Origin of the sequence: Pantoea sp. LS15, from assembly GCF_012241585.1 — a bacterium.
GTDB lineage: Bacteria > Pseudomonadota > Gammaproteobacteria > Enterobacterales > Enterobacteriaceae > Enterobacter.
Window position 1 is genome coordinate 58,166 of the sequence record NZ_JAAVXA010000002.1, and the last position, 57,671, is coordinate 115,836.

49 protein-coding genes (2 of these 49 running past the window's edge) are annotated in these 57,671 nt (G+C 55.6%); 37 read left to right on the forward strand and 12 right to left on the reverse strand.

The window, feature by feature from the left end; genetic code table 11:
* The 6 genes in view from hscB to sseB are tightly spaced (at most 53 nt apart) and all read left to right on the forward strand, a layout consistent with a single transcriptional unit that may run on beyond the window.
* A protein-coding gene (hscB, locus tag HED65_RS03740) for a co-chaperone HscB (protein ID WP_114977503.1) crosses the window boundary here: on the forward strand, nucleotides 1-434 show its 3' portion. The gene continues 82 nt to the left of window position 1, outside the view; only the last 434 of its 516 coding nucleotides appear in the window; its start codon lies off the left edge, out of view; its stop codon occupies nucleotides 432-434.
* Between the two features lie 14 nt (nucleotides 435-448).
* Nucleotides 449-2,299: a Fe-S protein assembly chaperone HscA gene (gene hscA, locus HED65_RS03745; RefSeq protein WP_114977504.1), complete on the forward strand. Its 1,851-nt coding sequence runs from the start codon at nucleotides 449-451 to the stop codon at nucleotides 2,297-2,299.
* A 1-nt stretch (nucleotide 2,300) separates the two neighbouring features.
* Nucleotides 2,301-2,636: an ISC system 2Fe-2S type ferredoxin gene (gene fdx / locus HED65_RS03750; protein ID WP_014071345.1), complete on the forward strand. Its 336-nt coding sequence runs from the start codon at nucleotides 2,301-2,303 to the stop codon at nucleotides 2,634-2,636.
* 1 nt (nucleotide 2,637) lies between these two features.
* A complete protein-coding gene (gene iscX / locus HED65_RS03755) occupies nucleotides 2,638-2,838 on the forward strand; it encodes a Fe-S cluster assembly protein IscX (protein ID WP_003860650.1) in 201 nt (66 codons plus the stop codon).
* A gap of 53 nt (nucleotides 2,839-2,891) precedes the next feature.
* A complete protein-coding gene (gene pepB, locus HED65_RS03760) occupies nucleotides 2,892-4,178 on the forward strand; it encodes an aminopeptidase PepB (RefSeq protein WP_114977505.1) in 1,287 nt (428 codons plus the stop codon).
* Between the two features lie 5 nt (nucleotides 4,179-4,183).
* On the forward strand, nucleotides 4,184-4,960 hold the full coding sequence (gene sseB, locus HED65_RS03765) for an enhanced serine sensitivity protein SseB (protein ID WP_114977506.1): 777 nt from the start codon (nucleotides 4,184-4,186) through the stop codon (nucleotides 4,958-4,960).
* A gap of 17 nt (nucleotides 4,961-4,977) precedes the next feature.
* Here the strand turns inward: sseB and HED65_RS03770 are convergent, their stop codons facing one another.
* From HED65_RS03770 to HED65_RS03785, 4 genes are all read right to left on the reverse strand, one after another.
* On the reverse strand, nucleotides 4,978-5,748 hold the full coding sequence (locus HED65_RS03770; protein WP_114977507.1) for a MurR/RpiR family transcriptional regulator: 771 nt from the start codon (nucleotides 5,746-5,748) through the stop codon (nucleotides 4,978-4,980).
* Nucleotides 5,748-6,596, reverse strand: coding sequence for a 3-mercaptopyruvate sulfurtransferase (gene sseA / locus HED65_RS03775; protein ID WP_114977508.1), 849 nt, complete (start codon nucleotides 6,594-6,596; stop codon nucleotides 5,748-5,750). The genes HED65_RS03770 and sseA overlap by 1 nt, the downstream gene beginning before the upstream one ends.
* A gap of 90 nt (nucleotides 6,597-6,686) precedes the next feature.
* On the reverse strand, nucleotides 6,687-8,054 hold the full coding sequence (locus tag HED65_RS03780) for a 6-phospho-alpha-glucosidase (protein ID WP_114977509.1): 1,368 nt from the start codon (nucleotides 8,052-8,054) through the stop codon (nucleotides 6,687-6,689).
* 12 nt (nucleotides 8,055-8,066) lie between these two features.
* Complete coding sequence (locus HED65_RS03785) at nucleotides 8,067-9,611, reverse strand: PTS transporter subunit EIIC (protein WP_114977510.1); 1,545 nt, start codon at nucleotides 9,609-9,611, stop codon at nucleotides 8,067-8,069.
* Between the two features lie 274 nt (nucleotides 9,612-9,885).
* Here HED65_RS03785 and HED65_RS03790 point away from each other — a divergent pair, with 274 nt between their 5' ends.
* The 13 genes from HED65_RS03790 (at nucleotide 9,886) to HED65_RS03850 (ending at nucleotide 29,516) form a co-directional block, all read left to right on the forward strand.
* Complete coding sequence (locus HED65_RS03790; protein ID WP_114977511.1) at nucleotides 9,886-14,838, forward strand: alpha-2-macroglobulin family protein; 4,953 nt, start codon at nucleotides 9,886-9,888, stop codon at nucleotides 14,836-14,838.
* A 1-nt stretch (nucleotide 14,839) separates the two neighbouring features.
* Complete coding sequence (gene pbpC / locus HED65_RS03795; protein ID WP_114977512.1) at nucleotides 14,840-17,164, forward strand: peptidoglycan glycosyltransferase PbpC; 2,325 nt, start codon at nucleotides 14,840-14,842, stop codon at nucleotides 17,162-17,164.
* Nucleotides 17,165-17,320: 156 nt separating this feature from the next.
* Nucleotides 17,321-17,752, forward strand: coding sequence for a nucleoside-diphosphate kinase (ndk, locus tag HED65_RS03800; RefSeq protein WP_003860625.1), 432 nt, complete (start codon nucleotides 17,321-17,323; stop codon nucleotides 17,750-17,752).
* Between the two features lie 169 nt (nucleotides 17,753-17,921).
* On the forward strand, nucleotides 17,922-19,088 hold the full coding sequence (gene rlmN / locus HED65_RS03805; protein WP_014832896.1) for a dual-specificity RNA methyltransferase RlmN: 1,167 nt from the start codon (nucleotides 17,922-17,924) through the stop codon (nucleotides 19,086-19,088).
* A 293-nt stretch (nucleotides 19,089-19,381) separates the two neighbouring features.
* On the forward strand, nucleotides 19,382-20,395 hold the full coding sequence (rodZ, locus tag HED65_RS03810) for a cytoskeleton protein RodZ (protein WP_114977513.1): 1,014 nt from the start codon (nucleotides 19,382-19,384) through the stop codon (nucleotides 20,393-20,395).
* A 26-nt stretch (nucleotides 20,396-20,421) separates the two neighbouring features.
* Nucleotides 20,422-21,540, forward strand: coding sequence for a flavodoxin-dependent (E)-4-hydroxy-3-methylbut-2-enyl-diphosphate synthase (gene ispG / locus HED65_RS03815; protein ID WP_023308814.1), 1,119 nt, complete (start codon nucleotides 20,422-20,424; stop codon nucleotides 21,538-21,540).
* A gap of 80 nt (nucleotides 21,541-21,620) precedes the next feature.
* Complete coding sequence (gene hisS, locus HED65_RS03820) at nucleotides 21,621-22,895, forward strand: histidine--tRNA ligase (RefSeq protein ID WP_108090902.1); 1,275 nt, start codon at nucleotides 21,621-21,623, stop codon at nucleotides 22,893-22,895.
* 13 nt (nucleotides 22,896-22,908) lie between these two features.
* On the forward strand, nucleotides 22,909-23,529 hold the full coding sequence (locus tag HED65_RS03825; RefSeq protein WP_028016093.1) for a YfgM family protein: 621 nt from the start codon (nucleotides 22,909-22,911) through the stop codon (nucleotides 23,527-23,529).
* 10 nt (nucleotides 23,530-23,539) lie between these two features.
* Complete coding sequence (gene bamB, locus HED65_RS03830; protein ID WP_114977514.1) at nucleotides 23,540-24,718, forward strand: outer membrane protein assembly factor BamB; 1,179 nt, start codon at nucleotides 23,540-23,542, stop codon at nucleotides 24,716-24,718.
* 112 nt (nucleotides 24,719-24,830) lie between these two features.
* Complete coding sequence (gene der, locus HED65_RS03835) at nucleotides 24,831-26,306, forward strand: ribosome biogenesis GTPase Der (RefSeq protein WP_114977809.1); 1,476 nt, start codon at nucleotides 24,831-24,833, stop codon at nucleotides 26,304-26,306.
* 300 nt (nucleotides 26,307-26,606) lie between these two features.
* A complete protein-coding gene (locus tag HED65_RS03840; RefSeq protein ID WP_114977515.1) occupies nucleotides 26,607-28,151 on the forward strand; it encodes a peptide MFS transporter in 1,545 nt (514 codons plus the stop codon).
* Nucleotides 28,152-28,209: 58 nt separating this feature from the next.
* Nucleotides 28,210-29,244, forward strand: coding sequence for a Gfo/Idh/MocA family oxidoreductase (locus HED65_RS03845; protein WP_114977516.1), 1,035 nt, complete (start codon nucleotides 28,210-28,212; stop codon nucleotides 29,242-29,244).
* A gap of 50 nt (nucleotides 29,245-29,294) precedes the next feature.
* A complete protein-coding gene (locus HED65_RS03850) occupies nucleotides 29,295-29,516 on the forward strand; it encodes a zinc ribbon domain-containing protein (protein ID WP_114977517.1) in 222 nt (73 codons plus the stop codon).
* On the opposite strand, the gene HED65_RS03855 is transcribed toward HED65_RS03850, so the two are convergent.
* From HED65_RS03855 to xseA, 3 genes are read right to left on the reverse strand one after another with little or no spacing between them, the layout of a single operon-like run.
* On the reverse strand, nucleotides 29,513-29,863 hold the full coding sequence (locus HED65_RS03855) for a protealysin inhibitor emfourin (RefSeq protein WP_114977518.1): 351 nt from the start codon (nucleotides 29,861-29,863) through the stop codon (nucleotides 29,513-29,515). The two genes, HED65_RS03850 and HED65_RS03855, sit on opposite strands and share 4 nt — an antisense overlap.
* Entirely contained in the window at nucleotides 29,864-30,883 is a 1,020-nt protein-coding gene (locus HED65_RS03860) for a M4 family metallopeptidase (protein ID WP_114977519.1), read from the reverse strand. It abuts the gene before it with no gap.
* A 58-nt stretch (nucleotides 30,884-30,941) separates the two neighbouring features.
* The gene (gene xseA / locus HED65_RS03865; protein WP_114977520.1) at nucleotides 30,942-32,315 is read right to left on the reverse strand and encodes an exodeoxyribonuclease VII large subunit; all 1,374 of its coding nucleotides are present in this window, start codon (nucleotides 32,313-32,315) and stop codon (nucleotides 30,942-30,944) included.
* 159 nt (nucleotides 32,316-32,474) lie between these two features.
* On the opposite strand from xseA, the gene guaB reads away from it, so the two are divergent.
* On the forward strand, nucleotides 32,475-33,941 hold the full coding sequence (guaB, locus tag HED65_RS03870; RefSeq protein ID WP_028016101.1) for an IMP dehydrogenase: 1,467 nt from the start codon (nucleotides 32,475-32,477) through the stop codon (nucleotides 33,939-33,941).
* A 67-nt stretch (nucleotides 33,942-34,008) separates the two neighbouring features.
* Nucleotides 34,009-35,586 (forward strand): glutamine-hydrolyzing GMP synthase, encoded by a 1,578-nt coding sequence (guaA, locus tag HED65_RS03875; protein ID WP_024908661.1) that lies wholly within the window; start codon nucleotides 34,009-34,011, stop codon nucleotides 35,584-35,586.
* A gap of 438 nt (nucleotides 35,587-36,024) precedes the next feature.
* Here the strand turns inward: guaA and HED65_RS03880 are convergent, their stop codons facing one another.
* Nucleotides 36,025-36,993 carry an HNH endonuclease gene (locus tag HED65_RS03880; protein ID WP_114977521.1) on the reverse strand — a complete coding sequence of 323 codons (969 nt, stop codon included), beginning with the start codon at nucleotides 36,991-36,993 and terminating at the stop codon, nucleotides 36,025-36,027.
* A gap of 350 nt (nucleotides 36,994-37,343) precedes the next feature.
* Between HED65_RS03880 and HED65_RS03885 the strand changes: the two genes are divergently transcribed.
* From HED65_RS03885 to HED65_RS03905, 5 genes are all read left to right on the forward strand, one after another.
* Nucleotides 37,344-38,408: a hypothetical protein gene (locus tag HED65_RS03885; RefSeq protein ID WP_114977522.1), complete on the forward strand. Its 1,065-nt coding sequence runs from the start codon at nucleotides 37,344-37,346 to the stop codon at nucleotides 38,406-38,408.
* Nucleotides 38,405-38,704: a DUF6966 domain-containing protein gene (locus HED65_RS03890; RefSeq protein ID WP_049005544.1), complete on the forward strand. Its 300-nt coding sequence runs from the start codon at nucleotides 38,405-38,407 to the stop codon at nucleotides 38,702-38,704. Before HED65_RS03885 ends, HED65_RS03890 begins: the two co-directional genes overlap by 4 nt.
* Before the next feature lie 85 nt (nucleotides 38,705-38,789).
* Nucleotides 38,790-39,152 (forward strand): YcgJ family protein, encoded by a 363-nt coding sequence (locus HED65_RS03895; RefSeq protein ID WP_032666651.1) that lies wholly within the window; start codon nucleotides 38,790-38,792, stop codon nucleotides 39,150-39,152.
* Nucleotides 39,153-39,370: 218 nt separating this feature from the next.
* Nucleotides 39,371-40,567, forward strand: coding sequence for an NAD(P)/FAD-dependent oxidoreductase (locus HED65_RS03900; RefSeq protein ID WP_114977523.1), 1,197 nt, complete (start codon nucleotides 39,371-39,373; stop codon nucleotides 40,565-40,567).
* Nucleotides 40,567-40,944: a helical membrane plugin domain-containing protein gene (locus tag HED65_RS03905; protein ID WP_028016106.1), complete on the forward strand. Its 378-nt coding sequence runs from the start codon at nucleotides 40,567-40,569 to the stop codon at nucleotides 40,942-40,944. The genes HED65_RS03900 and HED65_RS03905 overlap by 1 nt, the downstream gene beginning before the upstream one ends.
* Before the next feature lie 55 nt (nucleotides 40,945-40,999).
* Here the strand turns inward: HED65_RS03905 and HED65_RS03910 are convergent, their stop codons facing one another.
* On the reverse strand, nucleotides 41,000-41,833 hold the full coding sequence (locus HED65_RS03910) for a MurR/RpiR family transcriptional regulator (RefSeq protein ID WP_114977524.1): 834 nt from the start codon (nucleotides 41,831-41,833) through the stop codon (nucleotides 41,000-41,002).
* A gap of 292 nt (nucleotides 41,834-42,125) precedes the next feature.
* Here HED65_RS03910 and HED65_RS03915 point away from each other — a divergent pair, with 292 nt between their 5' ends.
* The 10 genes from HED65_RS03915 (at nucleotide 42,126) to iolB (ending at nucleotide 55,240) form a co-directional block, all read left to right on the forward strand.
* Complete coding sequence (locus HED65_RS03915; protein WP_114977525.1) at nucleotides 42,126-43,631, forward strand: CoA-acylating methylmalonate-semialdehyde dehydrogenase; 1,506 nt, start codon at nucleotides 42,126-42,128, stop codon at nucleotides 43,629-43,631.
* Between the two features lie 11 nt (nucleotides 43,632-43,642).
* Nucleotides 43,643-45,568: a 3D-(3,5/4)-trihydroxycyclohexane-1,2-dione acylhydrolase (decyclizing) gene (gene iolD / locus HED65_RS03920; protein WP_114977526.1), complete on the forward strand. Its 1,926-nt coding sequence runs from the start codon at nucleotides 43,643-43,645 to the stop codon at nucleotides 45,566-45,568.
* A gap of 290 nt (nucleotides 45,569-45,858) precedes the next feature.
* A complete protein-coding gene (gene iolG / locus HED65_RS03925) occupies nucleotides 45,859-46,845 on the forward strand; it encodes an inositol 2-dehydrogenase (RefSeq protein ID WP_028016110.1) in 987 nt (328 codons plus the stop codon).
* A 31-nt stretch (nucleotides 46,846-46,876) separates the two neighbouring features.
* Entirely contained in the window at nucleotides 46,877-47,806 is a 930-nt protein-coding gene (locus tag HED65_RS03930; RefSeq protein WP_114977527.1) for a sugar ABC transporter substrate-binding protein, read from the forward strand.
* Between the two features lie 51 nt (nucleotides 47,807-47,857).
* On the forward strand, nucleotides 47,858-49,405 hold the full coding sequence (locus HED65_RS03935) for a sugar ABC transporter ATP-binding protein (RefSeq protein ID WP_114977528.1): 1,548 nt from the start codon (nucleotides 47,858-47,860) through the stop codon (nucleotides 49,403-49,405).
* Between the two features lie 11 nt (nucleotides 49,406-49,416).
* Complete coding sequence (locus tag HED65_RS03940) at nucleotides 49,417-50,445, forward strand: ABC transporter permease (RefSeq protein WP_049005552.1); 1,029 nt, start codon at nucleotides 49,417-49,419, stop codon at nucleotides 50,443-50,445.
* Nucleotides 50,446-50,453: 8 nt separating this feature from the next.
* The gene (locus HED65_RS03945) at nucleotides 50,454-51,587 is read left to right on the forward strand and encodes a Gfo/Idh/MocA family protein (RefSeq protein ID WP_114977529.1); all 1,134 of its coding nucleotides are present in this window, start codon (nucleotides 50,454-50,456) and stop codon (nucleotides 51,585-51,587) included.
* Nucleotides 51,588-51,599: 12 nt separating this feature from the next.
* Complete coding sequence (locus HED65_RS03950) at nucleotides 51,600-53,504, forward strand: bifunctional 5-dehydro-2-deoxygluconokinase/5-dehydro-2-deoxyphosphogluconate aldolase (protein WP_114977530.1); 1,905 nt, start codon at nucleotides 51,600-51,602, stop codon at nucleotides 53,502-53,504.
* An 11-nt stretch (nucleotides 53,505-53,515) separates the two neighbouring features.
* A complete protein-coding gene (gene iolE / locus HED65_RS03955) occupies nucleotides 53,516-54,406 on the forward strand; it encodes a myo-inosose-2 dehydratase (RefSeq protein WP_114977531.1) in 891 nt (296 codons plus the stop codon).
* A 9-nt stretch (nucleotides 54,407-54,415) separates the two neighbouring features.
* On the forward strand, nucleotides 54,416-55,240 hold the full coding sequence (gene iolB / locus HED65_RS03960; RefSeq protein WP_114977532.1) for a 5-deoxy-glucuronate isomerase: 825 nt from the start codon (nucleotides 54,416-54,418) through the stop codon (nucleotides 55,238-55,240).
* A gap of 89 nt (nucleotides 55,241-55,329) precedes the next feature.
* On the opposite strand, the gene HED65_RS03965 is transcribed toward iolB, so the two are convergent.
* The 3 genes from HED65_RS03965 to HED65_RS03975 all read right to left on the reverse strand — a co-directional run bounded on the left by HED65_RS03965 (nucleotide 55,330) and on the right by HED65_RS03975 (nucleotide 56,949).
* Nucleotides 55,330-56,073: an alpha/beta fold hydrolase gene (locus tag HED65_RS03965; protein ID WP_114977533.1), complete on the reverse strand. Its 744-nt coding sequence runs from the start codon at nucleotides 56,071-56,073 to the stop codon at nucleotides 55,330-55,332.
* 11 nt (nucleotides 56,074-56,084) lie between these two features.
* Nucleotides 56,085-56,552, reverse strand: a complete 468-nt coding sequence (locus HED65_RS03970; protein ID WP_114977534.1) for a DUF6130 family protein — start codon at nucleotides 56,550-56,552, stop codon at nucleotides 56,085-56,087.
* 208 nt (nucleotides 56,553-56,760) lie between these two features.
* Complete coding sequence (locus HED65_RS03975; protein ID WP_114977535.1) at nucleotides 56,761-56,949, reverse strand: YfgG family protein; 189 nt, start codon at nucleotides 56,947-56,949, stop codon at nucleotides 56,761-56,763.
* 353 nt (nucleotides 56,950-57,302) lie between these two features.
* On the opposite strand from HED65_RS03975, the gene HED65_RS03980 reads away from it, so the two are divergent.
* A protein-coding gene (locus HED65_RS03980) for an EAL domain-containing protein (protein WP_114977537.1) crosses the window boundary here: on the forward strand, nucleotides 57,303-57,671 show its 5' end (the start). Its footprint extends 1,872 nt past the window's final position; the window shows 369 of its 2,241 coding nt (coding positions 1-369); its start codon is at nucleotides 57,303-57,305; its stop codon lies off the right edge, out of view.

The window sequence follows — 57,671 nt, forward strand, 5'->3', positions numbered from 1 at the left end:
AGCGTCAGTACCATCCGGACAAATTTGCCAGTGGTACTCAGTCAGAGCAATTGGCTGCGGTATCGCAATCCGCGACCATCAACCAGGCCTGGCAGACGCTGCGCCATCCGCTAACGCGTGCAGAGTATCTGCTCTCGCTCCACGGTTTCGATCTGGCGAGCGAACAGCATACCGTGCGCGACACCGCGTTTCTGATGGAACAGCTGGAGCTGCGTGAAGAGCTGGATGAGATTGAACAGGCGAAAGACGAAGCGCGTCTGGAAAGCTTCATCAGACGCGTGAAAGGCATGTTCGATACCCGCCATCAGCAGATGGTGGAGCAACTGAACAACGAGACCTGGGACGTGGCGGCAGATACTGTGCGCAAACTCCGTTTTCTCGATAAACTGCGAAGCAGTGCTGAACAACTCGAAGAAAAGCTGCTCGATTTTTAATTTCGGAAGCAATTATGGCCTTATTACAAATTAGTGAGCCTGGCTTAAGTGCCGCACCGCACCAGCGTCGTCTGGCGGTGGGTATTGATCTGGGCACCACCAATTCTCTCGTGGCGACCGTGCGCAGCGGCCTGGCGGAAACGCTGGCTGACGAGCAGGGCCGCCATCTGCTGCCTTCCGTGGTCCACTACCAGCAACAGGGTCACGTGGTTGGCTATGACGCCCGCGCCAATGCTGCGCGCGATCCGGCCAATACCATCAGCTCGGTAAAGCGCATGATGGGCCGCTCGCTGGCCGATATTCAGACCCGTTACCCTCATTTACCGTATCAATTGCAGGCCAGTGAAAACGGCCTGCCGATGATCGCGACCGCGGCCGGTCTGCTGAACCCGATCCGTGTTTCTGCTGACATCCTCAAAGCACTGGCAGCGCGCGCTACGGCGACGCTCGGTGGCGATCTGGATGGTGTAGTGATTACCGTACCGGCCTACTTTGACGATGCTCAGCGTCAGGGTACCAAAGATGCGGCGCGTCTGGCGGGCCTGCACGTGCTGCGTCTGCTGAACGAACCGACGGCAGCGGCAATTGCCTACGGCCTCGACTCCGGTCAGGAAGGGGTGATTGCGGTTTATGATCTCGGTGGCGGTACCTTTGATATCTCGATCCTGCGCTTAAGCCGTGGCGTGTTCGAAGTGCTGGCAACTGGCGGGGATTCCGCACTGGGCGGCGATGACTTTGACCATCTGCTGGCCGATTTCATTCGCGAGCAGGCAGGCATCAGCGATCGCAGCGATGCGCGCGTACAGCGTGAACTGCTGGATGCGGCCATCGAAGCAAAAATTGCGCTGAGTGATGCACAGTCTGTCACCGTGAATGTTGCGGGCTGGCAGGGTGACATCTCTCGCGAACAGTTCAACGACCTCATCGCTCCGCTGGTGAAACGTACCCTGCTGGCCTGTCGCCGTGCACTGAAAGATGCCGGTGTTGAGGCTGAAGAGGTGCTGGAAGTGGTCATGGTGGGTGGTTCAACCCGTGTGCCGCTGGTGCGTGAGCGTGTAGGCGAGTTCTTTGGCCGCACGCCGCTGACCTCAATCGACCCGGACAAAGTGGTTGCCGTGGGCGCCGCTATCCAGGCTGATATTCTGGTTGGCAACAAGCCGGACAGCGAAATGCTGCTGCTGGATGTTATCCCTCTGTCGCTGGGTTTAGAAACCATGGGCGGCCTGGTGGAGAAAGTGATCCCGCGTAACACCACCATTCCGGTAGCGCGCGCACAGGAGTTCACCACCTTTAAAGACGGTCAAACCGCGATGTCCATCCACGTGATGCAAGGCGAACGCGAACTGGTACAGGACTGCCGTTCTCTGGCACGCTTTGCGCTGCGCGGTATTCCGGCGTTGCCAGCGGGTGGGGCGCATATTCGCGTCACCTTCCAGGTGGATGCGGACGGCCTGCTGAGCGTCACGGCGATGGAAAAATCGACCGGCGTGGAATCGTCTATTCAGGTGAAACCATCCTATGGTCTGACCGATGGCGAAATCGCCTCCATGATTCAGGATTCAATGAGTTACGCCGAGCAGGATGTGAAGGCGCGTATGCTGGCTGAACAAAAAGTTGAAGCCGCACGCGTGCTGGAAAGCCTGAACGGCGCGCTCGTTGCCGATGCCGCGCTGTTAAGCGCCGCTGAGCGCCAGGTCATTGACGACGCTGCCGCACACTTAAGTGCCGTAGCGCAAGGCGATGACGCTGATGCAATAGAAGAAGCCATTAAAAACGTTGATAAACAAACACAGGACTTTGCTGCTCGCCGCATGGACAAATCTGTCCGCGTCGCGCTGAAAGGCCAGTCCGTGGACGAGGTTTAATATGCCAAAGATTGTTATTTTGCCTCATGCGGACCTCTGTCCGGATGGTGCTGTTCTGGAAGCGAAGACCGGTGAAACTATTCTCGATGTTGCCCTGCGTAACGGTATCGAAGTGGAACACGCCTGTGAAAAATCCTGTGCCTGTACAACATGCCACTGCGTCGTGCGTGAAGGTTTCGACTCTCTCGCCGAGAGCACCGAAGATGAAGACGACATGCTGGATAAAGCATGGGGTCTGGAGCCAGACAGCCGCTTGAGCTGCCAGGCGCTGGTGACCGATGAAGATCTGGTCGTGGAATTCCCACGCTACACCATCAACCACGCACGCGAGCATTAATATGGGACTGAAGTGGACAGACAGCCGTGAAATCGGCGAAGCGCTCTACGACGCGAACCCGGATCTCGATCCGAAGACCGTACGATTCACCGACATGCACCAGTGGATCTGCGATTTAGAGGATTTTGACGATGATCCAAACGCATCCAATGAAAAAATTCTGGAGGCGATTCTGTTAGTCTGGTTAGATGAAGCAGAATAAATCACCTTACGGGCTGCCTTCAGGCGGCCCGTTTGCTAATAAGGATAAATAAAATGACCGAAGCGATGAAGATTACGCTCTCCACACAGCCTGCAGACGCACGCTGGGGAGAAAAAGCCACGTACAGCATCAACAACGACGGCATTACCCTGCACCTGACGGGCAAAGATGATTTGGGCCTGATCCAGCGCGCAGCGCGCAAAGTGGATGGTCTGGGCATTAAGCATGTCACCCTCGACGGCGAAGGCTGGGACACCGACCGCAGCTGGGCGTTCTGGGCGGGCTATAAAGGTCCGAAAGGCACCCGCAAAATTGAGTGGGCGAACCTTGATGCCGCGGGGCAGAAAGAGCTGGAAAGCCGTCTGACCATTATCGACTGGGTGCGTGACACCATCAATGCCCCGGCAGAAGAGCTGGGCCCGGAACAGCTGGCACAACGTGCTGTTGACCTGCTGTGCGGTGTGGCGGGCGACAAAATGTCTTACCGCATCACTAAAGGTGAAGACCTGCGCGAGCAAAACTACATGGGCATCCATACTGTAGGCCGTGGTTCTGAGCGTCCTCCTGTGCTGCTGGCTCTGGATTACAACCCAACTGGCGATAAAGAAGCACCCGTCTTTGCTTGCCTGGTCGGGAAAGGCATCACTTTCGATAGCGGTGGCTACAGCCTGAAACAGAGCGCGTTCATGGATTCCATGAAGTCCGACATGGGCGGCGCGGCCACCATTACCGGCGCGCTGGCGTTTGCTATCACCCGTGGTCTGAACAAGCGTGTGAAGCTCTACCTATGCTGTGCTGACAACATGGTGAGCGGCAATGCCTTCAAACTGGGCGACATTATTCGCTACCGCAACGGTAAAAACGTCGAAGTGATGAACACCGACGCTGAAGGCCGTCTGGTGCTGGCCGATGGCCTGATCGACGCCTCTGCCCAAAAAACAGAACTGATCATCGACATGGCGACCCTGACCGGCGCGGCAAAAACTGCTCTGGGTAACGACTACCATGCACTGTTCAGCTTCGACGACAAACTGGCCGCACGCCTTCTGGCAAGTGCTGCCGCTGAGAACGAGCCGTTCTGGCGTCTGCCGCTGGCCGAGTTCCACCGCAGCCAGCTGCCGTCCAACTTTGCTGAACTGAATAACACCGCAAGCGCGGCGTACCCGGCGGGTGCGAGCACCGCAGCCGGTTTCCTGTCTCACTTTGTTGAGAACTACCAGGAAGGCTGGCTGCACATCGACTGCTCAGCAACGTACCGTAAAGCGGCGGTAGAGCAGTGGTCGGCGGGCGCAACGGGTCTGGGTGTGCGTACCGTGGCGAACCTGCTGACGGCTGAGTAATTGTTATGTCCGAAACCAAAAACGAATTAGAAACCCTGCTGGAGCAGGCGGCGACCGAGCCTGCCCATCGTCCGGCGTTTTTCCGCACACTGCTGGAATCCACCGTGTGGGTGCCGGGCACCGCAGCGGAAGGGGAGCAGGTTGTTGAAGACAGCGCGCTGGATCTGCTGCACTGGGAGAAAGATGACGGCACTTCGGTGATCCCATTCTTCACCTCTCTGGAAGCGTTGCAGGAAGCGGTTGAAGACGAACAGGCGTTCGTGGTGATGCCAGTACGTACCCTGTTTGAAATGACGCTGGGCCAGACGTTGTTCCTTAACGCTAAACTGCCGACCGGAAAAGAGTTCACACCGCGTGAAATCAGCCATCTGATTGGCGAAGAGGGTAACCCGCTCAGCACGCAAGAGGTGCTGGAAGGGGGCGAAACGCTGCTGTTGTCTGAAGTGGCGGAACCGCCTGCGCAGATGATCGATTCTCTGACAACGTTGTTCAAAACTCTGAAACCGGTAAGACGCGCTTTCCTCTGTTCCATTAAAGAGAGCGCGGACGAACAGCCCGTACTATTGATTGGTATTGAAGCTGACGGCGATATCGACGAGATCATTCAGGCAGCGGGAAGTGTGGCCACCGATACGCTGCCGGGCGATGAGCCTATTGATATTTGTCAGGTGAAGAACGGTGAGAAGGGCATCAGCCACTTTATTACTGAGCACATCACCCCGTTCTATGAGCGTCGCTGGGGCGGTTTCCTGCGCGATCTGAAAACCAACCGCATCATCTGATTACAACGGGGTGCATGTCACCCCGTTGCTTCCAGCAGCAGTAAATCCATCAGCAGCACCAGATTCGACTCAAACGACGTCACCCCCGCGGCTTCGGCGGCGAAGTGTACCGCCTCGTCATAAAGGGCAAAGTGTACGTCCGCCATCCCCGCCAGCGTATTGGCTGAGGCGCGAGTGAACGCAACGATCGTCATACCGACGTTTTTAGCAATCCGCGCTTTATCCAGCACCTGTTCCGTTTCGCCACTGCGCGAGACGGCAATGAATACCTGGTAGCGTGCGGCATTGCTGAGGAAAATATTCCGGCTGTCGCCTGGCCCGGAGATAAACGCCGTTTTGCCCAATACCTGCAGCTTCTTGGTCAGGTACTCCGCAAACAGGTAAGAAAACCCGGCACCGTAGAGAAAGAAACTCTCTTTCTGACGCAGCAGGTTGGCAAACTGCTGGCGTTTGTCGTGGGTGGCCCACTGGAAGGTGTGCTGATAATTGGCGATAAACTGATTAAACAGCGCCGGAAGTTCAGGAAGCGATTGCTCCTGAACAGCAATATGCGGCGTGTCGGAGAGAAGCTGCTTGCAGTGCCAGATAAACTCGCTAAAGCCGCTGAACCCCAGTTTCTGGCACAGCCGCATGATGGTGGCGGTAGAAACAAACGTCGCCTGCGCCAACTCGCGCACCGTGATGTTACCCACCAGCAGCGGATGCTCCGTAAGGTGGGCAAGAACGCGATACTCCGCGCGGGTCAGTGACGCCCCGCGCGTTAACAGCGTGGCCAGGCGGTTATCCATTATTTCGCGGGTTCGACAGGCAGATCGTCTCGCGCACCCCATTCGCTCCAGGCACCATCGTAGAGCGTTACGTCGTGTATGCCGAGCGTGGCGAGTGCCAGAATGACCACGCAGGCCGTTACGCCGGAACCGCAACTGGCGATAATCGGACGGTGTAAATCCACGCCCTGACGATCAAAAATAGCGCGTAGCTCATCGGTTGTTTTCAGTTCGCCCTCAAACACCAGATCGCCCCATGGCACGTTCAGCGCACCCGGAATATGTCCGCGCCTCAGCCCTGGACGCGGTTCATCCGCTTGCGCATTGAAGCGCGGGGCAGGACGGGCGTCGATGATTTGGGCCGTTTTTTCATGGCTGACGACCAGCACGTCGGTCAGGCGTTTCACCACATTCGTGTCAAACGTCGCATCAAAATCAGCCTCTGGCAGTGTCACGTCCCCCTGCTGCAGCGGCAGTTCGTCGCGCTTCCAGCCAGCCAGACCTCCCGCCAGAATAGAGACTTTCTCGACGCCGAAGTTTTTCAGCATCCACCAGGCGCGCGGGGCAGAGAAGAGGTTACCTTCATCATAAACAACAAGGTGTTTGTCTTTGCTGACGCCCAGTTCGCGCATCGCCACGGAAAACGCTTCCGGGCGCGGCAGCATGTGTGGCAGGGGAGAGGTGTGATCGGAGAGGGCTTCGATGTCAAAAAATACCGCGTCAGGCAGATGTCCGGCACGGTATTCTGCGACCATATCGCGAAGGTGTTCCTGCCCGGCCGGGGCCATACGCGCGTCAATTATCTGGACTTCCGGATCGTCGCCGTGCTCAATCAGCCAGTCGGCGGCGACAAAATATGAGGTGGACATGGGTTGCCTCCATTCTTTTCCGTAAAAAAGGATTGTCGGTGTTTTTTCTGACACCGACAAGCAAACCACGTTCAACTCGCGAGCAAGCCCCTATTTTTTCACCGTTTCGCCGTCCTGCCAGGCTTTTTGCAGCGCAGGCCAGTAGTCGCGGTTGGCCTCGATCATCTCATCCAGAATCGCCTTTGCATGTTCCATGGTCGGTACGGTGCGGTTGAGGGTAAATGCCTGGAGGGCTTTCTCATAGCTGCCCTCAATGGTCGCTTCCACCAGCAGTTGTTCAGACGCAAGCTGCTGTTGCAACAGGGTCTGATGGAACAGGGGCACCTGACCGACGCGAATCGGTTCTGGGCCTTCGGAGGTGATATAAGCGGGTACCTCCACCACGGCATCGTAAGGCAGGTTGGTAATCGCCCCGCGGTTTTCCACCATCACCAGATGGCGGCTACGCAGGTTAAAGGCCAACGAGCAGGCGACATCAACGATAAACTCGCCATGGACGCCCACGTGGAAGGCATCCGGCAGGATCCCGGTGCGCTTATATTCTTCGGCTGCAGCGAACAGCTTTTTCTCGCGCCCGTTCATCACTTCGTTGGCTCGGGTATAGTCCGGGTTCTGATGTTCCACTATCTGGTTCGGCATCAGGTAGTACTGCAGGTAAGGGTTCGGCAGATACTCCGGGAAGTTATCCATGATCGGCTTGATGTTGCGCCAGGTTTTGACCCATGACGGATCGGAATGCTGCGGGTCGGTTTTAGCGGCGTCTTCCGTCAGTAGACCAAACTTCGCGATATGTTTACGCAGCTCGGGCAACTTATCCTCGCCGTCTACCCGCACGCGGGTAAACCAGCCGAAGTGATTCAGACCGAAGTAGTCCACCTCCAGCTTGTGGCGATCGACGCCCAGAATCGCCCCCATGTTACGCATGGCAGCCACTGGCATATCGCAAATGTTCAGCACCCGCGCGTTCGGGCGCAGGCGACGAACGCCTTCCGCGACAATCGCCGCCGGGTTGGAGTAGTTCACGATCCAGGCTTTCTCATGCGCGTAGCGATCCACCAGATCGATAAGCTCCACCATCGGCAGGATCGTGCGCAGACCGTAGGCCAGGCCGCCTGGGCCGCATGTTTCCTGGCCGACCACGCCGTGACGCAGTGGGATCTTCTCGTCCTGTTCGCGCATTTTGTACTGGCCAACTCGCATCTGGGCGAACACAAAATGCGCGCAGCTAAAGGCCACTTCCGGATCGCGGGTAACGGTGAATTTGATGCTCTGACTGTGGTCGCGAATGACCTTCTCGACGACTGGCGCAATGGTGTTCTGACGCGCCTCGTCGATGTCATAAAGGCGGATTTCGGCCAGGGGGAAATCCTGCAGGCGCACCATCAGGCTTTTCACAATACCCGGCGTGTAGGTGCTACCACCGCCGGCAATCGACAGAATAAATGGGGGTGTAAACATCTTTAGCTCCTTTCAGAGAAACGTCTCAACGGCTTCTCGCATTTTTTTGACGTGCAGCCCGTAGACCACCTGAACGTTGTTACCTTGTTTGATAATCCCTTTCGCGCCGGTCGCCTTCAGGCGTGGCTCGTCGATGATGTCGACGTTCTTCACCATGACGCGCAGGCGGGTGTAGCAGTTATCCACCACTTCAATATTTTCCCGACCGCCGAGACCCGCCACGATGGATTCACCCAACCCGTCGTTGTTGCCCTTTGCCTGGTATTCCTGCTTGCTGTAGAGGCGTGTCTCCTGGTCTTCATCCTCACGGCCTGGCGTCTTCATGTTGAAGCGCAGGATCAGGAAACGGAACACCACAAAGTAGAGGGCAAACATGACAAGCCCGACCACGATGTAAAGTGGCCAGTTGGACTTCACCGTGCCGAGCGGCAGGTTGTAGAGGATAAAATCGATAATCCCGTTTGCGCCGATGGCGTGAACCCCCAGCAGCGAGAACAGCATCATGCCGATGCCGGTCAGCACCGCATGCACCACGAACAGCAGCGGCGCGACAAACAGGAAGGAGAATTCAATCGGCTCGGTGACACCCACCAGTAGAGAGGTCAGCGCTGCCGGGATCAGTATCGCTTTTGCTGCCGCTTTACGCTCTGGCTTTGCGGTCATATACATCGCCAGCGCCGCCGCCGGCAAGCCAAACATCTTGCTGATGCCGCGCGCGTCCCACACCACCGTGCTGCTAAGTTGTTTCACCTCAGGGCAGGCCATTTCGGCAAAATAGATATTGCGCGCACCCTGATAAACCGTGCCGCAAACCTCCTGCGTGCCGCCCAGTTCGGTATACAGGAACGGGGTATAGACCAGATGATGCAGGCCCGTGGGCACCAGAATACGTTCAAGGAAACCGTAGATAGCCACTCCAAATGGTCCGGAGCCTTTGATTGCCAGCGCCAGAGCGCTTATACCGTGTTGGGCAAACGGCCACAGTTCACTCATCACCACGCCGAGCAGCATGGAGACCGGAAGCATCACGATAGCGACAAAACAGTGGCCGGAGTAAATCGCCATCGCGCCGTTAAACTGTACACCGGAGTATTTGTTGTACAGATATCCGGAGAGCGCGCCGGTCAGGATCCCGGCAAACACACCCATCTCCAGCACCTGTACGCCCAGTACCATCGCCTGTCCGGCCGCTTTCATCTGTGCTGCGGGGGCCAGTTCACCCTGCCACTGCAGCGTGACGTTCATCGCATTGATGAACACCACAAACGTGACGAGCCCTATCAGGGCCGCGTAGCCTTTATCGCGATTCGCCAGACCAATTGGGATACCAACGGCAAACACCAGCGCCAGGTTGACCAGCACCGAGACGGCGGATTTCGCGATAAGCTGCCCGAGATGTTGAATCAGCGGATGACCGAGAAACGGCACATACTCCGCGAGATTACCGTTACCCAGTACGTTCCCGCAGGCGATAAACAGACCGACGATCGGTAAGATAAGGACCGGTCCATAAAGTGATTTTCCGAAATGTTGTAGGGCGTTCACGGCTCGTTTCATGGCTTTCTCTCTTATTGAACCGCGCACTCGGGGTGCGTCTTGCGCTTAAAACTAGCAGGCTTTCGGCGAGCTAATCCATCTATCTTCTTGTTTTAAAAACAAATGACGTTAAAGGTAACATGTGACGTTTGACGCTGTGATCGGTGTAACACCACCAGGTTGCCGATGCGAGCCGCCTTCCAGAACCTAAAATTGGACTTTTTGAATTAATGAAACTTGCGGATAATACTTATCCGGACGACGACCAACAGGCCCTATGGGCCAGGGACAAAGGATGAAACCGTTTCGCTTAGCCGCGCTCTCTCTCGCGCTGCTCACCACGTTTACGCTTGTCGGCTGTGATAACAGCGACGATAAATCTCAGGCTGCGGCTTCCGCAGCATCCACAGCCACAACACCAAAAGCGGCGGAAAAGCCCGATGCTGAAAAGCTGGCCAAACTTGCGGCACAGAGTCAGGGTAAAGCGCTAACCTTGCTGGATGCCTCTGAAGTGCAACTCGACGGCGCTTCAACACTGGTGCTGACCTTCTCTGTCCCGCTGAATCCCGATCAGGATTTCGCGAAAACAGTCCATGTAGTGGATAAGAAAAGTGGCAAGGTTGACGGGGCGTGGGAACTTGCGCCGAACCTGAAAGAGCTGCGTCTGCGCCATCTGGAGCCCAATCGCAATCTGGTCGTTACCGTTGAACGTGGCCTGCAGGCGCTGAACAAAGCAACGTTCGACATTGATTATGAAAAAGCCCTGACCACCCGGGATGTTGAACCGACGGTCGGTTTCGCCAGCCGCGGCTCGCTGCTACCTGGCAAGGTGGTGGAAGGCCTGCCGGTGATGGCGCTCAACGTCAACAATGTGGACGTGAATTTCTACCGTGTGAAGCCGGAATCGTTGGCCTCGTTTGTCAGTCAGTGGGAATACCGTAATTCGCTGACAAACTGGGAATCTGACAATCTGCTGAAAATGGCTGATCTGGTTTACACGGGACGTTTTGACCTGAACCCGGCGCGCAACACGCGTGAAAAATTGCTGTTGCCCCTGAAGGATATTAAGCCGCTTCAGCAGTCTGGGGTCTATATCGCGGTGATGAACCAGGCTGGGCACTATAACTACAGCAACGCTGCGACTCTCTTTACTTTAAGTGATATTGGGCTGTCCGCTCACCGTTACCATAACCGCCTGGATATCTTTACCCAGAGTCTGGAAAACGGTGCGGCTCAGTCCGGTGTGACCGTCACCCTGTTGAACGATAAAGGGCAGACCCTTGCCGAAGCGAACAGCGACGGCGATGGCCATGCAAAGCTTGAGACCGACAAAGAGGCTGCGCTGATTCTGGCCAGTAAAGACGGGCAAACTACGCTGCTTGACCTTAAGTTACCGGCCCTCGATCTGGCGGAGTTTGATATTGCAGGTGCGCCGGGTTACAGCAAGCAGTTCTTTATGTTTGGCCCGCGCGATCTCTACCGCCCGGGCGAAACGGTGATCCTTAACGGTTTGTTACGTGACAGTGACGGTAAACCACTTCCCGATCAGCCCGTGAAACTTGACGTACTGCGTCCGGACGGGCAGGTAGCACGCACAATCGTCGTCCAGCCAGAGAACGGCCTCTATCGCTTTAACTATCCGCTGGACAGCGGGGCGCAGACCGGCATGTGGCATGTCCGGGCCAACACGGGGGATAACCTGCAGCGTCTGTGGGATTTCCACGTTGAAGATTTTATGCCAGAGCGTATGGCGCTCAATCTGACCGGACAAAAAACGCCGGTTTCACCGCAGGATAACGTCGATTTCAACGTGGTGGGGTATTACCTGTATGGCGCGCCAGCCAACGGTAATTCTCTGCAGGGCCAGCTTTTCCTGCGTCCGCTGCGTGAGGCCGTCGCTGCGCTGCCGGGCTTCCAGTTTGGTGATATCGCCGAGGAAAACCTGAGCCGCAGTCTGGATGAAGTTCAGTTGACTCTCGATGATAAGGGGCGTGGGCAGGTTTCCACCGAAAGCCAGTGGAAAGAGGTGCACTCTCCTCTGCAATTGATTCTGCAGGCCAGCCTGCTGGAGTCGGGCGGTCGTCCGGTAACGCGTCGTGCTGAGCAGGCCATCTGGCCGGCGGCTGAGCTGCCGGGTATCCGCCCCCAGTTCGCCAGCAAAGCCGTTTATGACTACCGTACCGATACGACAGTCAACCAGCCAATTGTCGATGAAAATGGCAACGCCAGCTTTGACATTGTGTATGCCGATGCCAGCGGGGCGAAAAAGGCCGTTTCCGGGTTACAGGTTCGCCTGATCCGCGAGCGCCGGGACTACTACTGGAACTGGTCAGAAAGCGAAGGCTGGCAGTCGCAGTTTGATCAAAAAGATCTGATCGAAGGCGAGCAAGAACTGAGTCTTAAGGCCGATGAAACCGGCAAAGTCACTTTCCCGGTAGAGTGGGGCTCATACCGTCTTGAAGTTAAAGCACCTGACGAGATGGTTAGCAGCGTGCGCTTCTGGGCAGGGTATAGCTGGCAGGATAACAGTGACGGCACAGGGGCTGCGCGTCCTGACCGTGTGACGTTGAAACTGGATAAACCGTCTTATCAGCCAGGGGATACGATTCAACTGCATATTGCTGCTCCGGCGGCAGGTAAAGGCTACGCGATGATCGAATCCAGCGAAGGTCCGCTGTGGTGGAAAGAGATCGACGTACCGGCAAACGGGCTTGATCTCTCTATTCCGGTGGATAAGGCCTGGAAACGCCACGATCTCTATCTCAGCACGCTGGTGGTACGCCCTGGGGACAAATCCAAATCCGCTACGCCAAAACGTGCGGTGGGTCTGCTGCACCTGCCGATGGGCGACGAAAATCGCCGTCTGAACATTGCCCTGGACAACCCGCAGAAAATGCGTCCGAACCAGACGCTCTCTGTGAAAGTGAAAGCCAGCGTGAAAGAGGGTGCGGCTCCGCAGAAAGTGAATGTGTTGCTTTCGGCGGTGGACAGCGGGGTGCTGAACATTACCGATTACGTCACGCCGGATCCGTGGCAAGCCTTCTTCGGTCAGAAGCGTTATGGCGCAGATATCTACGATATCTACGGCCAGGTCATTGAAGGCCAGGGCCGCATGGCCGCGCTGCGTTTTGGTGGCGACGGAGATGAACTCAAGCGTGGTGGCAAACCGCCGGTGAACCACGTCACCATTATCGCCCAGCAGGCTCAGCCGGTTACGCTTGATGCCAACGGGGAAGGTACCGTTACGCTGCCGATTGGCGATTTCAACGGTGAGTTGCGCCTGATGGCGCAGGCCTGGACGGAAGATGATTTCGGTAGCAGCGAAAGCAAAGTCATTGTCGCCGCGCCGGTCATTACCGAGCTGAATACTCCACGTTTCCTGGCAAGCGGAGATACCTCACGGCTGACGCTGGATCTCACCAACCTGACTGACAAGCCGCAGACGCTGAACATCGCCCTGACCGCGACCGGCAAACTGTCGCTTGAAGGCGCACAGCCGCAGCCGGTGCAACTGCCGCCGGGTGCACGAACCACTCTGTTTATTCCGGTGCGCGCGCTGGACGGTTATGGCGACGGTGAAGTGACCGCGCAGGTTACCGGCCTGCAGCTTCCGGGCGAGACTTTCGCACCGCAGCAGAAGAGCTGGAAAATCGGCGTGCGTCCGGCTTTCCCGGCCCAGACGGTGAATACAGGGGCTATGCTGAACCCTGGTGAGTCCTGGACGGCACCTGCGCAGCATATCAATGGTTTCTCTCCTGCGACCTTGCAGGGGCAACTGTTACTGAGCGGCAAACCGCCGCTCAATCTGGCGCGTTATATTCGCGAGCTGCAGGCTTATCCGTATGGCTGTCTGGAACAAACTGCCAGCGGTCTGTTCCCGTCGCTCTACACCAATGCGGCGCAACTCACCGCACTTGGCATCAAAGGTGATACGGACGACAAACGCCGCGCGGCCATTGATATCGGTATCTCCCGTCTGTTGCAGATGCAGCGTGAGGACGGCGGTTTCGCTCTTTGGGATAAAAATGGCCCGGAAGAGTACTGGCTGACCGCCTACGTTACTGACTTCCTGGTGCGTGCGGGCGAGCAGGGTTACAGCGTACCTGTGGATGCAGTGAATAACGCCAATAGCCGCCTGCTGCGTTATCTGCAGGACCCGGGCATGATGTCCATTCGCTACAGCGACGATACGCAGGCCAGCAAGTTCGCCGTACAGGCTTACGCTGCACTGGTGCTGGCGCGTCAGCAAAAAGCGCCACTGGGTGCGCTGCGTGAGATCTGGGAGCGCCACGGGCAAGCGGCCTCCGGACTACCGCTGATGCAACTGGGTATGGCACTTAAACTGATGGGTGATGCTCCGCGCAGCCAGCAGGCGCTGGATCTGGCACTCAAAACGCCGCGTAACGACAGCAAAACCTGGATGGCCGATTACGGTAGCGTCCTGCGTGATAACGCACTGATGCTCTCCCTCCTGGAGGAGTATAAGCTGCTGCCGGATGCGCAAAATACGCTGTTGAATGCCTTGTCTGAACAGGCCTTCAGCCAGCGCTGGTTGTCCACTCAGGAGAGTAATGCGCTGTTCCTGGCCGGTCGTTCGTTGCAAACCTTGTCAGAGGCATGGCAGGCGAAAACCTCGTTGTCTGATACCGCTTCAGGTGGGGATAAGTCGCTGATCCAAAATGTGAGTGGCGATCAGCTTAGCGCAATGCAGGTGACCAATACCGGTACGACACCGCTGTGGGTGCGCCTGGACAGTACGGGTTATCCGGAATACGCACCTCAGCCAGCCTCTAACGTATTGCAGGTTGAACGTCATATTCTGGCAACCGACGGCAGCACGAAGTCTCTTTCTGAGCTAAGGAGCGGCGAGCTGGTGCTGGTGTGGCTCGAAGTCAAGGCCAGCCAGAACGTGCCGGACGCGCTGGTTGTCGATCTGCTCCCGGCTGGGCTGGAACTGGAAAACCAGAACCTGGCGAGCAGTAGCGCCAGTTTGCAGGACAGTGGTAGCGAAGTGCAGAATTTGCTCAGCCAGATGCAGCAGGCGGATATTCAGCATATGGAATTCCGTGACGATCGTTTCGTGGCGGCAGTCCCTGTCAATGAAGGACAGCCGGTGACGCTGGTCTACCTGGCCCGTGCGGTCACGCCGGGAACCTACCAGGTACCGGTTCCGATGGTTGAATCCATGTACGTTCCGCAGTGGCGGGCAACGGGTGCGGCCAGTGGCCCACTGATTGTTGCTCCGTAATATGCTGATGGCACGTTTGATACGCTCCCGCTGGCTTTGGCTGGCGGGAGCGCTTCTCGTTTTATGGGGGCTCGTTCTTGTCGCTGACCGGTTGTGGCCATTGCCTCTGAAAGAGGTCAACCCTGCTCGGGTCGTGGTGGACGAGAAGGGGACACCGCTCTGGCGTTTTGCCGATAACGACGGGATCTGGCGCTATCCGGTTACGATTGAAGAGGTCTCTCCCCGCTATCTTGAGGCCCTGATCCAGTATGAAGATCGCTGGTTCTGGGATCATCCTGGCGTGAACCCTTTTTCTGTCCTTCGTGCGGCCTGGCAGGATCTCTCTTCCGGAAAGGTTGTCTCTGGCGGTAGCACGCTCACCATGCAGGTGGCGCGCCTGCTGGATCCACATCCACGTACCTTTGGTGGCAAAATTCGTCAGCTCTGGCGGGCGATGCAGCTGGAATGGCATCTTTCCAAACGCGAGATCCTCACGCTCTATCTCAACCGCGCCCCGTTTGGCGGCACGTTGCAGGGAGTGGGAGCCGCGAGCTGGACCTATCTGGGAAAACCGCCGTCGCAGCTCAGTTATTCTGACGCGGCGCTGTTGGCAGTGCTCCCTCAGGCTCCGAGTCGTTTACGCCCGGACCGCTGGCCTGAACGGGCCGAAGCGGCGCGCAATAAAGTGCTCGACCGGATGGCGACGCAAGGTGTCTGGTCTGCAAAGCAGGTCAAAGAATCCCGTGAAGAAGCGGTATGGCTGGCACCACGGCAGATGCCGCAACTGGCGCCACTTTTTGCACGGATGATGCTCAGTAAAAGCCGCGACACGAAAATTGTCACCACTCTCGATGCCGGGCTGCAACGGCAGCTCGAAGAGCTGGCGATGAACTGGAAATCCCGCCTGCCTGAACGCAGCTCACTGGCGATGATTGTCGTGGATCATACCAACATGAAAGTACGCGGCTGGGTTGGGTCGGTGGATATCAACGATGACAGTCGCTTCAGCCATGTGGATATGGTCAATGCGATCCGATCCCCGGGATCGGTGCTGAAACCCTTTATCTACGGTATGGCACTGGACGATGGCCTGATCCATCCTGCATCGCTGCTTCAGGACGTTCCAAGAAAAACCGGTGATTATCGGCCGGGGAATTTTGACAGTGGGTTCCACGGACCGGTCAGCATGAGTGAAGCGCTGGTGCGCTCCCTCAACCTGCCTGCGGTACAGGTGCTTGAAGCGTATGGACCAAAACGGTTTGCCGGGATGCTGAGCAATGCAGGGTTACCGCTTATACTTCCTTCGGGCGCTCAGCCAAACCTTTCTCTGATACTGGGAGGCGCAGGCGCGCGACTGGCGGATATTACGGCTGCCTACAGCGCCTTTGCCCGCCACGGTAAAGCGGGGAGATTGCGTTTACAACCAGGCGATCCGCTGGTTGAACGACCGTTATTGTCACAAGGCTCGGCGTGGATTATTCGTCGTATTCTGGCGAATGAGGCGCAGCCGCTACCGGATAATGCGTTACCACAAATCGCGCCGCTGGCGTGGAAAACAGGAACCAGCTACGGCTACCGTGATGCCTGGGCCATTGGTCTGAATGCCCGTTACGTGATAGGTATCTGGACTGGACGGCCGGACGGCACGCCCGTGGCGGGGCAGTTTGGTTTTGCCAGTGCCGTGCCGCTGTTAAATCAGGTGAATAACTTGCTTCAGTCCCGCTCAACGGTAGACGAAGCCCGTCTGCCGCGCGATCCGCGTCCGGCAAGCGTCGGGCGGGGTGTGATCTGCTGGCCTGGTGGTCAGTCGTTGCCGGAGGGCAGTGAAAACTGCCGACGTCGTCTTGCGACGTGGTTACTTGAGGGGAGTGAACCCCCCACGCTGCTTTTGCCGGAACAGGAAGGTATACGCGGCATTCGTTTCCCGGTATGGCTGGATAAAACCGGTAAACGCGTTGCGGCAGACTGCCCTGATGCTATTGAGAAAGTGCTGGATGTCTGGCCGTTGCCGCTTGAGCCGTGGCTGCCTGCAAGCGAGCGTCGTGCGGTCCGGGTTCCTCCCTCTTCAGCAACGTGTCCGCCGTTGTCGCAGGATGCACCTGCTCCGCTTATGTTGACCGGCGTGCGTGAGGGGGCCGTTATCAAACGTCTGCCGGGGGAATCCCGCGTTTCGCTGCCGCTTCAGGTGACCGGCAATAGCGGCGAGCGCTGGTGGTTTTTGAACGGCGAACCGCTGAGTGTGAAAGGAAGAATTTACACATTACAGCTTGATAAATCGGGTGATTATCAGTTACTCGTTATGGATGAGAGCGGGCAGGTCGCGACGGTGAATTTTACGCTGCAGTGATCCGAAAACAGCTTTCAGATGTGAGCTGTTGCTAAAACTCGTCTTATTTTAAAAAAATGTTACCTGAATCCATAGGCAATGGCGCTATTGCTCATTATAATCCGCGCCACACCATACTCAGGTATGCAAAACAACAGAACATTGACAGAGGTTATCATGGCTATTGAACGTACTTTTTCCATCATCAAACCAAACGCGGTGGCAAAAAACGTTATTGGCAGCATCTTCGCTCGCTTTGAATCAGCAGGGTTTAAGATTGTTGGCACTAAAATGCTGCACCTGACCGTTGAACAGGCTCGCGGTTTCTACGCTGAGCACGAAGGTCGCCCATTCTTTGACGGCCTGGTTGAGTTCATGACCTCTGGTCCGATCGTTGTATCCGTACTGGAAGGCGAAAACGCAGTACAGCGTCACCGTGACCTGCTGGGTGCAACCAACCCGGATAACGCGCTGGCAGGTACCCTGCGCGCTGACTACGCTGACAGCTTCACCGAGAACGGTACTCACGGTTCTGACTCTGTTGAATCTGCTGCACGCGAAATCGCTTTCTTCTTCGCAGAAGGCGAAGTGTGTCCACGTACCCGTTAATTTAACGGTTTCGTTTACACATTATTTTCGTAAATGCCGCGTCCAGACGTGGCATCCCTGCGCCAGACTTTGTACAATGCAACGCCCCGGACGAGCTGACCGCTTTCCGGGGCGTTTCTATTCAACCCTCCATGGGCCATAACGTGTAACAACGAGGCCGGAAAATATTATGTCTGAATTAGTGAATACCTCCGAAGTCGCCACGCCTGCGGTTCCAAATAAAAATGGAAAAATCAACCTGCTGGATCTGAACCGTCAGCAGATGCGCGAGTTCTTTAAAGAGATGGGTGAAAAGCCGTTTCGTGCCGATCAGGTGATGAAATGGATGTACCATTACTGCAGCGACAATTTTGATGACATGACTGACATCAACAAGGTCCTGCGTAATAAGCTCAAAGAAGTGGCTGAAATCCGCGCACCAGAAGTGGTGGAAGAGCAGCGTTCTTCTGACGGCACCATCAAATGGGCGATTGCCGTAGGCGATCAACGCGTTGAAACCGTCTACATCCCGGAAGAAGACCGCGCCACGCTGTGTGTTTCCTCTCAGGTGGGTTGTGCGCTGGAGTGTAAATTCTGCTCTACCGCGCAGCAAGGTTTTAACCGTAACCTGCGTGTCTCTGAAATTATCGGCCAGGTCTGGCGAGCCGCAAAAATTGTGGGCGCGGCTAAAGTGACAGGCACGCGTCCAATTACTAACGTGGTAATGATGGGCATGGGTGAGCCACTGCTGAACCTGACTAACGTCGTTCCAGCGATGGAAATCATGCTGGATGACTTCGGTTTCGGTCTGTCTAAACGTCGTGTAACGTTGTCGACCTCAGGTGTTGTACCTGCGCTGGACAAGCTCGGCGACATGATTGACGTTGCGCTGGCAATCTCCCTGCACGCACCAAACGATGAAATCCGTGACGAAATTGTGCCGATCAACAAAAAGTACAACATCGAAACCTTCCTCGCCGCCGTGCGTCGTTACCTGGAGAAATCTAACGCGAACCAGGGTCGTGTCACTATCGAGTACGTGATGCTTGACCATGTTAACGACGGTACCGAACATGCGCATCAACTGGCTGAACTGCTGAAAGATACGCCATGCAAAATCAACCTGATTCCATGGAACCCGTTCCCGGGCGCACCGTATGGACGTAGCTCGAACAGCCGTATCGATCGCTTCTCCAAAGTGCTGATGGAGTATGGTTTCACCACCATCGTGCGTAAAACCCGTGGTGATGATATTGATGCCGCATGCGGACAGCTGGCAGGTGATGTCATCGACCGTACCAAACGCACCCTGCGTAAACGCATGCAGGGTGAGACAATTGCGGTCAAAGCTGTTTGATTATTATGCACTCACGGCGCATTATTTGCGCCGTGAAGCATAATCTTACTGAATAATCAGTCATATTCGTGATGACTGAGTAATAATTACGGTGCGTTTCATCCGACTTTCGGGCAGTATGTAACGACGTAACAACAGTTTAGCCGTACGGGCAGGGCTGTACTGTCATCTCCGGGCAGACAGTCTTATACTGTCTGTTCACGGTTAACTGACCAGAAGTTTCGCGGTGCGGGTGGCATTGTGACTCACCGGCGCCTGAACCCTTATTTTTCACGTACCAGTAGTTGTAGCGAATGAATACTGAAGCCACTCACGACCAACATGAAGCACTCTCCACTGGCGTTCGTCTTCGCAACGCCCGTGAACAACTCGGACTCAGCCAGCAAGCCGTTGCAGAACGCTTGTGCCTGAAGGTTTCCACGGTTCGCGATATTGAAGAAGATAAGGCGCCTGCCGATCTGGCTTCAACGTTCTTGCGCGGTTATATCCGCTCTTACGCAAAACTGGTGCACATCCCCGAAAACGAATTACTGCCGATGATGGAGAAGCAGGCACCGGTACGTGCAGCAAAAGTTGCGCCGATGCAGACATTCTCCCTGGGGAAACGTCGTAAAAAACGTGATGGCTGGCTGATGAGCTTCACCTGGTTGGTGCTGTTTGTGGTTGTCGGCCTGACGGGCGCGTGGTGGTGGCAAAACCACAAAGCGCAGCAGGAAGAGATCACCACCATGGCCGATCAATCTTCCGCTGAACTTAACCAGGCCGGAAACGGTAACGCGCAGAGCGTACCGCTCGCCACCGACGGCGCGGCAACGACCAGCGAACCGCAAACCGCGACGACCGAGACACCTGCAACCGATGCGACGCAGGCTCCGGCAGCAACAGCCAACACGCCAGTACCTCAGACTCAGGCTCCGGCTCAGGATCAAAACGCCGTAGTTGCACCTTCTCAGGCTCCTGTGGATACCGCAACGAACGCACCGGCGGCGAACACCGCAGCACCACTGCCGACCGATCAGGCGGGCGTGGCAACGCCAGCGGCGGATCCTAACGCGCTGGTGATGAATTTCACAGCCGACTGCTGGTTAGAAGTCACTGATGCAACAGGTAAAAAACTGTTCAGCGGCCTGCAGCGTAAAGATGGCACGTTAAACCTAACCGGCCAGGCTCCCTATAAACTTAAAATCGGCGCTCCGGCAGCGGTACAGATCCAGTATCAAGGAAAACCTGTCGACCTGAGCCGCTTTATCAGAACTAACCAGGTTGCACGTCTTACCGTTAATGCCGAACAATCAGCAGCACAGTAACAGACGGGCAACGCGGGAGATTTTTCATGCATAACCAGGCTCCGATTCAACGTAGAAAATCGAAACGGATTTACGTTGGGAATGTGCCAATCGGCGATGGGGCACCTATCGCCGTTCAGTCGATGACCAACACGCGCACCACCGATGTGGAAGCGACGGTCAATCAAATCAAAGCATTAGAACGTGTGGGCGCGGACATTGTTCGCGTCTCCGTGCCGACAATGGACGCCGCTGAGGCGTTCAAACTGATCAAACAGCAGGTCAGCGTTCCGCTGGTGGCTGATATCCACTTCGACTACCGCATCGCACTGAAAGTGGCCGAGTATGGCGTTGATTGTCTGCGTATTAACCCGGGCAATATCGGTAACGAAGAGCGTATCCGCATGGTGGTGGACTGCGCACGTGACAAAAATATTCCTATCCGTATCGGCGTCAATGCCGGGTCTCTGGAAAAAGATCTGCAGGAAAAATACGGTGAGCCTACGCCACAGGCGTTGCTCGAATCCGCGATGCGTCATGTCGATCATCTCGATCGTCTTAACTTCGATCAGTTCAAAGTGAGTGTAAAAGCGTCCGATGTGTTCCTTGCGGTGGAGTCTTATCGTCTGCTGGCAAAACAGATCGACCAGCCTCTGCACCTCGGGATCACCGAAGCGGGTGGTCTGCGTAGCGGCTCGGTAAAATCTGCGATCGGTCTGGGTCTGCTGCTCTCTGAAGGGATCGGTGATACCCTGCGCGTTTCGCTGGCGGCCGATCCGGTGGAAGAGATCAAAGTCGGATTCGATATCCTGAAATCGCTGCGTATTCGCGCACGTGGGATCAACTTCATTGCCTGCCCAACCTGTTCACGTCAGGAGTTTGATGTGATCGGTACGGTGAATGCTCTGGAACAGCGTCTGGAAGACATCATTACCCCGATGGACGTCTCTATCATCGGCTGTGTGGTGAATGGTCCGGGTGAAGCGCTGGTGTCAACCCTGGGCGTGACCGGCGGTAACAAGAAAAGTGGTCTCTATGAAGATGGCGTTCGTAAAGATCGTCTGGATAATAGTGACATGATCGACCAGCTTGAAGCCCGCATTCGCGCCAAAGCGGCCATGATGGACGAGACACAGCGTATCAGCGTTCAGCAGGTTGAAAAATAACGTGATGGGAAGCGTGCAGCTTCCCATGTATGATTGAACCCATTCTTTGGGTTTTTTTTGTATATAGAAAGAGAATAAACGTGGCAAAAAACATTCAAGCCATCCGCGGCATGAACGATTATCTGCCTGGCGAAACCGCCATCTGGCAGCGCATTGAAGGCACACTGAAGCAGGTGCTCGGCAGCTACGGTTACAGTGAAATCCGTTTGCCGATTGTAGAGCAGACCCCGTTATTCAAACGCGCGATCGGCGAAGTCACCGACGTGGTTGAAAAAGAGATGTACACCTTTGAGGACCGTAACGGCGACAGCCTGACCCTGCGTCCGGAAGGCACGGCGGGCTGCGTACGCGCCGGCATCGAACATGGTCTTCTGTACAATCAGGAGCAACGCCTGTGGTATATCGGCCCGATGTTCCGCCACGAACGTCCACAGAAAGGTCGTTATCGCCAGTTCAACCAGTTGGGTGTGGAAGTCTTTGGCCTGCAGGGTCCGGATATCGACGCTGAGCTGATTATGCTGACCGCTCGCTGGTGGCGCGCGCTGGGGATTTCTGAGCACGTTTCACTGGAGCTGAACTCAATCGGCTCTCTGGAAGCGCGTGCAAATTACCGTGACGCGCTGGTTGCGTTCCTGGAACAGCATAAAGAGAAACTGGACGAAGACTGTAAACGTCGTATGTACAGTAACCCGCTGCGTGTTCTGGATTCCAAAAACGCGGATGTTCAGGCGCTGCTGAACGATGCGCCTGCGCTGGGTGACTACCTGGATGAAGAGTCTCGCGAACACTTCGCGGGTCTGTGCAAGCTGCTTGAAGCGGCAGGCATCGCTTATACCGTGAACCAGCGCCTGGTGCGCGGTCTGGACTACTACAACCGCACTGTATTCGAGTGGGTTACCTCAAGCCTCGGTTCGCAGGGCACCGTGTGTGCGGGCGGTCGTTATGACGGTCTGGTAGAGCAGTTGGGTGGCCGTGCAGCCCCTGCGGTTGGCTTCGCAATGGGTCTTGAGCGACTTGTTTTGCTGGTTCAGGCAGTTAATCCGGAATTTAAAGCAGATTCCGTTGTCGATATATACCTGGTGGCCTCAGGTGCGGATACGCAGTCTGCGGCGATGCAGCTTGCTGAACGCGTGCGCGATGCACTGCCGGAGGTTAAGCTGATGACCAACCACGGCGGCGGCAACTTTAAAAAACAGTTTGCTCGTGCCGATAAGTGGGGCGCAAGTATTGCACTGGTGCTGGGCGAGTCCGAAGTGGCTAACGGCGAAGTCGTAGTGAAAGACCTGCGCTCTGGTGAGCAGACAACGGTAACGCAGGACGGCGTTGCGGCGCACTTGCGCACTCTATTAGGCTAAGGAGAAGGACTGCGTGGAAATTTACGAGAACGAACACGATCAGGTCGACGCGATTAAACGCTTCTTTGCTGAAAACGGCAAAGCGCTGGTTGTTGGGGTTATTTTAGGTGTCGGTGCGCTGATAGGCTGGCGTTACTGGAACAATCATCAGGCGGATTCCGCGCGTGGCGCGTCCCTGTCCTATGAAAATACCGTGAGCGCAATTCGAGCCGATCAGCCACAAACGCTGACGGCAGCCGAAAAATTTGCGGCTGACAACAAAAACACTTACGGTGCACTGGCTGCACTGGAAGTGGCACAGCAGTACGTTGATAAGAACGAACTGGATAAAGCGGCTGCTCAGCTGTCTCAGGGCCTTGCTGCCGCCAGCGATGAAAACCTGAAAGCGGTTATCAACCTTCGTCTGGCACGTATCCAGGTTCAGCAGAAAAAAGCTGACGACGCGCTGAAAACGCTCGATACCATTAAAGGTGAGGGCTTTGCTGCCATCGTTGCCGACCTGCGCGGTGAAGCACTGCTGAGCAAAGGTGACAAAGCGGGCGCGCGTAAAGCGTGGCAAGCTGGCGTGGATAGTCAGGCATCACCTGCGCTGAGCGAAATGATGCAGATGAAAATAAATAATTTGTCCGTCTGAGAGGGACCCGATGCAATTGCGTAAATTACTTCTGCCAGGACTGCTTTCTGTTACGTTATTGAGTGGTTGTTCACTGTTCAGTGGCGAAGAAGACGTTGTGAAAATGTCCCCACTGCCGACGGTTGAAAACCAGTTTACCCCATCCACTGCGTGGAGCACCTCCGTGGGTGATGGGATTGGTGATTTCTATTCCAACCTTCATCCGGCCTTTGCCGATAGCGTAATCTATGCGGCAGACCGCAAAGGTACCGTGAAAGCGGTGAACGCTGATGATGGAAAAGAAGTGTGGTCGGTTAACCTCGCGGAAAAAGACGGCTGGTTCTCTCATAAACCTGCGCTGCTGTCTGGCGGCCTGACGGTTGCCGGTGGTCATGTCTACGTGGGCAGCGAAAAAGCACAGGTCTATGCCCTGAACAGCAGCGACGGCTCTATTGCCTGGCAAACGACTGTGGCGGGTGAATCCCTGTCTCGTCCTGTGGTCAGCGACGGCCTGGTGCTGATTCATACCAGCAACGGCCAGCTGCAGGCGCTGAACGAAGCGGACGGTCTGGTGAAATGGACTGTTAACCTGGATATGCCAGCGCTCTCTCTGCGCGGTGAATCCGCTCCGGCTACCGCATTTGGTGCTGCCATTGTTGGCGGTGACAACGGTCGCGTGAGCGCAGTGCTGATGCAGCAGGGCCAGATGATTTGGCAGCAGCGTATCTCTCAGGCTACGGGCTCAACGGAAATTGACCGTCTGAGCGACGTCGACACAACGCCGGTCATCGTTAACGGTGTGGTTTACGCGCTGGCCTATAACGGTAACCTGACTGCGCTGGATCTGCGCAGCGGCCAGATCATGTGGAAACGTGAGCTGGGCTCGGTGAATGATTTCATCGTTGAGGGTAACCGCATCTATATGGTTGACCAGAACGACCGTCTGCTGGCTCTGAGCACCGAAGGTGGCGTGACGCTGTGGACGCAAAGCGATCTGCTGCACCGTCTGCTGACCGCGCCAGCGCTGTACAACGGTAGCCTGGTGGTTGGTGACAGCGAAGGGTATATGCACTGGATTGATCCAGAAAACGGTCGCTTTGTTGCACAGCAAAAAGTCGACAGCTCTGGTTTCCTGACCGATCCGGTTGTGGCCGATGGTAAACTGCTGATTCAGGCAAAAGACGGCACGCTGTACGCGATCACGCGTTAATTACCCGGCGGTTGTAGTATACTAAACGGCTCCTGTTCATTCAGGAGCCGTTTTGACATTTTTAAAAACGCCGCGAAAGCGACGTTATTTTGAATTTTATGAGGCTTCAAACATGGTACCTGTGGTCGCGCTTGTCGGGCGCCCTAACGTTGGAAAATCCACTCTTTTTAACCGTTTAACACGCACCCGTGATGCGCTGGTTGCGGATTTCCCGGGGCTGACGCGTGACCGTAAGTACGGTCGTGCAGAAGTAGAAGGACGCGAGTTCATCTGTATTGATACCGGTGGTATTGACGGCACAGAAGATGGTGTTGAAACCCGCATGGCAGAGCAGTCGCTGCTGGCAATTGAAGAGGCCGATGTGGTGCTGTTCATGGTGGATGCCCGTGCTGGCCTGATGCCAGCGGACTCCGCTATCGCCAAACACCTGCGTTCACGCGAAAAACCGACCTTCCTGGTGGCGAACAAAACTGACGGCATCGATGCCGATCAGGCAATCGCGGATTTCTGGTCTCTGGGCCTGGGCGAAATCTACCCCATTGCGGCATCGCATGGTCGCGGCGTAACCAGCCTGCTGGAAACCGTTCTGCTGCCGTGGGTTGACGAAGTTAACCCGCCGGAAGAGGTGGACGAAGACGCAGAATACTGGGCGCAGTTTGAAGACGGAGAAGAGGGTGAAGAAGATGAGCCTGAAGATGACTTCAACCCGCAGGATCTGCCGATCAAGCTGGCTATCGTGGGTCGTCCAAACGTAGGTAAGTCTACACTTACTAACCGTATCCTGGGTGAAGAGCGCGTGGTCGTTTACGACATGCCGGGCACCACCCGTGACAGTATTTACATCCCAATGCAGCGTGATGAGCGTGAGTATGTCCTCATCGACACCGCAGGCGTACGTAAACGCGGGAAAATCACCGATGTGGTGGAAAAATTCTCCGTTATCAAAACCCTGCAGGCGATTGAAGATGCCAACGTGGTGCTGCTGGTTATTGACGCTCGCGAAGGTATCTCCGATCAGGATCTCTCTCTGCTCGGCTTCATCCTCAATAGTGGGCGCTCACTGGTTATCGTGGTCAACAAATGGGATGGCCTGAGCAACGAAGTGAGAGAGCAGGTGAAAGAGACCCTCGACTTCCGTCTGGGCTTTATCGACTTTGCTCGTGTGCACTTCATCTCCGCGCTGCACGGCAGCGGCGTAGGCAACCTGTTCGAATCGGTGCGTGAAGCGTATGACAGCTCCACCCGTCGTCAAAGTACCGCTATGCTGACCCGTATCATGAATATGGCAGCGGAAGACCATCAGCCACCACTGGTGCGTGGTCGTCGCGTGAAGCTGAAATATGCCCACGCCGGTGGTTATAACCCACCAATCGTGGTGATTCACGGCAACCAGGTGAAAGACCTGCCGGACTCCTACAAGCGCTATCTGATGAACTACTTCCGTAAATCGCTCGACGTGATGGGCACGCCTATCCGTATCCAGTTTAAGGAAGGGGAAAACCCGTTCGCCAACAAGCGTAACACTCTGACGCCAAACCAGATGCGTAAGCGTAAGCGTTTGATTAAGCACATTAAGAAAAGCAAATAATCATTGCCGATCTCACCAAAGCCCGCGTATATCGCGGGCTTTTTTTTGCCCAATCATACCGTCGGTTTTCTCTGTGTGAAGTCAATCACTATTCACTTTTAACCATGTTTAAATCTAAGAAAGTAGACAATCGTCGAATTTTCATCTTAAAGTCCGGGGGCCGGTACTAGACAAAACTAGCGCCTGGTTATCAAATGGTTAACTAACTTTTCGCCGCATGTAAAAAATCGGTCAGATACGTAACTGACCGGCGTACTTGCTGGTGTTTACAAGCACGACGACATACCTTTCGGGAGAATTATGCAATCCTCTGTTAATCAAAAAGAAAGCCGAACGTTCTTCGGTCATCCGTACCCGCTCGGTTCTCTGTTCTTCACCGAGATGTGGGAGCGTTTCTCGTTTTACGGCATTCGCCCGTTACTGATCCTGTTTATGGCTGCCACCGTCTATGACGGCGGGATGGGGCTGGCGCGTGAAAACGCCTCGGCGATTGTCGGTATCTTTGCCGGGACCATGTATCTGGCCGCGCTGCCGGGTGGCTGGCTGGCCGATAACTGGCTCGGCCAGCAGAGAGCCGTCTGGTGCGGTTCGATTCTGATTGCGCTCGGTCACCTGTCGATCGCGCTGTCAGCCATCATGGGCGATAACATGTTCTTTATCGGCCTGATGTTCATCGTGCTCGGCTCTGGTCTGTTCAAAACCTGTATCTCAGTGATGGTCGGTACCCTGTACAAAAAAGGCGACGCGCGTCGTGACGGCGGATTCTCGCTGTTCTACATGGGTATCAATATGGGCTCGTTCATCGCGCCACTGATTTCCGGCTGGCTGATCAAAACCCACGGCTGGCACTGGGGCTTTGGTATTGGTGGTATCGGGATGCTGGTAGCGCTGATTATCTTCCGCGTGTTTGCCGTTCCGGCGATGAAACGCTATGACAGCGAAGTCGGTCTGGACTCCACCTGGAACAGCCCGGTCGTGAAGCGTAACGGCGTGGGTGTGTGGCTACTGGCGCTGGCCGCAGGTGTGGCGACGATCGTGACGCTGATTGCACAGGGCGTGATTGTGATTAACCCGGTCGCGGTAGCCAGCGTGCTGGTTTACGTGATTGCGGCGTCCGTAGCCCTCTACTTTATTTATCTGTTTGTTTTTGCGGGCCTGAACCGTAAAGAGCGCGCCCGACTGCTGGTCTGCTTTATTCTGCTGATCTCTGCGGCGTTCTTCTGGTCTGCATTTGAACAGAAGCCAACGTCTTTCAACCTGTTCGCCAACGACTACACTAACCGCATGATCGGTGATTTCGAAATCCCGGCGGTGTGGTTCCAGTCAATTAATGCCCTGTTCATCATCCTGCTGGCACCGGTATTTAGCTGGGCATGGCCGAAGCTTGCGAGCATGAACATTCGTCCGAGCAGTATCACCAAGTTTGTTATCGGTATTCTGTGTGCTGCGGCAGGTTTTGGCCTGATGATGCTGGCGGCAGAAAACGTGCTGAGTAATGGTGGCGCGGGCGTGTCGCCGTTCTGGCTGGTGGGCAGTATCCTGATGCTGACACTCGGCGAACTGTGTCTGAGCCCGATTGGTCTGGCGACCATGACATTACTGGCGCCAGAGAGAATGCGTGGTCAGATGATGGGCTTGTGGTTCTGCGCCAGTGCGCTGGGGAACCTGGCAGCGGGCCTGATTGGCGGTCACGTGAAGGCCGACCAGCTGGATATGCTGCCGGATCTCTTTGCTCGCTGTTCCGTCGCACTGCTGATTTGTGCCGCGGTACTGATCGTCCTCATTGTTCCAGTGCGTCGTATGCTGGAAAATGCGCAGACTAAACCGGCCGCTAACGCCTTATAAACCTCAGTGTGCCGGGGCAGGTGTTACGCCCCGGCACTGTATTCCCTGAGGTGAAATTATGCAGTTAGGATTTGTTGGTCTTGGCGCGGTAGTGGAAACCGCGTATCTGCCCGCGTTGCGACACCTTTTGGGTCACTCGGTGCGTTGTTTTGGGTTTGATGTTCTTCCTGCAAAGCACCCTGAAGGCGTTACGCGCTGCACTTCCCTTGCGGAACTTCTTGCCATACCGCTGGATACCCTGTTTATCACCACTGCATCGCTGCACCATCTTGAAGTGCTGGAGCAGGCGATTGCCTCGCCCGTTCCACGCATTGTGGTTGAAAAACCGGTAGTCGCCACGCTTCCCCAAATAGAAAAGCTCAACACGCTGCTGGCAAAACCCGGTGTGGCATCTCGCGTGCTGGCGCTCGACCACTGGATGGCGCGCATTGAAACGGTGAAGCGGTCGCTGGTGGGCAATATTTCTGACATCGTCAAAATCGACGGTTTTTTGCAGGAGCCGAGTGGCTATAACGAATCCGGGGAACCCATCGCGCTTAACTTTGCCACGGGCGAGCCGGATACCCGTACACTTCGTCATCCTGATGGCGTGATTCTGGATATCGGTACGCACGTGCTGGCGATGCTGCGTGAAACGGTGCGTTATCTGGGAGGGAGCGATGAGATGACCTTGCAGGTGGTGACGGCTAAAGACCGTCTGGGTCGCGAAATCGCAAAAGGTGACCTGACCACGGCGGAAGGTGAGGCACATCTTCAGGGCTGCATCAGCGGTGTACCGGTGGACATCTGGCTTAATAAATACGCGGGACCCGCGGGTGGGCAAAAGGGCTTACGGCTCTGCTTGCGGGACGGGCGCACCATCAGTTACGACCGGCACGGCACAGAAGATGTGCTGGAGCTGATCAATGGCGACACCCGGCAATACTGGAAAATTCCCGGCACAATCTACGAACACTGTCTTGCAGAGCATATTCTGGGCGCCAGGAGTCTGTATGAACGGGATCCGCAAGAGGTGAGTCGCACCACGCGTCGCAGGATCGAGGAAGTGACGCTGCTACTGTCCTTGCAGCAACAGTTGCGTGGTCCGCACTGAACGCAACGTGGTAAAATTATCACAGACATGAATGCGCTAAAGGAGTCACCATGACGATTACCTGCCCGGATTGCCAGGCATCGCTTGAGCCCCTGAACGGGGTAGCACATTGCGACAGCTGTAATAAAGACATTGCGCTTGAAGCCCGTTGCCCGGAGTGCCATCAGCCACTCCAGGTATTAAAAGCCTGCGGCGCGGTGGACTATTTCTGCCAGAACGGCCACGGTCTTATCTCTAAAAAACGCGTGGAGTTCGTTCGGGCCGAAGGCTAATCGCACACGCAGCCTTCGCCTTTCTGCCACAGCTCGACCAGCGACTCGGGCGCCTCCTGCTCCGGTACCAGCACGATGATATCGGCGTAGTGCGCCTGATTTTGCCCGGTCCAGATAATCTGGATGCGGAAATAGCGCTGGTCACCGCTGCCGGGTGACGAGGCTTGTCCCGGCGGCTGACCGCGCGGAAAGGCCTGCTCCAGGATGCTCACCACACGCTGGCGTTGAGCCTCATTGAGCGAAGAAAGCGCGATGGTACGCTGGCCGCTCAGCTTAGGAATAAAAGCGACGCCGCCTTCTCGGGCCAGTTCAACCACGGCGTCATCTGTCAGTTCCGGAACCTGCATTTACAGCACTCCCACCTGTTCCCAGGCTTGCTTAATGGCCGCTCCAACGTCGCCACCGGAGCGGTTCTCTCCGTGCGCTATCGTCAGTTTTGCGAAGGCATCAAAATCCGCATCCTGCGCCAGATTGCGATCGCAAACTGTGTCGTACCAGGCATAACCCGCTTTTTCCCAGGCGTAGCCGCCGATAGCTGTCGCGGCCAGATAAAATGCCCGGTTGGGGATGCCGGAGTTCAAGTGCACGCCACCGTTATCCTCGCGCGTTTTAATGAAATCTTTCATGTGCGCGGGCTGCGGATCTTTGCCGAGCAGCGGATCGTCGTAGGCAGTGCCAGGTTCAGACATCGAGCGCAGCCCTTTACCGTTGATTCCTTTTGCAAGCAGCCCTTCACCAATGAGCCAGTCTGCTTTATCGGCGGTTTGCTTCAGATGATACTGTTTGACCAGGGATCCAAACACGTCTGACAGCGACTCGTTCAGCGCGCCAGACTGTTCAAAATAGATAAGCCCGGCTTCGGTTTCAGTCACACCGTGGCTCAGCTCGTGTGCCACCACGTCGATGGCGATGGTAAAGCGGTTAAATATTTCCCCGTCACCGTCGCCGAATACCATCTGCTGACCGTTCCAGAAGGCGTTCTGATATTCCCGACCGTAATGCACGGTGCCGGTCAAAATAAGCCCTTTATTATCGAGTGAATCACGCTGATATTCTTTCCAGAAGAAATCATGGGTAATACCCAAATAATCGTACGCCTCATCCACCGCCACATCACCGTTCGAAGGCTGGCCTTCGTAACGCACCTGCGAACCCGGCAGTTCCTGGGTCTGCTTCGCGTCGTAAATATCGCGCTCCAGCTGTCCGGCTTTATTCACGTGCGGCGCGGCAGGTTTTCCCGGCATGTGGGCCATCAGTGTCTGGACATGGGTTAAGGTCTGGCGGGCGCAGCGCTGTTGCGGCTCTGAACCGCTTTCGATAATACGACGAAGAATATAAGGGGGAATTACGCTATGACGATGTGACATGCTGCTCTCCTTATTAAAAAAGGGAATAGCAGCAGTATAGTAAGTAACCGGCGAAGAATTATCCGGTTTTACGCTGGCGTGTTTTTTTCACCGGTTTGATTGATTTCACTTCGCTTTCTACCCAGCCGTCTGAAAGACGTGTCGTCAGCACATCACCGGTATTCACCTGTTTGGTTTGCTTCAGCACTTTGCCGTCTGTCGCCGTCGTCACGCTATAGCCGCGCGCCAGCGTGGAGAGGGGGCTGACCGCTTCAAGATGGGTCACCGCATTGCCAAAGCGTTCACGGGTTGAGCTCAGTCGTGTACGGATATTCTCTGCCAGACGATATTCGAGCTGCTGGATCCGCGTTTGCGCGCGATAAATTTTCGGCTGCGGGTTCTGCTGGTTCAGGCGCTGCGTGACGCGCTGCTGACGCGACACCGCACGCTTGAGCTGGTTATCCAGCGCGAAATTCATGCGCTGACGCAGGCGCTCCAGGACGGTCTGCTGACGCGCCAGACGCAGTTGTGGGTGCTGCTGTTGCAGGCGATGATGAAGCTGGGTAAAACGACGGGTACGGTTTGCGAGGAAGTAGTCCATCGCCATTTCCAGACGCTGCTGGCTGTTCTGAAGCTGACGAAGCAGTTCCAGCTGGTTGCGGCTCACCACTTCCGCTGCTGCGGATGGCGTAGGGGCGCGTAAATCGGCAACAAAATCCGCGATGGTAACGTCCGTTTCGTGCCCGACGGCGCTCACTACAGGGATATGGCTTGCGAAAATCGCCCGTGCGACACGTTCGTCGTTAAAGCTCCACAGGTCTTCCAGCGAGCCACCGCCACGGCCAACGATCAACACGTCGCACTCCTGACGCGCATTCGCCAGTTCAATGGCGCGGACAATCTGGCCTGGCGCATCGTCACCCTGTACCGCGGTTGGGTAGATGATCACGGGTAGGGAAGGGTCACGACGCTTGAGCACGTGCAAAATATCGTGCAGGGCCGCACCGGTTTTTGAAGTAATAACCCCAACGCAGTGGGCAGGAGAGGGGAGCGGCTTTTTGAACTGCTGGTCGAACAGCCCTTCTTCCGAGAGTTTTGCTTTTAGCTGTTCATACTTCTGCTGTAGCAAGCCTTCGCCCGCAGGCTGCATGCTCTCGACGATAATCTGATAGTCACCGCGCGGCTCATACAACGTGATATTGGCGCGCACCAGCACCTGCTGGCCGTGCTGAGGACGGAACGTCACGCGACGGTTGCTGTTGCGGAACATCGCGCAGCGCACCTGGGCGGTATCGTCTTTTAGCGTAAAGTACCAGTGGCCGGATGACGGCTGCGTGAAGTTTGAGATCTCACCGCTGATCCAGACTTGCCCCATTTCCTGCTCAAGCAGTAAACGAACCGTTTGATTAAGGCGGCTAACAGTAAAAATTGAAGGGGTTTGAGAGGATAACATGTGAGCGGGATCAAATTCTAAATCAGCAAGTTATTCAGTCGATAGTAACCCGCTGAGAGGGGAGTGCAAGGTTTTTTTATAAAAAAGTGTGGATGCAATCGGTTACGCTCTGTATAATGCCACGGCAATATTTAACCACCCAGGTCAGAGATATTGCCCATGCTACGTATCGCTAAAGAAGCACTGACGTTTGACGACGTCCTCCTTGTTCCCGCTCACTCCACTGTTCTGCCGAATACTGCCGATCTCAGCACGCAGTTGACGAAAACCATTCGCCTGAACATTCCTATGCTCTCTGCGGCAATGGACACCGTGACTGAAGCGCGCCTGGCTATCGCCCTGGCACAGGAAGGTGGCATCGGCTTTATTCATAAAAACATGTCTATCGAGCGTCAGGCTGAAGAAGTTCGCCGCGTGAAAAAACATGAATCCGGTATCGTGTCTGACCCACAGACCGTTCTGCCAACCACCACCCTGCACGAAGTGAAAGCCCTGACCGAACGTAACGGCTTTGCCGGTTACCCGGTTGTGACTGAAGCCAACGAACTGGTCGGTATCATTACCGGTCGTGACGTGCGTTTCGTGACCGACCTGAACCAGCCTGTCAGTGTTTATATGACACCGAAAGAGCGTCTGGTAACCGTTCGTGAAGGCGAAGCCCGTGACGTCGTGTTCGCTAAAATGCACGAAAAACGTGTTGAGAAAGCGCTGGTTGTGGATGCGAACTTCCACCTGCGCGGCATGATCACCGTTAAAGATTTCCAGAAAGCAGAACGTAAACCTAACGCCTGTAAAGATGAGCATGGCCGTCTGCGCGTAGGTGCTGCAGTTGGCGCGGGTGCTGGTAACGAAGAGCGTGTTGATGCGCTGGTTGCTGCGGGCGTTGACGTGCTGCTGATTGACTCCTCTCACGGCCACTCCGAAGGCGTTCTGCAACGTATTCGTGATACCCGTGCTAAATACCCTGATCTGCAGATCATCGGCGGTAACGTGGCGACGGGCGCAGGTGCTCGCGCACTGGCTGACGCTGGTTGCAGCGCGGTGAAAGTGGGTATCGGTCCTGGCTCCATCTGTACTACCCGTATCGTGACCGGCGTGGGCGTTCCGCAGATCACTGCAGTGTCTGACGCGGTTGAAGCACTGGAAGGCACCGGTATTCCGGTTATCGCTGACGGCGGTATCCGCTTCTCTGGTGACATCGCCAAAGCGATCGCCGCAGGTGCTGCTGCGGTGATGGTAGGCTCTATGCTGGCTGGTACCGAAGAATCCCCGGGTGAAATCGAACTCTACCAGGGCCGTTCTTACAAATCTTACCGCGGTATGGGCTCTCTGGGCGCGATGTCCAAAGGTTCCTCTGACCGTTACTTCCAGACCGATAACGCCGCTGACAAACTGGTACCGGAAGGTATCGAAGGTCGCGTTGCCTATAAAGGCCGTCTGAAAGAGATCATTCACCAGCAGATGGGCGGCCTGCGCTCCTGTATGGGTCTGACCGGCTGTGGTACCATTGACCTGCTGCGTACTAAAGCGGAATTCGTACGCATCAGCGGTGCGGGTATCCAGGAGAGCCACGTTCACGACGTGACGATCACCAAAGAGTCCCCGAACTACCGTCTGGGCTCCTGATAAGTTTCCGCGCCCGGCTCCTGCCGGGCGCTCTGTTTTTGTTTCACTTGCCTCGGAATTAGCGTCAATGACGGAAAACATTCATAAACATCGCATTCTCATCCTGGACTTTGGTTCTCAGTACACTCAGCTGGTGGCGCGTCGCGTACGTGAACTGGGCGTTTACTGTGAACTGTGGGCGTGGGATGTCACGGAAGCACAGATTCGCGAATTCAATCCAAGCGGCATCATCTTGTCCGGCGGCCCGGAAAGTACTACCGAAGAGAACAGCCCGCGTGCACCGCAGTACGTGTTCGAAGCTGGCGTGCCGGTATTCGGCGTTTGCTACGGTATGCAGACCATGGCAATGCAGCTTGGCGGCCACGTCGAAGGTTCTAACGAGCGTGAGTTTGGCTACGCGCAGGTAGAAGTCGTCACCGACAGCGCGCTGGTGCGCGGTATCGAAGACTCCCTGACCGCAGACGGTAAACCGCTGCTGGACGTGTGGATGAGCCACGGCGACAAAGTCACCGCCATCCCGTCTGACTTCGTGACCGTTGCCAGCACCGAGAGCTGCCCGTTCGCCATCATGGCAAACGAAGAAAAACGCTTCTACGGCGTGCAGTTCCACCCGGAAGTGACCCACACCCGTCAGGGTATGCGCATGCTGGAGCGCTTCGTGCGTGACATCTGCCAGTGTGAAGCCCTGTGGACCCCGGCAAAAATCATCGACGACGCCGTTGAGCGTATCCGCCAGCAGGTTGGCGATGACAAAGTGATCCTCGGCCTCTCGGGCGGCGTGGACTCCTCCGTGACCGCGATGCTGCTGCACCGCGCCATCGGCAAAAACCTGACCTGTGTCTTCGTCGACAACGGTCTGCTGCGTCTGAACGAAGCCCAGCAGGTTATGGACATGTTTGGTGACCACTTCGGTCTGAACATCGTTCACGTGGAAGGCGAGCAGCGCTTCCTGGACGCGCTGAAAGGTGAGAACGATCCGGAAGCGAAACGTAAAATCATCGGCCGTGTGTTCGTGGAAGTGTTCGACGAAGAAGCGCTGAAGCTGGACGACGTGAAATGGCTGGCGCAGGGCACCATCTACCCGGACGTGATCGAGTCTGCGGCATCCGCAACCGGTAAAGCACACGTTATTAAATCTCACCACAATGTGGGCGGCCTGCCGAAAGAGATGAAGATGGGTCTGGTTGAGCCACTGCGTGAGCTGTTCAAAGACGAAGTGCGTAAGATCGGTCTGGAGCTGGGTCTGCCGTACGATATGCTCTACCGTCACCCGTTCCCGGGTCCGGGTCTGGGCGTGCGTGTGCTGGGCGAAGTGAAGAAAGAGTACTGCGACCTGCTGCGTCGCGCGGACGCGATCTTCATCGAAGAGCTGCACAAAGCTGACCTGTACAACAAAGTGAGCCAGGCGTTCACCGTGTTCCTGCCGGTTCGCTCTGTAGGCGTAATGGGCGATGGCCGTAAGTACGACTGGGTTGTTTCCCTGCGTGCGGTGGAAACCATCGACTTCATGACTGCGCACTGGGCGCACCTGCCGTATGACTTCCTGGGCCGCGTGTCTAACCGCATCATCAACGAAGTTAACGGCATTTCCCGCGTGGTGTATGACATCAGCGGTAAGCCACCGGCTACGATTGAGTGGGAATGATTTCTCAACCTTTAAAGTCTGGCACTGACAGACTATAAAATATCTCTAAGCCCGCGGATTGCGGGCTTTTTTTTGGCCATGGCTGGCAAGACCGTGCATGGTTTGAACGTGGTATTTTGAGGTGGATGATTTATCGGGAATGCTACGGATTAGACCTGATACCATGCCGCGCCAACTCCAACCAAAGATAAACGTTGCAAAAAAATAACCATGTGGTCCATGGTTGTTGGCATTACTGCTGACCTGTCTCTTATCGCTCTGGTATTGTCAGGTTAGTGCCAGAAGCAGTCCTTGCGCCATTGGGTGGATATTAAATAATGAAGCAGGCCAACTTGAATAAACAAAAAATGTATTTATTCAGGATGATTAAAATGAGAATGAAAGTATATTACTTTTGGTGACCGCCCGCGCGGTCACCTTAGATATGGTGGCAACCACCTAGAACCTTGTACAATCTTTAAGCTCTTTTTCTAGTTGCTCAACCAAGTCAGAGCAATTTTTTACAACCTCTTTAACTGACTCTGAATTTAATTCATGAAAATTTCCATCTTTTGTTTTACCTGCTCGATGAACTAAGTCATGCCTGATTAACACGCTTTTATAAACATCTGCGAATATAGGGAATGTAATGCCAAAAGTATCGCGATACATGCCACTTACTTTTGGTAGATTATGATAAAGCACACTCTTCATAGACTCCATCGCTTTAGATTCTATTTCTTCATGTTTTATAAATAACTCCGAAAGTGAGAAGTTTTCTTGATTGTAATCTTTAAAATTTTCAACAAAACTTCTTAAGTTCGCTTGACTACCGTGGATTAAGGAAATAAAACGGTCACATAAATATGTTTCCAAAGAAGTTATTATATTGGCATACAGCATATAAGTCATTTGTACTTGTAAAACACTATCAATTTGTAACTGAGCATCATTAAGCTTTATGGCGTTCAGCATACTATTTCTGAATGTTATATAGACATCGTGTTCAGATAGATTTCGATCATCAGAAAACTGCATGTCAATAACATCTAGAATACGCTGTTCGATTAATGAAGGCCTATTCAACTGCAATACATCTATAGTCGCCTGCCCTCGCTCAGTTAAACCTTCTAAATATCCATTTTTATTTTGTTTTATATGTTCTGAAAAACTTTCAATCACAGGATTTAGGAGTAATGGTTTACCATTCTCATCTAGAGGAAACTGATCTCGTTTAATCGTGTTACATGCTCTACAAGCGATGAGCAGATTATCTGTATCCTCCTGGAAGTCAGGATACTTTGATTTTGGTAAAAAGTGCTCAACATCCGCCATCAATGGTTCATAAAGTCTAGTGCCACAGTAAGCACATTGGTGATTAAACTTCTCCCATAGTTCAAGCTTAAGCGCTCTATAATTCCTAATCATTCAATAGTTCCTTTATAATTCTGGTTGGTTATCTATTCGTCAGTTTACGCTAAAGAAACGAGCCTTTAATTGGGTTAAATCATATCTAAATGTAATCTATTAAGCGATCATATTTCATTAATAACAAGAGATAACGTTCGATTCACAGTTTGCGGGTAAATGTAACTTAACGTCCGCTCCTCGCTCACAGCGGACCTTTTCTGGTCAGTCCCCGGTTAGACAGAACCTGGGCGCTGGCGGAGCCAACATCATGGTATCTGGTCAATCAACCATGGGGGCATTAGGGGGCTTTGCCTGTTGTCTGGAATGCGCAATAATGGAGCGCATAAAGGCAGCGCAAAAGGGGCACCATGCTTCATCACAGCCAGGCCATGTCACTGGACGACATCTACCTTGAGGACATTCCTCACATTATCCACCCGGACACTGCGGCAGGAGATCTCGCAGCAACTGCACTGCCCAACCGCATCATCCAGGAGTGGAATTTACCGCAGGGCTATACCCGGTTTGTCAGCCGCTATCAACCGTTTCACTGGCAGCATCCGTGGATGGCATACCGTGACGCGCTTGAAGATATCAAATCCGGGAAGCTCGTTCTGCTGAGAAAAAACATAACCGGGCATGCTATTTCTGGCGTACTGACGACATCCGGTGACCTTCGCAATGATCTACCCTTGTTCCTTCATATCAGGCTCAGCCATCTCCTGTTCCGGCAACTGAAACGCCCGGAATATCACGTCCGCCCTGCGGCACCTGCGCAACATGCTCAGGCTGCAAAAACCATCAACAGCAAAGCTGTAGGTCGGTTGTTGGCTGCGGGCGGGATCTATAATGGCAATATTGAGGGATTCCATCAGACCGCGCAGCAGCTCGGTGGTGATGCGCCAGCGGGTTACAATCAGGTTATGGACAATAAAGGGCTGATCATTGCTGGCGCTTCTGTTGCTGCGGGTCTTGGCCTTGGCAGACTGGGGGCAGCGAGTGAGCTTAACAATCTCCATGTTCTGGGAAAAGTCGAAGGGGAATACTCAATGATAAAGCCCGGACCATTACCCAAAGAGCTAGCAGAAACCTTTTCCAGTGGTACATACAAAGAGATCACTCTATCAACAGATACGAGTTTCTATAGAGGGGGCATTGAGGGACGACCATTAGGTCAGTTTTTCGGATATGAACGACCTCAAGGAGTTCTCCAAACCAGGATAGATAAGGCCCTGCTTCCCAAATGGCCTAATGGAAGTGAATCTCCTCTTGATAGCTATCACGAGATCCAGATACCCGCAGGAACGAAAGTATATGTTGGAGAAGTAGGCTATCAAACAGACCTTTTTTCCGGTGGCTCTGAGCAAGTTGTAGTACCTACCCCGTGGAAAATACCTGGCGTTAAGATACTTGGAAGTGGTGGTTTGAAATGAAAAATGAAATAAAGAAAACAGTAACCGAGATCATTAAAATACTATCCTCAAATGAGGAGGAGTCATGGGCAAAAACATTTGAAAAACTGGCCATCGAGCTCGATGTTGATTGTGAATCATCCATTTACTCATTGAAAAAACTATACGGTGGAATGGGGTCATTTAACGATATTGTTCTCCATAAAAATGGAATACCTCTAATTCGAGAAAATGACGAGTTAGATGATTTGAGACATACGCTCTACAAGCAACTTGACCATGCAATCGGCTTGTTAAAAGCAGGTGATTTACCATAACGTCGTTACCAGCTGCGCCAGTGAGGTACTGGTGTAAGCATCCCGGTACAAATCCGACACTCATTAACCAACGGAGGTTATCATCTTGAACAAGACAATACTCTCATGCTCTGTAGCCGCGCTGCTGGCTGTGTCCGCCATGTCTGCTCAGGCCAGGACCCCGGCCAAACTCCATTCCCCAGTGTCAGGCGTGCTCTGCGACCGATATGTATGCGCCAATGACAAGGGAATTTCCCGTGAGCTGACCGAGAAGTATCTCGGCAAGAAGGCTGCTGCAAACGAGGTGTTCACATCGAGCGATGTCGATCTGACCGAATTCACCTTTGCCAACGGCATTTTCTGTGATGTGAAGGAAAGGTTGTGCCGTGAAGATCGCTATTATGGCGCCAATGGTCAGCGCTCCGGGGCGGTTTCTAAAAAGTACACAAAGCTGCTCTTTGGTGAATAATAATGATGCAAAAGAGATCACAGTCAGAGGCTACGTTATAGGGATATAAATTATATTTTGCAGCGTATATTTTAAATGATGGCGTTATTTCCGAAATTAAATATTTCATTAAGGATTGCATTGCGGAATATTGCTCTGTTACTACGCTTTAGCTGAGCGTAACAGTGAAGCGGTCTGGTTACGTGAATTCCCATTCACTACCATGAGCGAATAACGGAATGAAAAACCGCATAATGATTGTCGGTGGCGGCACGGGAGGGACGATTGTCGCCAACCTGCTGGCCAGGAAATTACGACGCGAAATTGCCGCCGGTCAGGTAGAACTGATGCTGATATCCGAATCACCGGTGCACTACTACAAACCCGCGTTTATGTACGTCGCGTTTAACCTCTTTCATCACCATGAGCTGGCCCGGCCTGAGCGGCAATTACTGAGTCCGGAAATTCAATTTATTACCGATAAAATAGAATCTTTCGATTTTAAACAACGTCGCTTATACAGCGCCAGTAAGAAACACTACGACTGGGACCTGCTGGTTATTGCTACTGGCTGCACACCTTTCCCACAAAAAATCCCTGGCCTTGCTGAAGTGGGCGATCATTTTTACCAATACGCGGCGGCCAGGCAATTAGCCCATAAACTCGCCACCATTAAAAAGGGGCGAATCTTTATCACCGTCTCTTTCCCGGAAACCCCGAATGTGCCCCACCAGTGTGGGATCGCCCCCATCGAGACCACTCTGATGGTTGACGACTATCTGCGTCAGCGTGGCGTACGTAATCAGGTTGAGATTGTTTATACCTATCCGACCGTAGCGCAATTACTGCGAAACTGTCTGTTCCTGCAACGTCCGGTTGGGGAGGCGCTGGGGGATATTTTTGCTGCCAAAGGTATAAAGCACCAGCGCGGTTTTACCTTAAGTCATGTCGATCCTGACAGCAAAATCGCGTATTCCGCCGAGGGCGATTCGCAGAACTTCGACATCCTGATGGCCACGCCTCCCATCAGGGCGGTAGAAGCGGTGCGTAATACGGGGCTCAGTGAGATTCAGAATGGAGAAGGCTGGTTGCCGACGGATCACCAAACGCTGGGCGTCTACGGGTTAGAAGGCGTTTATGTGATCGGCGATACCGTCGATCTCCCGATCAGTAAAGCTGGCGGGTCGTGCCATAACCAGGCCCCGATCATTGTCGACAATATTGTGGCGGAACTGTATGGCAGACCACCCGGAAGCGGTAATCATTACGATGGCCGGGTTCAGGCCGTCGCGCAGATGGGGCTCTGGGCAGGGATGCCGCTGGTATATGACTATCGCAATGATGTGACGCCGGTGCCTGCGACAAAACTCGGTGGCATGCTGCGAAACGGTTTTAACCGTGGACTGTATTGGGGTGTCGTGAGGGGGATGTTCTGATGAGCGAACAGGAACAATTGCTGAAAAATCTTGCTCCGCTTATGGCCGGCAATCGCCTGAATAATCTTGTTGATTTACTCGCCCTGGTGGCGGACCTGCTTGAAATGACCGATAACGCGATGGTCGAAAAACTGGCCGGCGTTTTTGAAGATGTTGTGACTGTCGGCTGGGAAGGCGGAACTGCACTACGCATGGCATGGGGGGAGCAAATTAACCGGGAAGGGGATGTTTCGCTTCGGCAGGTGTTCTCGATGCTGAACGATCCAGATACCCGTCGCGGCATTATGCTTCTACTGCGCGTTCTGCAGATTACGGGGCAACGCCTGAGTGCTCTCTCATCCGTAGACTATCCGGAGTGTACTGAAATAAAGAACTGACCAAAATGCCGGGGGGCGGCAGTGCCGTTCCCGGCCGGCAAAAGGGCAATGCAGACTATTTGTCCCCACTTCCCAACCTGTACGCCAGCGCCACCACCAGCGACTGCACCAGGCACAGCGTTGCTGACTGGGAGCGGAACGCATCCACCTGCGCCTCTTTCACCACAAAACAGAGATCGCTGAACGTCGCCAGCGGGCTGATCTGGCTATCCGTAATCACAATCTGTCGTGCGCCAACGCTGGCGGCGGTTTCGCTGACCATCACTGTCTCTTCCGCGTACGGCGAGAAGCTGATCGACACCACAATGTCACGCGCCTTAATGCGGCTGATCTGCTCGCGCAGCATGCCACCCATCCCGTCGAGCAGAATCGGTTGGCACTCCAGATGGCTCAGGGCATAGGTCAGATAGGCCGCGACGCTGAAGGAACGGCGTAAACCGGCGATGTAGATGGTGTCGGCATCGGCCAACAACTGCACGGCGCGCTCCAGCATTTCTGGTTCGGCGCGGGCGGCCAGCTGCTGTAACGCCTGCGCATTCGAGCGGGCGAATTCCTGCAGGATATCGAGCGGTGTTTCCGGTACGGCCTCGCTCTCCATTTCGCGGAACAGCCGGGCGCGGTCGCTGTAGCTGGCGGTCTCCTCCACCAGGTTCATGCGAAACAGCTGTTTCATCTCGTTGAAACCGGTGAAGTCAAAGGCGTTGGCGAAGCGGATGAGCGTCGACGGTGGTACGTCGGCGCGCTCGGCAATGACAGCAACCGTATCAAAGGCCACGCTGTTGGTGTTATCAAGCACATAGCGGGAAACCTGCTGCAGCCTCTTGCTCAGGCTATCGTAGCGATCGCGGATTTGCTGCTGCAGTTCGTTCAGGCTGGTTGCTGTCGTCATGTTATCCCCCAAATACAGTCATATGATTCTAAACGCAAAACCGCGTCTTTTAAATGTCGGCCATCCATCTGGCAGCAAAAATGAAACAGAAGCTTCAGTCATTTCCTCGCCCGAAATCCCTTAATAGCTCAGGCTGAGTCAGTGATGTTGGCTGTTAACATAAAAATCCATCCTTGATCACAATAATCATCATTTATTTTATTTCAACTTAAAATGGAATGTTTGTTTCATATATAGTGTTCAGTACACAACGTTCAGGTAACAGTCACGTATCAACAGCGAGAGGTTAAGGATGGAGACGGTAGCGAATTTTATTCACGGCGAATGTGTCACCGGTTCAGGCCAGCGCGTTCAGGCGATCTTCAACCCGGCCACTGGTGAACAAATCCGCCAGGTGGTGATGAGCACGGCACAGGAAACCGAACAGGCGATTGCCGCAGCACAGCAAGCGTTTCCCGCGTGGGCACGTTTTGCTCCACTCAAGCGCGCGCGTGTGATGTTCCGCTTCAAAGCGTTGCTTGAAGAGAATATGGAGCGTCTGGCCCGTATCATCAGTGAAGAACACGGTAAGGTTTTCTCAGACGCAGTAGGTGAACTGACCCGTGGCCTGGAAGTCGTGGAATTCGCCTGCGGCATCCCGCATCTGCAAAAAGGTGAACACTCTGCGAACGTCGGCACGGGCGTCGACAGCCACTCGCTGATGCAGCCGCTTGGGGTCTGCGCCGGGATCACGCCGTTTAACTTCCCGGCGATGGTACCAATGTGGATGTTCCCGATTGCGCTGGCGACAGGTAACACCTTCGTGCTGAAACCGTCGGAAAAAGATCCCTCTCTGGCGCTCGCGCTGGCGAAACTGCTGAAAGAGGCTGGCCTGCCGGATGGCGTGTTCAACGTGGTGCAGGGGGATAAAGAGTCCGTTGATGTGCTCCTGACCGACCCGCGCGTGCAGGCCGTTAGTTTTGTCGGCTCAACGCCGATTGCCGAATACATTTACCAGACCGCGTCCGCCCACGGTAAGCGTTGTCAGGCGCTAGGCGGCGCGAAAAACCACTGCATTTTAATGCCAGATGCTGACATGGATATGGCGACGAACGCCATCATGGGCGCGGCTTTTGGGGCGGCGGGGGAGCGCTGCATGGCGCTCTCCGTGGTGCTGGCCGTGGGCGATAAAACCGCCGATGACCTCTGCACCCGGCTGGAAAAACAGATCGCCGCGCTGCGCGTCGGACCGGGTCTGGACCAGACGCCAGAAAACGAGATGGGGCCGCTGATCTCCGCCGCGCACCGCAGCAAAGTGTTGGGCTATATCGACAGTGGCGAAGCTCAGGGGGCGAACCTGCGCGTGGACGGGCGTGGCTTTAGCGTGAAGGGGCACGAGCAGGGCTATTTCGTTGGGCCGACGCTGTTCGATAACGTCACCCCGGAGATGACCATCTATAAAGAAGAAATTTTCGGCCCGGTGCTTTCTGTGGTACGCGTAGCAGATTACGCCAGCGCGGTGGATCTGATTAACCGCCACGAATATGGTAATGGCTCGGCTATTTTCACCCGTGACGGTGGCTGCGCGCGCCGCTTCTGTGAAGAGGTGCAGGCGGGCATGGTGGGGGTCAACGTGCCGATCCCGGTGCCAATGGCATTCCACAGTTTCGGTGGCTGGAAGCGTTCCATCTTTGGTGCGCTCAATGTTCACGGGAACGATGGCGTGCGTTTCTACACCCGAATGAAAACCATCACTGCACGCTGGCCGGAAATGCAGCAGGAGACAGGCGCTGCGTTCTCCATGCCGACGCTGGGCTGACAGGGGGTTTTATGCAAACCGAACGTATGACCATGGCCCAGGCGCTGGTCAGATTCCTTAATCAACAATACGTTAGCGTTGATGGTAACGAAACGCCCTTTGTGGAGGGCGTAGCAACGATCTTTGGGCACGGTAACGTGCTCGGTATCGGCCAGGCGCTGGAGCAGGATCCCGGCCATCTGCAGGTGATGCAGGGCTGTAACGAGCAGGGGATTGCCCATATGGCGACGGGATTCGCCAAACAGCATCGCCGCCAGCGTATTTTTGCCGTCACCTCATCCGTTGGGCCAGGTGCTGCCAATATGGTGACGGCGGCCGCGACGGCCACGGCGAACCGTATTCCGCTCCTGCTGTTGCCGGGCGATATCTACGCCAGTCGCCAGCCTGACCCGGTGTTGCAGCAGATCGAGCAGTATCACGATCTCAGCATCAGTACCAACGACTGCTTCCGCCCGGTCTCCCGCTACTGGGACCGCATCAACCGTCCTGAACAGCTCATGAGCGCGATGTTAAGCGCGATGCGAACGCTTACTGACCCCGCAAATACAGGGGCGGTGACCATTTGCTTACCTCAGGATGTGCAGGGAGAAGCCTGGGATTACCCCCTGAGTTTCTTTGCGCGTCGGGTGCATCATATTGAACGCCGTCCACCTGACCCGCAGCGACTGGCGCAGGCTCAGGCGCTGATTACCCGCAAGCGCCGTCCGCTAGTGGTATGCGGCGGTGGCGTGCGTTACTCCGGTGCGCATGAGGCGTTACAGGAATTTGTTGAAACACTGCAACTGCCGTTTGCCGAAACTCAGGCCGGAAAGGGGGCGCTGGTAAGCGATCACCCGCTTAATCTGGGGGGCGTCGGTGTGACGGGCGGAATGGCTGCCAACCAGCTTGCGCCGCAGGCTGACTTAGTAATTGGCATCGGCACGCGTCTTACTGATTTTACCACCGGCTCCAAGGCGCTCTTTTCCCATCCGGACGTCGAGTTCCTGTTGCTGAACGTGGCCGAGTTTGACGCCCTGAAGCTGGATGCCACCGCGCTGATTGCCGATGCCCAAATCGGGCTGACAGCGTTGACCCACACACTGAAAGATTATCGCAGTGGCTGGGGGGAGGCGATTGCCCAGGCGAAATCCGCCTGGCGCGACGAATGCCGTCGCCTGTGGGATCGCCAGTGGCATCCTGACGACGCTCCCGAAGTGGCGGGGCACATTGATGCACAGCTCATGGAATACGGTGAAACGCTCAACACGCATCTGACTCAGACGCGGGTGTTGGGGCTCATTAATCAGCATATTGAAGATAACGCTATTGTGGTGGGGGCGGCCGGATCGCTGCCAGGGGATTTGCAACGCCTCTGGCAGGTTAAAACGCCGGACAGTTACCACCTGGAGTACGGTTACTCCTGCATGGGGTATGAGGTCGCAGCGGCCATTGGCGCGAAGCTGGCAAAACCTCAGCAGCCGGTGTACGCCATGGTAGGCGATGGTTCGTACATGATGCTGCACTCAGAGCTGCAAACCGCCGTACAGGAGGGCATTAAGGTCACCATTCTGCTGTTTGATAACGCCAGCTTCGGCTGCATTAACAACCTGCAGATGGGGCACGGAATGGGGAGTTTTGGCACGGAAAACCGCTACCGTAATCCGAAAACGGGTCGGCTTGACGGGCCACTGGTGAAGGTTGATTTTGCGCAAAACGCGGAAAGCTACGGCTGTCGCGCATGGCGAGTTCATGACGAGCATAGCCTGTTGGCAGCGCTGGAAGCCTCGCGCGCCCACCCGGGGCCGACGCTCCTCGACATCAAAGTGCTGCCGAAAACGATGACCCATGATTACGCGTCATGGTGGCGAACCGGCGACGCGCAGGTGGCAGAGTCATCAGCGGTGCGCCAGGCCGCCGAGCAAACACAGGCTCAGGTGAAAAAAGCCCGTCAGTATTGAGTTTTCCTGCCGTAACGAAATTTTCATTTCATTTTTCTTTTTCCCCTCACCCTGACCCTCTCCCCACAGGGAGAGGGGACGGTACGGTGCGGTTGTTACTCCCTCGTCCCTTTGTAATGAAGGGGCATACCTTCTTCCATGTTGTGAGATTGATAACAAAATTTATCTCATACATCTCAAAAGTGTTAACCCGCACTCAAAAACATAATTTTCACTATTTATAAAAATGAAATAAATGTTTTATTTATAGTGTCGTTAGTTCACAGCATTCACCAACACCGGGAGCCGTTATGTTTAACATTGCTTTACTGGGCGCTGGCCGAATTGGCCAGGTACATGCAGCTAACATCGCCAGCCACAGTGCGACCACGCTCTGGTCTGTGGTTGACCCGAACCAGGAATTCGCCACGCGTCTCGCCACGCAATATCAGGCGCGTCAGCAGAGCCTGGATGAGGCGATGACCGACCCGAACGTTCATGCCGTACTGATCGCCTCCGCGACCGACACCCACGCGGATCTGATTGAAATGGCCGCCCGTCACGGCAAAGCCATCTTCTGTGAAAAACCGGTACACCTTGATCTTGCCCGCGTACGCGACTGCCTGAAAGTGGTCAAAGAGTATGACGTGCCGCTGTTTATCGGTTTTAACCGCCGCTTTGATCCGCAGTTCCGTCGCGTGAAAACCGACGCTCAGGCCGGGCGTATCGGCAAACCAGAATCACTGCTGATCATCTCCCGCGATCCGTCTCCACCGCCTGCGGAGTACGTACGCGTTTCCGGCGGCATGTTCCGCGATATGACCATTCATGACTTTGACATGGCACGCTTCATCATGGGTGAAGAGCCGGTGTCGGTGTATGCCCAGGGCAGCAATCTGGTGGATCCGGCAATTGGCGAAGCAGGAGATATCGACACCGCGTTTATCGTTCTGAAATATGCCTCCGGCGCGATGGCGACCATCGTCAACAGTCGCCGCTCTTCATACGGCTACGACCAGCGCCTGGAACTGCACGGTTCCGAAGGACTGCTGTGCGCGGGCAATATCCTTGAAAACCAGGTGCAGCACTACGGCAAACAGGGTTGCACCAGCGCGCTGCCGGAACACTTCTTCCTGCAACGCTACAAATCCGCTTACGCCGCGGAATGGGAACACTTTGTTGCGGTCCTGCGCGGCGAAGCGGTACCTGATTGCAGCGGCGATGATGGTGAACGTGCGCTGTACCTCGCGGATAAAGCGCTGGAATCACTGCGTTGCCAGCGCGAGATCGTCCTCTAAACACAACAACCCTACACAGAGAGACATAATAATGAAAAAACTGATCTTAGCCGCCCTCATCGCCATGACATCCGGGGCCGCCATAGCCGAAAACGAGCAAATTGTTTTCAGTACGCCAAACCTGGCCATGCCGTTTGAAGTTCACATGCAGCGCACGGCGGTAAAAGCCGCAAAAGAGATGGGCGTGAAACTTCAGGTACTGGACGGGCAGGGCAGCTCACCGAAGCAGGTGGCTGACCTGGAAAACGCCATCACCCGTGGTGCGCAGGGCTTTATCGTCTCCCCGAACGATGTGAACGCGGTTTCCAGTGCGGTAGATGAAATTCAGGATGCGAAGCTGCCGGTTGTAACGCTTGATCGCTCCGTCGATAGCCAGAAAAAAGTGCCACACTTTGGCGCCAACAACTACAAGGGCGGCCAGGCGATTGGCGACTTCGTCAAAACCAAATTCCCCAACGGCGCGGAGATCATTCTGTTGACCGGTCAACCGGGCTCCTCCTCCAACATTGAACGCACCAAAGGGATCCGCGACAGCCTGAAGGCGGGCGGGGATAAGTACAAGATCGTCGCCGATCAGACCGGCAACTGGATGCGTTCGGAAGGGATGCGCATTGTCGAAAGCGTTCTGCCGTCGCTGCCAAAACGTCCGCAGGTGATCCTCTCCGCCAACGATGATATGGCGCTGGGGGCGATTGAGGCGCTGCAGAGTCAGGGTGTGAAGCCGGGCGAAATTTTGGTGACCGGCTTTGATGCGGTACCGGAAGCACTGGCCCGCGTGCGCGACGGCTGGCTGGCGGTTACGGCGGATCAGCGTCCGGGATTTGCGGTGACCACGGCGATGAGCCAGCTGGTGGCTAACGTGCGTGAGAAAAAAGCCATCACCGGGGCGGACTATCCGCCGACGCTGATCACCAAAGAGAACCTGCAACAGGCTGAGCGTATTGCTGAGGCCGGTAACTGATTTGTCCGGAGCCGCCGTACGGGCGGCTCCCCATAAATAAGGAGCAGGCTGATGTCGCAACCCTTACTGAAAGTAACCGACCTGGCAAAAAGCTTTTCCGGCGTATGGGCGCTGAGCAGCGCTCAGCTCACCGTCGGCACGGGTGAAATTCACGCTTTGCTGGGCGAGAACGGCGCCGGGAAATCCACGCTGTTGAAGGCACTCGCGGGCGCACAGCCGCAAACGCGTGGGGATATCTGGTTCAACGGCGAAACGTTGCCGGTGGACGACTCCCCGGTAGAACGGCAGAACAAGGGCATTATCACCATCTATCAGGAATTCAACCTGCTGCCCAACATGACCGTCGCGGAAAACATGTTTCTCGGACGCGAACCGCGCAAACGTAACCTGATCGTCGACGAAAAAGCGGTCAATCAGGAAGCGCAGGTGATTCTCGATTATCTGCAACTGAATGTCGCACCGACCACGCCCGTCGCCCGTCTGAGCGTGGCCCAGCAGCAGATGGTGGAGATTGCCCGGGCGCTGACCCTCAATGCCAGGCTGATCATCATGGATGAACCCTCCGCCGCCCTGAGTGACAGCGAGGTGGAAAGCCTGCACCGCGTGGTGCGGGAGCTTAAAAACCGTGGCGTGAGCATTATTTATGTCACTCACCGCCTGCATGAAGTTTTCCAGCTTTGCGATCGTTTCACCGTTTTCCAGGATGGCCGTTTCACCGGCACCGGCGCGGTAGCGGAGACCAACGTAGAGCAGTTGATCCGCCTGATGGTAGGGCGTGATGTGGCCTTTAACCGCCGCCCTGCCAGCGAAACCCACCATGAAGACAAACCTGTCCGTTTGTCGGTGAAGGGGTTAAGCCGGGAAAAGCCGCCGCTGGATCCGCATGGCATCGCTCTGCATGACATCAGTTTCCACGTCCACGCCGGGGAAGTCTTAGGGATTGCCGGGCTGGTGGGAGCTGGTCGTACCGAGGTGGCGCGCTGCTTGTTTGGCGCTGACGCCTTTACCTCGGGGAGCTTTGAGCTGGACGGCGTGCCGTACCAGCCACGCGACCCGCTGTATGCCCTCGATCAGGGGGTGGCGCTGGTTCCGGAAGACCGTAAAAAAGAGGGGGCGGTGCTGGGGCTGTCGATTCGCGACAACCTGTCGCTCTCCTGCCTCTCCTCGTTGCTGCAGTGGCGCTGGTTCGTGAATACCCGCAAAGAGGACGACCTGATTGAGTCCTACCGCCAGGCGCTGCAGATCAAAATGGTCAACAGCGCGCAGGAGGTGCGCAAGCTCTCAGGCGGCAACCAGCAGAAAGTGATCCTCGCACGCTGCATGGCGCTCAACCCGCGGGTGCTGATTGTCGATGAGCCGACACGTGGCATCGACGTGGGGACCAAATCGGAAGTGCACCAGGTGCTGTTTGATATGGCGAAAAAGGGCGTGGCGGTGATTGTGATCTCCTCCGATCTGCCTGAAGTGATGGCGGTGTCTGACCGGATCATCACCCTCAGTGAAGGCCGGGTAACTGGCGAGATCCACGGTGACGACGCTAACGAAGAACGGCTGATGACGATGATGGCCATCAACCACAACGCCCTGAACGCGGCATAACGGAGTTTCTCATGACGCAGATGATTTCTAAAACGCAGGCCCCGGTCAAACGCGCCGGACGCATCGATCCCATCGCCTTCTTCGAGCGCTTCGGGGTACTGATTTTCATGATCCTGCTGCTGATCTTCTTCCAGTCGCAGAACAGCAATTTTTTCTCTGAACGCAATATTTTCAACATCCTGACCGAAGTCTCCATCTACGGGATCATGGCCGTGGGGATGACCTTTGTCATTCTGACTGCCGGGATCGACCTCTCTGTGGGCTCTATTCTGGCGGTGTGCGCCATGACCGCGGCGTACGTGATCAAAGGCGACAACTTCACCACCGTCGACCCGAACGCCTGGGGCGGTATGAGCTGGCTGATTGGGCTGGGGATTTGTCTGGCCATGGGCACGGCGATCGGCTTCCTGCACGGTCTGGGCGTCACCCGCCTGCGCCTGCCGCCGTTCATCGTCACTCTCGGTGGGATGACCATCTGGCGCGGCCTGACACTGGTGATTAACGACGGCGCACCGATAGCCGGTTTCGATCAGGGTTATCGCTGGTGGGGGCGTGGGGAGTTGCTCGGTATCTCCATTCCGATCTGGATCTTCGCCATTGTCGCCATCGGTGGTTATCTGGCGCTGCATAAAACCCGCTGGGGGCGCTTTGTCTACGCCATCGGTGGCAACCCGGAGGCGGCACGCCTGGCGGGGGTGAACGTGAAGCGCGTGCTGGTCAGCGTCTACGTGCTGATTGGCTGTCTGGCGGGACTGGCGGGTTTCATCCTGAGCGCCCGTCTGGGGAGCGCTGAGGCGGTGGCCGGGATCTCCTTTGAGCTGCGTGTTATTGCCTCGGTGGTCATTGGCGGCACGTCGTTGATGGGGGGCTATGGACGCATCGGCGGCACCATTATCGGCTCCATCATCATGGGTATTCTGATTAATGGCCTGGTACTGATGAACGTCTCGGCCTACTACCAGCAAATTATCACCGGGTTAATTATCGTTCTGGCGGTGGCATTCGACACCTATGCCAAGAGCCGTCGCGGCGCACTGTGAGGATCACGATGAAAGAGGTTCGTATTGGATTGATTGGCACCGGGTATATCGGCAAGGCGCATGCCATTGCCTATGCCCAGGCCCCGACGGTGTTCAACCTGCGTGGCAAACTGGTGCGCGAGATGGTGGCTGAGGTGAACCCGACGCTGGCGGCAGAACGCGCGCAGGCGTTTGGCTTCAATCGCTCAACCGGGGACTGGCGGGCGCTGGTGGCCGACCCGGCCATTGATGTGGTGGATATTTGCTCCCCCAACCATCTGCATAAAGAGATGGCGCTGGAGGCGATCCGTCACGGCAAACATGTTTACTCGGAGAAGCCGCTGGCGCTGAATGCCCACGACGCGCGTGAGATGGTCGACGCCTCGAAGCGGGCAGGGGTGAAAACCCTGGTGGGTTTCAACTACATGAAAAACCCGACGGCGCAGCTGGCGAAAGAGATTATTGCGCGCGGCGAAATTGGTGAGGTGATCCACTTCTACGGCACCCACAACGAAGATTATATGGCCGACCCGCTTTCCCCCATTCACTGGCACTGTTTTAAAGAGACCGCCGGACTGGGCGCTCTGGGTGACCTGGCGGCGCATATCGTCAATATGGCCCAGTACCTGGTGGGGGAGATTGAGCAGGTCTGTGGTGATCTGAAAATTGTGGTGCCGGCACGTCCGGCGAAGGCCGGATCGTCGGAAATGGTCGCCGTGGAAAATGAAGATCAGGCCCACGCGATGGTGCGCTTCGCGGGCGGGGCGCAGGGCGTTATTGAAACTTCCCGCGTTGCCTGCGGCCGCAAGATGGGGCTGTCGTATGTGATCACCGGGACGAAAGGCGCCATCAGTTTCACCCAGGAGCGAATGGCGGAGCTGAAGCTCTATCTGCATGACGATCCGGTTAATCGTCAGGGGTTCCGTACATTACTGGTCGGCCCGGCACACCCGGACTACGGCGCGTTTTGCATGGGCGCAGGTCATGGTATCGGCTTTAACGATCAAAAAACGGTGGAAGTGCGTGACCTGGTAGACGGCATCGCCACCGACGCACCGATGTGGCCGGACTTCGAAGAGGGCTGGAAGGTCTCGCGCGTGCTGGACGCCATCGCACTCTCACACCAGCAAGGCCGCTGGCTGAACGTGAATGACATTGTCTGAAGAGGGTTCAACGTGGAAAAGCAGTTTGATGTGATATGCATGGGCCGCGTGGCGGTAGACCTCTACAGCCAGCAGATTGGTGCCCGTCTGGAGGATGTGTCGAGCTTCGCCAAATATCTCGGCGGCTCGTCCGGCAACGTGGCGTACGGCACCGCGCGTCAGGGCTTACGCTCGTCAATGCTGGCGCGCGTTGGCGATGAACATATGGGGCGCTTCCTGCGGGAAGAGTTAAACCAGGTGGGCTGCGATACCAGCCATCTGATCACCGATAAAGAACGCCTCACGGCGCTGGTGCTACTCGGCATTAAAGACCGGGACACCTTTCCTCTGATTTTTTATCGCGATAACTGCGCGGATATGGCGATTACCGCCAGCGATGTGGACGAAAGCTACATTGCCTCCGCACGGTGTCTTGCCATCACCGGGACTCACCTTTCTCACCCGCAGACCCGTGAGGCGGTGCTGACGGCGCTGAATTACGCCCGCCGTCACGGCGTGCGCACGGTGCTGGACATCGACTACCGTCCGGTGCTGTGGGGGCTAACCTCTTTAGGCGACGGCGAAACGCGCTTTATCGCTGCTGATCAGGTGACCCGCGAGCTGCAGGAGGTGCTACACCTCTTCGACGTTATTGTCGGCACCGAAGAGGAGTTTCACATTGCGGGGGGCAGCACCGATACGTTGCAGGCGCTGGCGCAGGTGCGCCACGTCAGCAAGGCGACACTGGTTTGCAAGCGCGGCGCGCTGGGCTGCTCGGTGTATACCGATGCCATTCCACCTCATCTGGACGACGGCCTGACGGTGACCGGCGTGCGTGTGGAGGTGCTGAACGTCCTCGGCGCGGGGGATGCGTTTATGTCCGGCCTGCTGCGCGGTTACCTGAACGACGAGGGCTGGGAGCAGGCGTGCCGCTACGCCAACGCCTGTGGGGCGCTGGTGGTCTCGCGCCACGGCTGTGCACCGGCGATGCCGAGCAAAATCGAGCTGGATGATTACCTCTCCCGCGCCGCGCTCGTTCCGCGCCCGGATCTCGACCCGCGTCTTAACCATCTGCACCGGGTGACTACCCGCCGCCGCGAATGGCCGGAGCTGTGCGTGATGGCGTTCGATCACCGCAGCCAGCTGGAAGATATGGCGCTGCAGTGCGGCGCGTCGCTTAAGCGCATTCCGGCGCTGAAACAGCTGATCCTGCAGGCCAGCCGCGAGGCGGCAAGCTCTGCCGGGCTGGAGGGGAAAGCCGGTCTGCTGTGCGATGGCACGTTTGGTCAGGATGCGCTGAACGCCATTACCGGGGAAGGGTGGTGGATTGGTCGTCCCATTGAACTGCCGGGCTCGCGTCCGCTGGAGATGGAGCACGGCAACATTGGCACCCAGCTTATCAGCTGGCCGCAGGAGCACGTGGTGAAGTGCCTGGTCTTTTTCCATCCGGAAGATGCCCACGGCCTGCGTCTGGAGCAGGAGCAGAAAATCGCCGAGGTGTACCACGCCTGCTGCCAGTCCGGACACGAGCTGCTGCTGGAGGTGATATTGCCCGCCACTATGCCGCGCAGTGACGAACTTTATCTGCGCGCCATCTCCCGCTTTTACAACCTCGGCATTTACCCCGACTGGTGGAAACTGCCGCCGCTCTCCGCCGACGGCTGGACGGCATTAAGCGAGATTATTGAGCGCCGGGACCCGCACTGTCGTGGGGTGGTGATCCTCGGTCTGGATGCTCCGGCAGAGCAACTGCGTGCCGACTTCAAAGCCGCATCGGGACAGGCGCTGGTAAAAGGCTTCGCCGTAGGACGTACGCTGTTTGGCGATGCCTCCCGCGCATGGCTGAAACACGATATTGATGATGCGCAACTGGTGGCGCGCATCCGGGACAACTACCTGCAGCTTATCGCCTGGTGGCGCGAGCGCGGACACGCATAATGGAGACGACAATGAGTGTACAACTGGGCATCAACCCGCTGACGTGGACGAACGACGATCTGCCTTCACTGGGCGCGGAGACATCTCTGGAAACCTGCCTGAGCGAAGGGAAGTTGGCCGGATTCGCGGGTTTTGAACTGGGTAATAAATTCCCGCGCGAAGCGCGCCTGCTCGGCCCCATTTTGCAGAGCCATGACCTGCAGCTGGTCTCCGGCTGGTATTCCGGTCGCCTGCTGGAACGCAGTGTAGAGGACGAGATTGCTGCTGTGCAGTCACATCTGACGTTGCTGCGAGAGCTGGGTGCAAAAGTACTGGTTTTTGCGGAGGTGAGTGGCTGTATTCACGGTGAGCAGCAGACGCCGGTTCACCTGCGCCCACGTTTCCCGCAGGAACGCTGGAAAGAGTATGGCGAGAAGCTCACGGCGTTCGCCCGCTATACGCAGCAACAGGGGGTACAGATTGCCTACCACCATCATATGGGCACGGTGATTGAGTCCGCTGAAGACGTGGACAACCTGATGCTCCACACGGGTGAGGAAGTGGGTTTACTGCTGGATACTGGCCACCTGACCTTTGCCGGGGCCGATCCGCTGGCGGTGGCGCAGCGTTGGGCATCGCGCATCAATCATGTTCACTGCAAAGATGTGCGTGCCGACGTGCTGGCGGATGTCAAAAATCGTAAAACCAGTTTCCTCGATGCGGTGCTGAGCGGCGTGTTTACCGTGCCGGGTGACGGCTGCGTGAACTACCCGCCGATCATGCAACTGCTGAAAACGCAGGATTATCACGGCTGGCTGGTGGTGGAGGCGGAACAGGACCCGGCGATCGCCCATCCGCTGACCTACGCCCGTCTGGGATATAACAATCTGAGCCGCCTGGCGCGCGACGCCGGGCTTATCTGAGGAGGTGACATGTCACGTCTGTTATCACGCTGGCAACAGCCGAACGCTGAGGGGCGGACTCAGTCTGTCACGCCGGAAAGCGCCGGATGGGGATATGTTGGCTTTGAGGTCTATGAACTTCAGGAAGGGCAGCAGCTGACGCTGCCCGCTGTCAGTGAAGAGCGCTGTCTGGTGCTGGTCGCCGGGCGCGCTTCCATCAGCACGCCTTCTGCACAGTTTACTGACATCGGCGAGCGGATGAGCCCGTTCGAGCGCATTAAACCCTGGGCGGTGTACGTCACCTCCCAGGAGACGGTGCAGGTAAAGGCGCTAACGAAAGTAGAGCTGGCGGTCTGCGCCGCACCGGGCAAAGGGACGCATCCGACGCGGCTGATTGCCCCCCAGGATATCGACGGCGTAGCGCGCGGCAAAGGTCACAACCAGCGCTACGTGCATAACATCCTGCCGGAAGACAAACCCGCCGACAGCTTGCTGGTGGTGGAGGTCTGGACCAACGAAGGCTGTACCAGCTCGTACCCGAGCCATAAGCACGACACGGATAACCCGCCGCAGGAGACTTATCTGGAAGAGACCTATTACCATCGTCTCAACCCGGAACAGGGATTCTGCATGCAGCGTGTTTACACCGACGACAGAACGCTGGATGAGTGTATGGCGGTCTATAACCGTGACGTGGTGATGGTGCCGAAGGGCTATCACCCGGTGGCGACAATGGCCGGGTATGACAGCTATTACCTCAACGTGATGGCCGGCCCGGTGCGCAAATGGATGTTCACCTGGGAAGAAGATCACGCGTGGATTAATCGGGATTATCCTGCAGAGAGGGGGGACTGAGACGGCCTTTCTTGTCGGGTGGCGCTGCGCTTACCCGACCTACGAAATCGTAGGCCCGTGCAAGCGTAGCGCCGCCGGGCGAATTTTTCTCAGTGCATCTGCCTCGCCTGCTCAATCGTCCGGGCGATAGCCTCCGGCTGGCTGACCATCGACACGTGGCTTGCTGCCACCTCGGCGGTTTTCGCATGGATCGCCTTCGCCATCGCACGTTCCAGATCGGGGTTGATCATCCGGTCATTTTTGCTGACTACAAACCAACTGGGTTTTTCATGCCACGCCGCGTGGGTTATCTTTTCCCCAAACGCATCAGCCTTGATTGGCCCCTGCGTGGCTGCAATCGTATCTTGAATGGCTGGCTTCACGTCAGGCGCGAAGTCCTTCCTGACCGCTTCTGTCGGCAGGTATAAATAACCGTCCGTCGTTTGGGCAATGCCCTTACTGCCCGGCGGAGCGGGGTAGGTATTCGCCAGTTCTGCCGTTGACTGACCGGACTCCGGCGCGAACGCCGCCACATACACCAGCGATTTTACCCGCGCATCGTTGCCTGCTTCGCTAATCACGGTACCTCCCCAGGAGTGGCCCACCAGCACCACATTCCCGTGTGCGCGGGCGATAGCTCGCTGCGTGGCCGCTACGTCATCTTTTAGCGATGTGAGCGGCAACTGGACGGCTATAACCTCGGTGTGTTGTTTTTGCAAAAGAGTAATCACCTTATTCCAGCTGCTACCGTCGGCAAACGCGCCATGCACCAGCACCACGCTGGTTTTACTCTCCGCCAAAGCACTGGCCGAAATCGCCAGCAAACCCGCTGTCAGTAACGATAATGCTTTCATCTTCAGGCTCCTCAGAAATGGTGGACCGGCGCATGCGCTGGCACGGTGAATTCAAGGGTTTTATGGTCAAGAGGCTTATGCGTTGGGTCGGCCAGAATAATGGTCACCTTGTGTTTTCCTGCGGGCAGTCCCACCAGAATCACCGGTTCACCGCTGGTGTCCGCCCAGTGCCAGGGGGCGTCATCCACCACAACATGAATGTGGCCGATACGCGGAGTGACTTTCAGCGCGTCGGGTCCAAATACCGGTTCAATGCGCAGGTTTTCGGCCCGATACTGAATAAACACCGCGCCTTTGCTCAGCGGACCAGCAAGGGGTGGATCGACGATCAGTTTTGCGGGCAGTTGCGGGTGTTCCAGCGGCGCAACGGCGGCGGGACCGTTAACGTCAGCTGCGCTGAGGTTGTCCAGAGGGGCGGCCTGGACATATGCGACGGAAGCCAGAGCAAGTAGGGGTAAAAGTGTGTATCGACGAATCATCGGTGTCTCTCCTCATCGGTTCTGAATGACGACAGGGAAAGAAAACCATTTTTATGTATCGGAGATATTTGCCGGAGACGGCGTTTTGTACCCGTTTGTCAGTGCGGCGCTCTGGATACAGTGCGATACAGTTTGCCAGGCTGCAGGATAAGATCCTCAGCAAAGGGATTGCAGGCATTATTCAAAGAGTGCAAAACCATCCGGCGGATCAGCGGTCAGTCATGTCGACGGTCAGGCTGGATTGCTGCGACTGGACCTTGTCCTGATGGTGATACCAGGCACCAATAGAGGAATAAACGAAGCGGCCAAAGAAAAACAGGAAGCTGATGAGCAGTATGATGCGGGTCATTCGGGTGTTAAATCGATGTCGTTTGCGCATACGCGTGGCCTGACTCACTGTGTTTTTCCTGGACATGCCCTTTTGGGCGATAGGGATATTAAGGCACAGCGGGAAGAGGGGGTCAATTCTGCAATGTGTAAATAACCGTCAATAGTTACATTAATTAATGTTATTAGAGTTAATAATTACATTTACCATATTGATAATGTGAAGAAAGTTATTGCAAAAAAATCGGCAGAAAAGGTTGTTTGCGTAAAGTAGTTTGATTTAAGTCAACAGATTCCCTGTCCTGATATTTAAAATCCTCCCTCCACACTGTTCGCCCTCCACGTTGCCGGGCGGCTCGCACGTCAGGTCGGATGCCTGTCTTTATTTTCCCTCTGGAGAGAAAGGGGTTTAACCGGGCATCTATGAACATTATTGCTTTTCTGAAAAACAATGAAGACCGCTGGTGGGCATTGCCACTTATTTTACCTGTGGTTTTACTTCCCGTGCTGAGCGTCGCGAATACGTTCACGAAACTGGGCGAAGGTATTGTGGCACTCTATTATTTACCCCTCTCATTTTTGCTTTCGCTGATGATGTTCTTTGGCCTGGAAGCGCTTCCCGGGATCGCGTTGTCGCTGTTTATCCGCTATTACCCATCGGTTGGGCTGTTTGAAACCGTCGCCGGTATGCTTCATTTTATCGTCCCGATAGTGCTCAGTTGGGGGGGATACCGGGTGTTTGCTCCCGGACGCAATATGACGGCGTACGGGGACACCCGGCTGATGGCGCAG

Bases quoted from the DNA above. Each gene is read 5' to 3' on its own strand.
- HED65_RS03935 (WP_114977528.1), top strand. From the start codon at position 47,858: ATGTCGCAACCCTTACTGAAAGTAACCGACCTGGCAAAAAGCTTTTCC.
- iscX (WP_003860650.1), top strand. From the start codon at position 2,638: ATGGGACTGAAGTGGACAGACAGCCGTGAAATCGGCGAAGCGCTCTAC.
- HED65_RS03890 (WP_049005544.1), top strand. From the start codon at position 38,405: ATGAAAAATGAAATAAAGAAAACAGTAACCGAGATCATTAAAATACTA.
- ndk (WP_003860625.1), top strand. From the start codon at position 17,321: ATGGCTATTGAACGTACTTTTTCCATCATCAAACCAAACGCGGTGGCA.
- HED65_RS03845 (WP_114977516.1), top strand. From the start codon at position 28,210: ATGCAGTTAGGATTTGTTGGTCTTGGCGCGGTAGTGGAAACCGCGTAT.
- HED65_RS03915 (WP_114977525.1), top strand. From the start codon at position 42,126: ATGGAGACGGTAGCGAATTTTATTCACGGCGAATGTGTCACCGGTTCA.
- HED65_RS03855 (WP_114977518.1), bottom strand. From the start codon at position 29,863: ATGCAGGTTCCGGAACTGACAGATGACGCCGTGGTTGAACTGGCCCGA.
- guaB (WP_028016101.1), top strand. From the start codon at position 32,475: ATGCTACGTATCGCTAAAGAAGCACTGACGTTTGACGACGTCCTCCTT.
- HED65_RS03770 (WP_114977507.1), bottom strand. From the start codon at position 5,748: ATGGATAACCGCCTGGCCACGCTGTTAACGCGCGGGGCGTCACTGACC.
- der (WP_114977809.1), top strand. From the start codon at position 24,831: ATGGTACCTGTGGTCGCGCTTGTCGGGCGCCCTAACGTTGGAAAATCC.
- iolG (WP_028016110.1), top strand. From the start codon at position 45,859: ATGTTTAACATTGCTTTACTGGGCGCTGGCCGAATTGGCCAGGTACAT.
- rlmN (WP_014832896.1), top strand. From the start codon at position 17,922: ATGTCTGAATTAGTGAATACCTCCGAAGTCGCCACGCCTGCGGTTCCA.
- HED65_RS03840 (WP_114977515.1), top strand. From the start codon at position 26,607: ATGCAATCCTCTGTTAATCAAAAAGAAAGCCGAACGTTCTTCGGTCAT.
- HED65_RS03785 (WP_114977510.1), bottom strand. From the start codon at position 9,611: ATGAAACGAGCCGTGAACGCCCTACAACATTTCGGAAAATCACTTTAT.
- sseB (WP_114977506.1), top strand. From the start codon at position 4,184: ATGTCCGAAACCAAAAACGAATTAGAAACCCTGCTGGAGCAGGCGGCG.
- HED65_RS03880 (WP_114977521.1), bottom strand. From the start codon at position 36,993: ATGATTAGGAATTATAGAGCGCTTAAGCTTGAACTATGGGAGAAGTTT.
- HED65_RS03970 (WP_114977534.1), bottom strand. From the start codon at position 56,552: ATGATTCGTCGATACACACTTTTACCCCTACTTGCTCTGGCTTCCGTC.
- rodZ (WP_114977513.1), top strand. From the start codon at position 19,382: ATGAATACTGAAGCCACTCACGACCAACATGAAGCACTCTCCACTGGC.
- xseA (WP_114977520.1), bottom strand. From the start codon at position 32,315: ATGTTATCCTCTCAAACCCCTTCAATTTTTACTGTTAGCCGCCTTAAT.
- HED65_RS03905 (WP_028016106.1), top strand. From the start codon at position 40,567: ATGAGCGAACAGGAACAATTGCTGAAAAATCTTGCTCCGCTTATGGCC.
- HED65_RS03940 (WP_049005552.1), top strand. From the start codon at position 49,417: ATGACGCAGATGATTTCTAAAACGCAGGCCCCGGTCAAACGCGCCGGA.
- HED65_RS03930 (WP_114977527.1), top strand. From the start codon at position 46,877: ATGAAAAAACTGATCTTAGCCGCCCTCATCGCCATGACATCCGGGGCC.
- HED65_RS03860 (WP_114977519.1), bottom strand. From the start codon at position 30,883: ATGTCACATCGTCATAGCGTAATTCCCCCTTATATTCTTCGTCGTATT.
- iolE (WP_114977531.1), top strand. From the start codon at position 53,516: ATGAGTGTACAACTGGGCATCAACCCGCTGACGTGGACGAACGACGAT.
- HED65_RS03945 (WP_114977529.1), top strand. From the start codon at position 50,454: ATGAAAGAGGTTCGTATTGGATTGATTGGCACCGGGTATATCGGCAAG.
- HED65_RS03900 (WP_114977523.1), top strand. From the start codon at position 39,371: ATGAAAAACCGCATAATGATTGTCGGTGGCGGCACGGGAGGGACGATT.
- HED65_RS03885 (WP_114977522.1), top strand. From the start codon at position 37,344: ATGCTTCATCACAGCCAGGCCATGTCACTGGACGACATCTACCTTGAG.
- bamB (WP_114977514.1), top strand. From the start codon at position 23,540: ATGCAATTGCGTAAATTACTTCTGCCAGGACTGCTTTCTGTTACGTTA.
- HED65_RS03780 (WP_114977509.1), bottom strand. From the start codon at position 8,054: ATGTTTACACCCCCATTTATTCTGTCGATTGCCGGCGGTGGTAGCACC.
- HED65_RS03910 (WP_114977524.1), bottom strand. From the start codon at position 41,833: ATGACGACAGCAACCAGCCTGAACGAACTGCAGCAGCAAATCCGCGAT.
- guaA (WP_024908661.1), top strand. From the start codon at position 34,009: ATGACGGAAAACATTCATAAACATCGCATTCTCATCCTGGACTTTGGT.
- HED65_RS03850 (WP_114977517.1), top strand. From the start codon at position 29,295: ATGACGATTACCTGCCCGGATTGCCAGGCATCGCTTGAGCCCCTGAAC.
- iolD (WP_114977526.1), top strand. From the start codon at position 43,643: ATGCAAACCGAACGTATGACCATGGCCCAGGCGCTGGTCAGATTCCTT.
- pepB (WP_114977505.1), top strand. From the start codon at position 2,892: ATGACCGAAGCGATGAAGATTACGCTCTCCACACAGCCTGCAGACGCA.
- sseA (WP_114977508.1), bottom strand. From the start codon at position 6,596: ATGTCCACCTCATATTTTGTCGCCGCCGACTGGCTGATTGAGCACGGC.
- HED65_RS03790 (WP_114977511.1), top strand. From the start codon at position 9,886: ATGAAACCGTTTCGCTTAGCCGCGCTCTCTCTCGCGCTGCTCACCACG.
- hscA (WP_114977504.1), top strand. From the start codon at position 449: ATGGCCTTATTACAAATTAGTGAGCCTGGCTTAAGTGCCGCACCGCAC.
- ispG (WP_023308814.1), top strand. From the start codon at position 20,422: ATGCATAACCAGGCTCCGATTCAACGTAGAAAATCGAAACGGATTTAC.
- iolB (WP_114977532.1), top strand. From the start codon at position 54,416: ATGTCACGTCTGTTATCACGCTGGCAACAGCCGAACGCTGAGGGGCGG.
- HED65_RS03965 (WP_114977533.1), bottom strand. From the start codon at position 56,073: ATGAAAGCATTATCGTTACTGACAGCGGGTTTGCTGGCGATTTCGGCC.
- pbpC (WP_114977512.1), top strand. From the start codon at position 14,840: ATGCTGATGGCACGTTTGATACGCTCCCGCTGGCTTTGGCTGGCGGGA.
- fdx (WP_014071345.1), top strand. From the start codon at position 2,301: ATGCCAAAGATTGTTATTTTGCCTCATGCGGACCTCTGTCCGGATGGT.